This is a genomic window from Micromonospora sp. NPDC005305 (genome assembly GCF_040607315.1).
GTDB lineage: Bacteria > Actinomycetota > Actinomycetes > Mycobacteriales > Micromonosporaceae > Micromonospora.
Window position 1 is genome coordinate 165,617 of sequence record NZ_JBEXGL010000004.1, and the last position, 54,692, is coordinate 220,308.

57 protein-coding genes, 2 pseudogenes and 1 riboswitch (2 of these 60 running past the window's edge) are annotated in these 54,692 nt (G+C 73.6%); of the genes and pseudogenes, 25 read left to right on the plus strand and 34 right to left on the minus strand.

The features are described 5' to 3' along the window. From paaN to ABZS80_RS09030, 4 genes are all read right to left on the minus strand, one after another. A protein-coding gene (gene paaN / locus ABZS80_RS09015) for a phenylacetic acid degradation protein PaaN (RefSeq protein ID WP_355055207.1) crosses the window boundary here: on the minus strand, nt 1–237 show its 5' portion. 1,437 nt of this gene lie to the left of the window's left edge; the window shows 237 of its 1,674 coding nt (coding positions 1–237); the start codon lies at nt 235–237; its stop codon lies off the left edge, out of view. Nucleotides 238–289: 52 nt separating this feature from the next. Further along, complete coding sequence (locus tag ABZS80_RS09020) at nt 290–1,309, minus strand: GNAT family N-acetyltransferase (RefSeq protein ID WP_355055208.1); 1,020 nt, start codon at nt 1,307–1,309, stop codon at nt 290–292. 296 nt (nt 1,310–1,605) lie between these two features. Then, entirely contained in the window at nt 1,606–2,895 is a 1,290-nt protein-coding gene (gene thrC / locus ABZS80_RS09025) for a threonine synthase (protein ID WP_151465780.1), read from the minus strand. Nucleotides 2,896–2,907: 12 nt separating this feature from the next. Continuing rightward, nucleotides 2,908–3,040: riboswitch (SAM riboswitch) on the minus strand. A gap of 79 nt (nt 3,041–3,119) precedes the next feature. Next, the gene (locus ABZS80_RS09030; RefSeq protein ID WP_355055209.1) at nt 3,120–4,085 is read right to left on the minus strand and encodes a DMT family transporter; all 966 of its coding nucleotides are present in this window, start codon (nt 4,083–4,085) and stop codon (nt 3,120–3,122) included. 91 nt (nt 4,086–4,176) lie between these two features. Between ABZS80_RS09030 and ABZS80_RS09035 the strand changes: the two genes are divergently transcribed. Continuing rightward, complete coding sequence (locus tag ABZS80_RS09035) at nt 4,177–4,482, plus strand: metalloregulator ArsR/SmtB family transcription factor (RefSeq protein WP_355055210.1); 306 nt, start codon at nt 4,177–4,179, stop codon at nt 4,480–4,482. Nucleotides 4,483–4,518: 36 nt separating this feature from the next. Then, a complete protein-coding gene (locus ABZS80_RS09040) occupies nt 4,519–5,157 on the plus strand; it encodes a DUF4232 domain-containing protein (protein WP_355055211.1) in 639 nt (212 codons plus the stop codon). 78 nt (nt 5,158–5,235) lie between these two features. Here ABZS80_RS09040 and ABZS80_RS09045 read toward each other — a convergent pair whose 3' ends face one another. From ABZS80_RS09045 to ABZS80_RS09055, 3 genes are all read right to left on the minus strand, one after another. Then, the gene (locus ABZS80_RS09045; protein WP_355055212.1) at nt 5,236–5,679 is read right to left on the minus strand and encodes a DoxX family protein; all 444 of its coding nucleotides are present in this window, start codon (nt 5,677–5,679) and stop codon (nt 5,236–5,238) included. 117 nt (nt 5,680–5,796) lie between these two features. After that, the gene (locus ABZS80_RS09050) at nt 5,797–6,675 is read right to left on the minus strand and encodes an ABC transporter permease subunit (protein WP_355055213.1); all 879 of its coding nucleotides are present in this window, start codon (nt 6,673–6,675) and stop codon (nt 5,797–5,799) included. After that, nucleotides 6,675–9,545, minus strand: coding sequence for an alpha/beta fold hydrolase (locus tag ABZS80_RS09055; protein ID WP_355055214.1), 2,871 nt, complete (start codon nt 9,543–9,545; stop codon nt 6,675–6,677). Before ABZS80_RS09055 ends, ABZS80_RS09050 begins: the two co-directional genes overlap by 1 nt. Before the next feature lie 375 nt (nt 9,546–9,920). Between ABZS80_RS09055 and ABZS80_RS09060 the strand changes: the two genes are divergently transcribed. The 7 genes from ABZS80_RS09060 to ABZS80_RS09090 are packed head-to-tail and all read left to right on the plus strand — an operon-like array spanning nt 9,921 to nt 18,202. After that, nucleotides 9,921–11,096 carry a hypothetical protein gene (locus tag ABZS80_RS09060; RefSeq protein WP_355055215.1) on the plus strand — a complete coding sequence of 392 codons (1,176 nt, stop codon included), beginning with the start codon at nt 9,921–9,923 and terminating at the stop codon, nt 11,094–11,096. After that, nucleotides 11,083–13,782, plus strand: a complete 2,700-nt coding sequence (locus ABZS80_RS09065; RefSeq protein ID WP_355055216.1) for a nitrate- and nitrite sensing domain-containing protein — start codon at nt 11,083–11,085, stop codon at nt 13,780–13,782. The genes ABZS80_RS09060 and ABZS80_RS09065 overlap by 14 nt, the downstream gene beginning before the upstream one ends. Beyond that, a complete protein-coding gene (locus ABZS80_RS09070; RefSeq protein ID WP_151463027.1) occupies nt 13,779–14,243 on the plus strand; it encodes a roadblock/LC7 domain-containing protein in 465 nt (154 codons plus the stop codon). Before ABZS80_RS09065 ends, ABZS80_RS09070 begins: the two co-directional genes overlap by 4 nt. Then, a complete protein-coding gene (locus ABZS80_RS09075; RefSeq protein WP_355055217.1) occupies nt 14,240–14,689 on the plus strand; it encodes a DUF742 domain-containing protein in 450 nt (149 codons plus the stop codon). Before ABZS80_RS09070 ends, ABZS80_RS09075 begins: the two co-directional genes overlap by 4 nt. Further along, a complete protein-coding gene (locus ABZS80_RS09080; protein WP_355055218.1) occupies nt 14,667–15,419 on the plus strand; it encodes an ATP/GTP-binding protein in 753 nt (250 codons plus the stop codon). Before ABZS80_RS09075 ends, ABZS80_RS09080 begins: the two co-directional genes overlap by 23 nt. A 43-nt stretch (nt 15,420–15,462) precedes the next feature. Further along, nucleotides 15,463–15,936: a hypothetical protein gene (locus ABZS80_RS09085; RefSeq protein ID WP_355055219.1), complete on the plus strand. Its 474-nt coding sequence runs from the start codon at nt 15,463–15,465 to the stop codon at nt 15,934–15,936. Between the two features lie 43 nt (nt 15,937–15,979). After that, on the plus strand, nt 15,980–18,202 hold the full coding sequence (locus ABZS80_RS09090) for an AAA family ATPase (protein ID WP_355055220.1): 2,223 nt from the start codon (nt 15,980–15,982) through the stop codon (nt 18,200–18,202). A gap of 12 nt (nt 18,203–18,214) precedes the next feature. On the opposite strand, the gene ABZS80_RS09095 is transcribed toward ABZS80_RS09090, so the two are convergent. The 16 genes and pseudogenes from ABZS80_RS09095 to ABZS80_RS09170 form a co-directional block, all read right to left on the minus strand. Continuing rightward, nucleotides 18,215–18,568, minus strand: a complete 354-nt coding sequence (locus tag ABZS80_RS09095) for a gas vesicle protein K (RefSeq protein WP_355055221.1) — start codon at nt 18,566–18,568, stop codon at nt 18,215–18,217. After that, the gene (locus ABZS80_RS09100) at nt 18,565–18,786 is read right to left on the minus strand and encodes a gas vesicle protein (protein ID WP_355055222.1); all 222 of its coding nucleotides are present in this window, start codon (nt 18,784–18,786) and stop codon (nt 18,565–18,567) included. Before ABZS80_RS09100 ends, ABZS80_RS09095 begins: the two co-directional genes overlap by 4 nt. Next, nucleotides 18,777–19,577, minus strand: a complete 801-nt coding sequence (locus ABZS80_RS09105; protein ID WP_355055223.1) for a GvpL/GvpF family gas vesicle protein — start codon at nt 19,575–19,577, stop codon at nt 18,777–18,779. Before ABZS80_RS09105 ends, ABZS80_RS09100 begins: the two co-directional genes overlap by 10 nt. Next, nucleotides 19,561–19,938, minus strand: coding sequence for a gas vesicle protein (locus ABZS80_RS09110; RefSeq protein WP_151463032.1), 378 nt, complete (start codon nt 19,936–19,938; stop codon nt 19,561–19,563). The genes ABZS80_RS09105 and ABZS80_RS09110 overlap by 17 nt, the downstream gene beginning before the upstream one ends. Before the next feature lies 1 nt (nt 19,939). Then, on the minus strand, nt 19,940–20,287 hold the full coding sequence (locus tag ABZS80_RS09115; RefSeq protein WP_355055224.1) for a gas vesicle protein: 348 nt from the start codon (nt 20,285–20,287) through the stop codon (nt 19,940–19,942). Continuing rightward, nucleotides 20,284–20,628, minus strand: a complete 345-nt coding sequence (locus ABZS80_RS09120; RefSeq protein ID WP_151463034.1) for a gas vesicle protein GvpG — start codon at nt 20,626–20,628, stop codon at nt 20,284–20,286. Before ABZS80_RS09120 ends, ABZS80_RS09115 begins: the two co-directional genes overlap by 4 nt. 3 nt (nt 20,629–20,631) lie before the next feature. Continuing rightward, nucleotides 20,632–21,387 carry a GvpL/GvpF family gas vesicle protein gene (locus ABZS80_RS09125; protein WP_355055225.1) on the minus strand — a complete coding sequence of 252 codons (756 nt, stop codon included), beginning with the start codon at nt 21,385–21,387 and terminating at the stop codon, nt 20,632–20,634. 214 nt (nt 21,388–21,601) lie between these two features. Beyond that, nucleotides 21,602–21,823, minus strand: a pseudogene (gvpJ, locus tag ABZS80_RS09130) (gas vesicle protein GvpJ); the annotation flags it as partial. After that, nucleotides 21,820–23,076 carry an SRPBCC family protein gene (locus ABZS80_RS09135; RefSeq protein ID WP_355055226.1) on the minus strand — a complete coding sequence of 419 codons (1,257 nt, stop codon included), beginning with the start codon at nt 23,074–23,076 and terminating at the stop codon, nt 21,820–21,822. The pseudogene gvpJ and the gene ABZS80_RS09135, both read right to left, overlap by 4 nt. A gap of 2 nt (nt 23,077–23,078) precedes the next feature. Continuing rightward, entirely contained in the window at nt 23,079–23,531 is a 453-nt protein-coding gene (locus ABZS80_RS09140; RefSeq protein ID WP_355055227.1) for a hypothetical protein, read from the minus strand. Nucleotides 23,532–23,825: 294 nt separating this feature from the next. After that, a complete protein-coding gene (locus ABZS80_RS09145; protein WP_355055228.1) occupies nt 23,826–24,335 on the minus strand; it encodes a GNAT family N-acetyltransferase in 510 nt (169 codons plus the stop codon). Between the two features lie 151 nt (nt 24,336–24,486). Then, nucleotides 24,487–25,389, minus strand: coding sequence for a hypothetical protein (locus tag ABZS80_RS09150; RefSeq protein ID WP_355055229.1), 903 nt, complete (start codon nt 25,387–25,389; stop codon nt 24,487–24,489). A 110-nt stretch (nt 25,390–25,499) separates the two neighbouring features. After that, nucleotides 25,500–25,928, minus strand: coding sequence for a DUF3263 domain-containing protein (locus tag ABZS80_RS09155; RefSeq protein ID WP_355055230.1), 429 nt, complete (start codon nt 25,926–25,928; stop codon nt 25,500–25,502). Between the two features lie 106 nt (nt 25,929–26,034). Next, entirely contained in the window at nt 26,035–27,051 is a 1,017-nt protein-coding gene (locus ABZS80_RS09160; protein ID WP_355055231.1) for an ABC transporter permease subunit, read from the minus strand. Continuing rightward, nucleotides 27,048–28,055, minus strand: coding sequence for an ATP-binding cassette domain-containing protein (locus tag ABZS80_RS09165; RefSeq protein WP_355055232.1), 1,008 nt, complete (start codon nt 28,053–28,055; stop codon nt 27,048–27,050). Before ABZS80_RS09165 ends, ABZS80_RS09160 begins: the two co-directional genes overlap by 4 nt. A 121-nt stretch (nt 28,056–28,176) precedes the next feature. Beyond that, nucleotides 28,177–28,962: a DeoR/GlpR family DNA-binding transcription regulator gene (locus ABZS80_RS09170; RefSeq protein ID WP_355055233.1), complete on the minus strand. Its 786-nt coding sequence runs from the start codon at nt 28,960–28,962 to the stop codon at nt 28,177–28,179. A 197-nt stretch (nt 28,963–29,159) separates the two neighbouring features. On the opposite strand from ABZS80_RS09170, the gene ABZS80_RS09175 reads away from it, so the two are divergent. From ABZS80_RS09175 to nagA, 3 genes are read left to right on the plus strand one after another with little or no spacing between them, the layout of a single operon-like run. Next, on the plus strand, nt 29,160–30,089 hold the full coding sequence (locus ABZS80_RS09175; protein WP_355055234.1) for a sugar isomerase: 930 nt from the start codon (nt 29,160–29,162) through the stop codon (nt 30,087–30,089). 55 nt (nt 30,090–30,144) lie between these two features. After that, nucleotides 30,145–31,077, plus strand: coding sequence for an ROK family protein (locus ABZS80_RS09180; protein ID WP_355055235.1), 933 nt, complete (start codon nt 30,145–30,147; stop codon nt 31,075–31,077). Then, entirely contained in the window at nt 31,074–32,183 is a 1,110-nt protein-coding gene (gene nagA, locus ABZS80_RS09185) for an N-acetylglucosamine-6-phosphate deacetylase (protein ID WP_355055236.1), read from the plus strand. Before ABZS80_RS09180 ends, nagA begins: the two co-directional genes overlap by 4 nt. A gap of 13 nt (nt 32,184–32,196) precedes the next feature. On the opposite strand, the gene ABZS80_RS09190 is transcribed toward nagA, so the two are convergent. Beyond that, complete coding sequence (locus tag ABZS80_RS09190) at nt 32,197–33,408, minus strand: DUF4032 domain-containing protein (protein WP_355055237.1); 1,212 nt, start codon at nt 33,406–33,408, stop codon at nt 32,197–32,199. 102 nt (nt 33,409–33,510) lie between these two features. Between ABZS80_RS09190 and ABZS80_RS09195 the strand changes: the two genes are divergently transcribed. Together ABZS80_RS09195 and ABZS80_RS09200 are read left to right on the plus strand one after the other, a co-directional pair. Continuing rightward, nucleotides 33,511–34,278, plus strand: a complete 768-nt coding sequence (locus ABZS80_RS09195; protein ID WP_355055238.1) for a phosphatase PAP2 family protein — start codon at nt 33,511–33,513, stop codon at nt 34,276–34,278. 9 nt (nt 34,279–34,287) lie between these two features. Continuing rightward, entirely contained in the window at nt 34,288–35,529 is a 1,242-nt protein-coding gene (locus ABZS80_RS09200) for an APC family permease (protein ID WP_355055239.1), read from the plus strand. A 6-nt stretch (nt 35,530–35,535) separates the two neighbouring features. Here ABZS80_RS09200 and ABZS80_RS09205 read toward each other — a convergent pair whose 3' ends face one another. Further along, on the minus strand, nt 35,536–37,320 hold the full coding sequence (locus ABZS80_RS09205) for an NAD-binding protein (RefSeq protein WP_355055240.1): 1,785 nt from the start codon (nt 37,318–37,320) through the stop codon (nt 35,536–35,538). A gap of 87 nt (nt 37,321–37,407) precedes the next feature. On the opposite strand from ABZS80_RS09205, the gene ABZS80_RS09210 reads away from it, so the two are divergent. The 3 genes from ABZS80_RS09210 to ABZS80_RS09220 all read left to right on the plus strand — a co-directional run bounded on the left by ABZS80_RS09210 (nt 37,408) and on the right by ABZS80_RS09220 (nt 40,235). Continuing rightward, the gene (locus tag ABZS80_RS09210) at nt 37,408–37,899 is read left to right on the plus strand and encodes an MSMEG_6728 family protein (protein ID WP_355055241.1); all 492 of its coding nucleotides are present in this window, start codon (nt 37,408–37,410) and stop codon (nt 37,897–37,899) included. A gap of 39 nt (nt 37,900–37,938) precedes the next feature. After that, on the plus strand, nt 37,939–39,483 hold the full coding sequence (locus ABZS80_RS09215) for an FAD-dependent oxidoreductase (protein ID WP_355055242.1): 1,545 nt from the start codon (nt 37,939–37,941) through the stop codon (nt 39,481–39,483). A gap of 311 nt (nt 39,484–39,794) precedes the next feature. Further along, nucleotides 39,795–40,235 (plus strand): HNH endonuclease, encoded by a 441-nt coding sequence (locus ABZS80_RS09220; RefSeq protein WP_355055243.1) that lies wholly within the window; start codon nt 39,795–39,797, stop codon nt 40,233–40,235. A 70-nt stretch (nt 40,236–40,305) separates the two neighbouring features. Here ABZS80_RS09220 and ABZS80_RS09225 read toward each other — a convergent pair whose 3' ends face one another. Beyond that, nucleotides 40,306–41,073 (minus strand): enoyl-CoA hydratase/isomerase family protein, encoded by a 768-nt coding sequence (locus ABZS80_RS09225; RefSeq protein WP_355055244.1) that lies wholly within the window; start codon nt 41,071–41,073, stop codon nt 40,306–40,308. A 101-nt stretch (nt 41,074–41,174) separates the two neighbouring features. Then, a complete protein-coding gene (locus tag ABZS80_RS09230) occupies nt 41,175–43,577 on the minus strand; it encodes a M4 family metallopeptidase (protein WP_355055245.1) in 2,403 nt (800 codons plus the stop codon). Nucleotides 43,578–43,749: 172 nt separating this feature from the next. On the opposite strand from ABZS80_RS09230, the gene ABZS80_RS09235 reads away from it, so the two are divergent. Then, a complete protein-coding gene (locus ABZS80_RS09235; protein WP_355055246.1) occupies nt 43,750–44,202 on the plus strand; it encodes a protealysin inhibitor emfourin in 453 nt (150 codons plus the stop codon). A gap of 76 nt (nt 44,203–44,278) precedes the next feature. Here ABZS80_RS09235 and ABZS80_RS09240 read toward each other — a convergent pair whose 3' ends face one another. From ABZS80_RS09240 to ABZS80_RS09255, 4 genes are all read right to left on the minus strand, one after another. Beyond that, nucleotides 44,279–44,890, minus strand: a complete 612-nt coding sequence (locus tag ABZS80_RS09240) for a histidine phosphatase family protein (protein ID WP_355055247.1) — start codon at nt 44,888–44,890, stop codon at nt 44,279–44,281. 67 nt (nt 44,891–44,957) lie between these two features. Further along, nucleotides 44,958–45,377 (minus strand): VOC family protein, encoded by a 420-nt coding sequence (locus ABZS80_RS09245; RefSeq protein ID WP_355055248.1) that lies wholly within the window; start codon nt 45,375–45,377, stop codon nt 44,958–44,960. 35 nt (nt 45,378–45,412) lie between these two features. Continuing rightward, a complete protein-coding gene (locus ABZS80_RS09250; RefSeq protein ID WP_355055249.1) occupies nt 45,413–45,835 on the minus strand; it encodes an AraC family transcriptional regulator in 423 nt (140 codons plus the stop codon). Further along, nucleotides 45,832–46,683, minus strand: a complete 852-nt coding sequence (locus tag ABZS80_RS09255; protein ID WP_355055250.1) for a sigma-70 family RNA polymerase sigma factor — start codon at nt 46,681–46,683, stop codon at nt 45,832–45,834. Before ABZS80_RS09255 ends, ABZS80_RS09250 begins: the two co-directional genes overlap by 4 nt. Nucleotides 46,684–46,826: 143 nt before the next feature. Between ABZS80_RS09255 and ABZS80_RS09260 the strand changes: the two genes are divergently transcribed. After that, nucleotides 46,827–47,291 carry a carboxymuconolactone decarboxylase family protein gene (locus tag ABZS80_RS09260; RefSeq protein WP_151463883.1) on the plus strand — a complete coding sequence of 155 codons (465 nt, stop codon included), beginning with the start codon at nt 46,827–46,829 and terminating at the stop codon, nt 47,289–47,291. 64 nt (nt 47,292–47,355) lie between these two features. Here ABZS80_RS09260 and ABZS80_RS09265 read toward each other — a convergent pair whose 3' ends face one another. Both ABZS80_RS09265 and ABZS80_RS09270 read right to left on the minus strand, forming a co-directional pair. Further along, nucleotides 47,356–47,835 (minus strand): TMEM175 family protein, encoded by a 480-nt coding sequence (locus ABZS80_RS09265; RefSeq protein ID WP_355055251.1) that lies wholly within the window; start codon nt 47,833–47,835, stop codon nt 47,356–47,358. Between the two features lie 70 nt (nt 47,836–47,905). Next, nucleotides 47,906–48,583: an SDR family NAD(P)-dependent oxidoreductase gene (locus ABZS80_RS09270; protein ID WP_355055252.1), complete on the minus strand. Its 678-nt coding sequence runs from the start codon at nt 48,581–48,583 to the stop codon at nt 47,906–47,908. On the opposite strand from ABZS80_RS09270, the gene ABZS80_RS09275 reads away from it, so the two are divergent. The 4 genes from ABZS80_RS09275 (at nt 48,582) to ABZS80_RS09290 (ending at nt 51,499) form a co-directional block, all read left to right on the plus strand. After that, nucleotides 48,582–49,223, plus strand: a complete 642-nt coding sequence (locus tag ABZS80_RS09275; RefSeq protein WP_355055253.1) for a helix-turn-helix domain-containing protein — start codon at nt 48,582–48,584, stop codon at nt 49,221–49,223. The genes ABZS80_RS09270 and ABZS80_RS09275 overlap by 2 nt on opposite strands. Nucleotides 49,224–49,506: 283 nt before the next feature. Further along, on the plus strand, nt 49,507–50,001 hold the full coding sequence (locus ABZS80_RS09280) for an SMI1/KNR4 family protein (RefSeq protein WP_355055254.1): 495 nt from the start codon (nt 49,507–49,509) through the stop codon (nt 49,999–50,001). Nucleotides 50,002–50,184: 183 nt separating this feature from the next. Further along, nucleotides 50,185–50,397, plus strand: coding sequence for a hypothetical protein (locus ABZS80_RS09285; protein ID WP_355055255.1), 213 nt, complete (start codon nt 50,185–50,187; stop codon nt 50,395–50,397). A 346-nt stretch (nt 50,398–50,743) separates the two neighbouring features. After that, a complete protein-coding gene (locus ABZS80_RS09290; protein ID WP_355055256.1) occupies nt 50,744–51,499 on the plus strand; it encodes a phage Gp37/Gp68 family protein in 756 nt (251 codons plus the stop codon). Here ABZS80_RS09290 and tcmP read toward each other — a convergent pair. Continuing rightward, nucleotides 51,483–52,610: a three-Cys-motif partner protein TcmP gene (gene tcmP, locus ABZS80_RS09295; RefSeq protein WP_355055257.1), complete on the minus strand. Its 1,128-nt coding sequence runs from the start codon at nt 52,608–52,610 to the stop codon at nt 51,483–51,485. The genes ABZS80_RS09290 and tcmP overlap by 17 nt on opposite strands. A gap of 1,159 nt (nt 52,611–53,769) precedes the next feature. On the opposite strand from tcmP, the gene ABZS80_RS09300 reads away from it, so the two are divergent. Together ABZS80_RS09300 and ABZS80_RS09305 are read left to right on the plus strand one after the other, a co-directional pair. Beyond that, the gene (locus ABZS80_RS09300; RefSeq protein ID WP_355055258.1) at nt 53,770–54,255 is read left to right on the plus strand and encodes a hypothetical protein; all 486 of its coding nucleotides are present in this window, start codon (nt 53,770–53,772) and stop codon (nt 54,253–54,255) included. 296 nt (nt 54,256–54,551) lie between these two features. Further along, nucleotides 54,552–54,692, plus strand: a pseudogene (locus tag ABZS80_RS09305) (IS701 family transposase); its annotated part runs 486 nt beyond the window's last position; the annotation flags it as partial.

A 54,692-nucleotide genomic window follows, 5' to 3' on the forward strand; every position in this document is an offset into this window, starting at 1 on the left:
GAACGGGCTGACCTCGGTGGCGACGGTGCCGCCGTCGCCGGGCTGGTCGAGCGGGAAGTCGCCGCCCAGGTACGCCTCGAAGGCGGCCTTGCCGTCGGCGGCGGCGGTCTCGCCGTACACCCGCGGGCTGGGCGACTCGGGATAGGCGGACCAGTACCCGCGCTCCGTGATCGCGGTCAGCGCCCGGTCGAGGGTCTCGGCGTGCCTGTCGTACAGGGGGTGCGGGGTCTCCGTCATGCCCGCCATCATGCAACAGCTTGCCACCAGATCAGTAGTGGCGTGTCACAAGTCAGATCGTCAGCTGCCAGTCGGTCGAGCCGGCCGCCGGCCGGTAGCCGAGTTGCTCGTTGATCGCGATCATGTGCGTGTTCGCCGCCGCGTTGTACGTGTCGATCACGCGCAGCTCCGGCTCGTGCGCCAGGGCGTGGCCGAGATTCTCGATCTTGGTGAGCAGGCCGAGCCGGTGGCCGCGGTGGTCCGGGTCGACGATGGTGATCTGCTGCCAGGCGTGCCACGTGGTGTTGGCGGCCAGGCTGACCATGCTCCAGGCGACCAGCCGGCCGGACGCCTCGTGCACCACCCCGACGCTGTACCGGCGGACCCCGCGCGCGTCGAGCGCCCGCTCGGTGCCCCGGATCCGCTCGGCGTCGACCTGCTCCGGCTCCCATTCGAGGTCGCCGAGCGGCGCGTCGACCAGCAACCGGCCCTCCAGGTAGGCGACGTCGGCGACGTACTCCTCCGGGGCGTGGTTCACCCAGCGGACGCCGCGGTAGCCCGCGGACGCCTCCCGGGCCTCGGCCAGCAGGGCGGCCAGCCGGGGTCGATCGAGCGCCGTGACGTCCAGCCGGCGGCGGACGTCGGTGAGCGCCGGCTTCGCGCCGACGGCCGCGGCGAAGGCCGCCCCGGGCAGCTCCCGGCCCTCCTCGCCGGGCAGGGCCGTGACGGTCGAGCCGACCAGCCGCCTGCCACCGTGCTCGCGCACCAGCCGGAGGCCGTGCTCGTGCAGGGCGCGCCCCACCCCGCGCCGCCGGTACGCCGGATCCACCACCAGCTCGACGCTGGCGTTCTCGGTGTTGTCGAGCGTGTGCAGGTACAGGCGGAGCCACCCGGCGGGCACCCCGTCGACGCGGGCCACCCACCAGCGGGTGTCGACGCCGGGCATCGGGTGCCGCAGCGGTGCCTCGAACCGTCGCCGGCACAGCGGCGGGAGGTCCGGCTCGTCGACGGCCTGGGCCGCGACCGCCGTCCGGTGGACCGCGTCGAGGGTCGTCGGGTCGGCGGGATCGAGGGGGGAGACGGAGATGCCCATGCCCGTGAGCGTGGCCCCCGCACAGCGAAGGGGCCAGCGGTTTTCCGCTGGCCCCTTCGGACGTTGGTCGGGAGGGACGTCCGCACAACGCCTCCGGCGTTGGGTCGCAAGAACTTGAAAAGTCTCCGGCGGATGCCCTCCCGCACGGAGCATCTTGCGCCGTCCAATTCCTGCCGTCAAGTCCTTGTCGGCGCGTTTTCCACACTCACAGCGAAAAGCCAGTTACCCAACGGATCACCCCAATCCCCCGCTCGGGCGATCCGCCCATCCCCCACCCGGATGAGTCCGGGGCGAGGTCAGGACAGGAGTCCGGCGTCCCGGGCGGCGCGGAGGCTGGGCCGGATGCGGTGGGTGGGCCCGACCTCGGCGGCGACCGCGTCGATGGTCTTGAGGCCCTCGCCGGTGTTGAAGACGACGGTCTCCTTCGTCGGGTCGAGCCGGCCGGACTCGACCAGCTTGCGCAGCACTGCCACGGTGACGCCCCCGGCCGTCTCGGCGAAGACGCCGGTGGTGCGGGCGAGCAGGCGGATGGCGGCGCGGATCTCGTCGTCGTCGGCGTACTCCATCCAGCCGCCGGTGCGGCGCACCGCCTCCAGGGCGTAGAGGCCGGCGGCCGGGTCGCCGATGTTCAACGACTTGGCGATGCCGGTCGGCTTGACTGGGACGATGGTGTCGCTGTCGGCGTGCAGCGCCGTGGCGATGGGGTTGCAGCCGGCCGACTGCGCGCCGAACACCGCCCAGCCGCCGGCCGGCGCCTCGACCAGCCCGATTTCGACCAGCTCCTGGAACGCCTTGTCGATCTTCGTGAGCAGCTCGCCGCTGGCCATCGGGATCACCACCTGGGCCGGGATCCGCCAGCCGAGCTGCTCGGCCACCTCGTAGCCGAGGGTCTTCGAGCCCTCCGCGTAGTAGGGCCGCACGTTCACGTTGACGAACGCGGTGTCCTCGAACTCGTCGGTCTCCACCAGCTCGCCGCAGAGCCGGTTCACGTCGTCGTACGAGCCGTCGATGGCGACCAGGTCGCCGCCGTAGACGGCGGTGGTCACCACCTTGCCCTGCTCCAGGTCGCTGGGGATGAAGACCACCGAGGGCACCCCGGCCCGGGCCGCGTGGGCGGCCACCGAGTTGGCCAGGTTGCCGGTCGAGGCGCAGGCGTAGCGGGTGAAGCCGAGCGCCCGGGCCGCGGTCAGCGCCACCGAGACGACCCGGTCCTTGAACGAGTGGGTCGGGTTGCCGCTGTCGTCCTTGACCCAGAGCGGTGCGGTCACGCCCAGCTCGGCGGCGAGGTGCGGGGCGGCGACCAGCGGGGTCAGCCCCGGGTCGAGGGTGACCCGGGAGGCCGGGTCCTGGCCGGCGGGGAGCAGGGCGGCGTACCGCCAGAGGTTCTTCGGGCCGGCCTCGATCTGCGCGCGGGTCACGGCGGCCAGGGCGGTCGCGTCGTAGTCGACCTCCAGCGGGCCGAAGCACTCGTAACAGGCGTGCTGGGCGGCCAGCGGGTAGCGCGCGGAACAGGCGCGGCAGACCAGGGCGCGGGCCGGGCTGAGGCTGGTGTCGATGCCGGAGGCGGCGGGGATCGTCGACGTCATGTCGAGGGTTTCCTCTCATCTTTCCCCGCATCGCCGGGTGCGGCGGGGACGGAATTGGCACCTGCCCGCGGTCGCTCGTCGTCGAGCGCGCGGGTGGTTGCCGGGGCGTCATCGGGCCGTATCCCTCAGCCCCTCTGGATGAGGTATGCAGTTGTGCCGCCGAGTCTATGCGTGCGCCGGGGCGCTGCCGAGCCGGGTTCCCACGGTGTGAGCCGCGGCCCGGGTCAGCGCGCGACGACCGCGACCGGCTCGATCACCGCGGCGTGGTCGGTCACGGCGACCGCCGCCGGGGTGGCGGGCGCCTTCCGGGTACGGGTGGCCAGGTTCGCGGCCACCAGGGCGCCGATGGTCAGCGCGGCGCCGACCAGCTCCACGGCTCCCGGCCGGTAGCCGCGCAGGATCTGCACCGCGAACGTGGTCACCGGGACCAGGTTCATGAACAGCGCCGCGTCGGCCACGCCGAGCCGGCGTACCCCGGTGTTCCAGGCGAGCACCGCGAGGACGGCGGCGACCACCACGGCGTACGCCAGTTGCGGGGCGACCGCGACGAGGTCGGCGGCGGCCGGCACGTGCTGGAGGCCGGTGAGGTCGGCGACGGCGCTGACGGCGAGCATGGCGAGCAGGCCGGCCACGGAGGTCAGCGTGGTGTAGCGCAGCGGCGACCACCCGGTGAACCGGCTCGCGCCGTGCGTGTAGAAGGCCCAGCCGAGCACCGCGCCGATCATGAGCAGCCCGCCCACGCCGAACTGGTGCAGCCCGTCGAGCCGGCCCCGCGTGATCACCAGGCCGACACCGAGCAGGGCGACCAGGGAGAGGCCGAGCAACGCCGGCCGGGGGCGTACGCCGTCGCGCGCCCAGCGGACGAGCTGGGTGACGAGCGGGGTGGCGGAGGCGAAGAGGGCGATCTGCTGCGGGGTGGCGTGGCCGAGGGCCAGGTTGGTCAGCACGTTGAAGCCGGCGAACCCGAGCACCCCGAGCAGCACCACCTCCGTGGCCCGCCGCTGGGTCCGCAGGGCGGCCCACCCCTCGCGGGTCAACAGCAGGGCGAGCAGCACGGCGGTGGCGAGCAGGTACCGGGCGGTGGTCAGGTTGAGCGCGTCCACCCGGGTGAGCGCGCTGGCCAGCACGGGGAACATGACGCCCCAGCTCACCACGGCGAAGAGCGGGAAGGCGGCGGAACGGGAACGCATCGCGGCTCCAATGTTCGAGTATCGTCGAACCAACGAAGCCGACTCTAGGAGGTTAGTTCGACGGATGTCGAACATGGGTTACGCTGGTCACATGGAGCTGCACGAACCCGAGCTGCGCGAGGTGCCGGTCACCAACGTGCTGGCCGCCCTGGCCGACGACGTCCGGCTGCAGATCGTGCGCGCGCTGGCCGAGGGCGGCGAGTACGCGTGCGGCACCTTCGAGTTCGGCGTCTCCAAGGCGACCCGCAGCCACCACCTGAAGGTGCTGCGCGAGGCCGGGCTCACCCGGACCCGGGTCGCCGGCACCAGCCGCTACGTGCGGCTCCGCCGCGAGGAGCTGGAGCGCCTCTACCCGGGTCTGCTCGACGCGGTCCTCGCCGCACCCGCCCGCGCCTGACCCCTCCACAGCTTCCGCGCCTGACATGATCGTCGGGTGAAGACGGCGGCGGCACGAATCGGAGCCCTCGCGGGGGTGGCGCTGCTCACCGCCTGCGCTCCGGCGGCAGCGCCGCAGCGGGTGCCCGCAGCCGCCCCACCCACCGCGGCCGCCAGCACGTCACCGCGCCCGCCGGCCTGCTCGCCCGAGGGAATCCGCATCACCGAACTCGGGGTGAGCGCCGCCATGGGCCTGCGGGCCATGGGCCTGGAGCTGGTCAACTGCGGCAACCGCCCGTACGTGCTGCACGGCTATCCCGCGCCGAGCCTCCGGGACGCCGACCGGGACCCGCTGGCGGTGCAGGTCATCCCCGGCGCACGCCCGATCACGTCCGGCTTCGATCAGCCGCCCACCCGGATCGTCCTGCGCCCCGGCGAGCGGGCCGCCGCCGCGCTGCTCTGGCGCAACCTGGTCACCGACGCCACGGTGGTCGCGAGCAACGGCGCCTACCTCGACGTCGCCCCGCTGCCGGGCCGGCCCGCGTACCCGGTCGAGCTGGACGGGCCGGTCGACCTCGGCAACACCGGCCGGCTCGGCGTGAGCGCCTGGAAGCGCTACAACGGCGCCACCTCAACGCAACCCCCCGCCCCGAGCGGCCCGCCCTCGACCGCACCCACCCCCGACAGCCGCCTCTGAGGGTCGTCCGCCATCAGATCTTGGTAGGAAACGGCCCCGGGGAGGGCCACTTCCTACCAAAATCTCGGACGGATCCGGTCAGGCGGGGACCGAGGGGCGCGTCGTCGGGGTGGTGACCGCTGCGCGGCGGCGGGAGAGTAGGGCGTCCAGGGCCCAGGTGCCCGGGCCGAGCACGGCCACGAGCAGGAACGACCAGCAGAAGAGCGCCGCCAGCTCGCCGCCGTTGTGCAGCGGCAGCGGGTGGTCCGGCTGGTGCACCACGAAGTACGCGTACGCCATCGAGCCGGAGGCGAGCAGCGCGGCGGGCCGGGTGAGCAGGCCGACGAGCACCAGCGCGCCGCAGACGAGCTGGATCAGCGCCGCCCACCAGCCTGGCCACTCGGCGAAGGGGATCGCCTGCCGGGTCATCGGGTTGCCGCCGAGGATGCCGAAGAGCGAGGCCGCGCCGTGGCAGAGGAAGAGCACGCCGGTGACCATGCGGAAGAGGGACAGGACGGGGCCGTTCAGCCGTGCAGGAACCATCGTGACCTCCTGAAACGTGACGGACGTAGTCCCAGGATGGCCGACGACTTTATCGAACTTGATAAATTCTTTGTTAACGGGACGGCCGCATGGGAACGCTCCCAAGATGTGAGCCGCTCAGCTTGTTACGTCCTTCCGGGTGAACCGCCAGAAGGCCAGACCCCAGAACAGGGTGGCGTAGGCGATCGCCGAGATGGCGCCGCGCACCACGTCGTCGGTCTGCACGGGAGTGGACAGCAGCCCGAGCCAGGCACTGCTGTAGTGGGTGGGCAGGAACGCCCGCAGCCCACCCAGCGCGGTGATCTGGTCCAGGATGCTGGACAGGATCCAGAGCAGCACCGCACCGCCGACCGCCCCGAGCGCGGCGTCCGTGGTCACCGAGAGCAGGAACGCCAGGCCGGCCACCACCAGCAGGATCACGGCCAGGTAGCCGAGCACGGCGAGGAGGCGGACCAGGCCCTCGCCCGGGGCCAGCTCGGCGGCGACCTGGCTGCGCAGCGGGGACCAGCCGTAGCGGAGGGTGCCGGCCAGCAGGGCGGTGCCGGCGAGCAGCACCAGCGCCAGCGCCGAGTACACGAGCGCGACCACCAGCTTCACCGTGAGCAGCCGGGCCCGGGGCACCGGGACGGCCAGCAGGTAGCGCAGGCTGCCCCAGCTCGCCTCGCTGGCCACCGTGTCACCGCAGAACAGCGCCACCACCACGACCAGCAGGAAGGACGACGACACGAAGATCGAGAAGAGGGTGAAGTTCAACCCGCCGGAGGTGGCCAGGTCGACCAGGCTGGCGAACTCGCCCCGGCCGTTGTCGTCGTCACCGCCCGAGTCGAACTGGAACGCGATCAGGATGATCAGCGGCAGCAGCACCATGAACCCCAGCGCCAGCTGGGTGCGCCGCCGCGACGCCTGCCGGCGGAACTCCGCCCGGAAGGGCAGGGTGGCCGACGGCCGGTAACCGACGGCTGCCCCCACCGGCCCCACAGAGGACGAATGCGCCATCACCGGTCCCCGCTTCCCCGAGAGTTCTCGCCGACCAGGGCGAGGAACGCGTCCTCCAGGCGCCGCCGGGGCACCACCCGGTCCACCCCGATGCCGGCGCGGACCAGCTCGGCCACCACCTCGCTGCGGGCGGTGCCGTTGGTGTCCACCACCAGCCCGCCGTCGCCGTCGGGCAGCACCCGTACGCCGGCCAGCCGGTCGAGCACACCACGCGCCGCGTCCGGGTCGCTCACGTCGAACAGCACGCTGGGCGACTCGCCGACGATCTCCTCGACCGGGCCGGACGCCACGATCCGTCCCTTGTTCACCACCACCGCGTGGGTGCAGGTCTGCTCCACCTCGGCGAGCAGGTGGCTGGAGACCAGCACCGCCCGGCCGTCGGTGGCGTAGCGCTGGAGCACCCGGCGCATCTCGGCGATCTGCGGCGGGTCGAGCCCGTCCGTCGGCTCGTCGAGCACCAGCAGTTCGGGCAGGCCCAGCATGGCCTGCGCGATGGCCAGCCGCTGGCGCATGCCGTGGCTGTAGTTCTTCGTCCGCCGGTGCACCGAGTCGCCCAGCCCGGCGATCTCCAGCGCCTCGTCGAAGTGCGCGTCCGCCCACGGCCGGCCGGTCGCCCGCCAGTACGCCCGCAGGTTCTCCAGCCCGGACAGGTGCGGCAGGAAGCCGGGCCCCTCGACCAGCGCGCCGATCCGGGAGAGCACCGGCGAGCCGGGCACCAGCCGGTGCCCGAAGACGTAGATCTCGCCGGCGGTGGGCTGGGTCAGCCCCATGAGCACCCGCAGCGTGGTGGTCTTGCCGGCGCCGTTCGGCCCGAGCAGGCCGACCACCTGGCCGGGGCGCACCTCGAAGTCCACGTCGGAGACGGCGACGAAGCCGTCCGCGTACTCCTTGCGCAGGTTGCGGACGGCGAGCGGGACGCCCGCGTACGCCGGGTGGATCGAGCTGTCCTGCCGGCGGTGCCGGCGGCGGGCGACCAGGACGACCACGACGAGCCCCACCGCGATGGCGGCGAGCAGGCCGGCCAGCACCCAGCGCCAGACCGTGGCGGTGGTGGGGATGGGCGTGGCGTCGACCGTGGGCAGCACCAGCGGGCCGTCACCGAGCGCCACGGTGTGCACGGCCGGCTCGGCCGGGGTGGCGTACGCCTGGTCGGAGGTGGCCACCACGACCCGCAGCCGGTGGCCGGCCTCGATCCGGCGGACGATCGCCGGCAGGGTGACCGGGACCGGCCGGGCCTCCTCGACGGTCCGGGGCAGGCCGGTCAGCCGGACCGGCGCGACCAGGCCGTCCGGCAGGGTGGCGCCGCCCTGCGGGTCGACGTCGTAGAGCTTGACGAAGAGCACCGCCTCGCCGGTCGCGGAGGCGGCCCGGATCCGCACGGTGGGCGCGCCGACCACGTCGACCGGGTCGGCGAGCGGCTCCGACTCGAACCGGGCGTGTTGGCCGGGGATGTCGCCGGCCACCCCGTCGAGCAGCGAGCCGAGCGCCCCGGCGAACGGCACCGACGAGATCGCCGCCGGGTTGCCGTTGGGCGGGTTGGCGACGGCCTGGGCGGGCCCGGCCAGCGTCACCTCGCGGCGGCCCTGCCCGGTCACGCCCGGATAGTCGGCGGTGCGGAAGCCGGTGGCCACCAGGCCCCGGTCGAGCGCGTCGAACCCCGCGATCCGGGAGAAGGTGAAGCTGTCGCCGGGCGCCGCGCCGTCGCCCTTGACGTAGTGGTCGAGCCACTGCGCGGTCAGGAACTTCACCCGGTCCGAGTCGGACGTGGGGCCGGCGCCGCCGTCGTGGCCGCCGGTGAACCAGGCGACCCGCACCGGGGTGCCGGCGGCGGCGATGCCCCGGGCGTTGGCGTCGGCCTCGGTGAGCGGGAAGAGGGTGTCGGCCTCGCCCTGCACCAGCAGGGTGGGCGCCGTGATCCGGTCGAGCACCCCGGCCGGGGAGGAGCGGCGCAGCAGGTCGACCGCCGGCCCGTCGGCCCGCCCCGTGGTGGCGATCCGCAGGTACGCGGCGCAGACGTCGGCGGCGAACCGGCCGCAGGACGGGTCGGCGGCGCCGGCCGGGGCGCGACCGGGGCCGGTGCCCGGACCGGCGCCGGGCTGCGGGCTGGGCGCGCCGGCCGATGCCGGGGCGCCCTCCGGCTGGGCCGCCGCGGTGCCGGAGAGCCCGGCCGGGCCGGAGTCGGCGTTGCCGCCGCCGCCGAAGAAGATGCCGGCCCAGCCCTTCTTGAACACGCCCTCGGTGGGCCCCTTGCCGGTGCTCTCCGGCAGGAAGGCGCGAGACAGGTCGTTCCAGGTGATCATCGGGACGATCGCGTCGACCCGGCGGTCCTGCGCGGCCAGCAGCAGGGCCAGGCCGCCGCCGTACGAGCCGCCGACCACGCCGACCCGCGGGTCGCCGGCCGCGTCGAGGCGGATGTCCGGGCGGGCGGCGAGCCGGTCCAGCAGGCGCTCGGCGTCCCGCACCTCGTAATCGGGGCTGTCCAGGTGGATCTCGCCGCCGCTGCGGCCGAAGCCGCGGGCGGTCCAGGTGAGCACCGCGTACCCCCGGGCGGCCAGGTCCTCCGCGTCGGAGCGGACCGACTCCTTGGTGCCGCCGAAGCCGTGCGCCAGCAGCACGGCCGGGACGCGGTGCCGGGCCGAGGCGTCGTCGGGCAGGTAGAGCGTGGTGTCGAGGTCGACCGGCTGGTCGCCGGCCGGTCCGGAACGGACGGTCACCAGGGCCGACTCGGTGCGGAAGCCGGTGCGGTCCGGGCGGGCCGCCCAGACCAGGGCGGCGGCGACCAGGACGACCACCACCACCGCGGCGACGAGCCGGCGGGGGCGGCCGGCCAGGGCGCGCCGGATCCGCGCGACGGGCAGCGGTGATCTCATGCGGCACACGGTACGGGCCGCTGGCTGAGCATTCCCTGAGATCCGCCGTACGTCCGTCCGGTTGCACCGTTCGTTGTCCGGGTTCCGTCGACCGCGGAAGGTCCAGAGCGTCCCAGCGGGATGAATTCTGATTCCGTGAATTCACATCTACGCTCGCAAATGCCGCCGATGCCGCCTTCCTCCCGCCCATATCGGACGCTCCGTAGGTGCAAGGTCAACCGGACGTGACGCGACCCGAAGTGACGTGAAGCCGACTCGCGGACTCCGCTGCCACCTGCGCCCGGTTCGATTACTTTTCCGGTCCGGTGCATGGGACTGCGTATGGCGACCTCCCGGCTCCGGACCGTCCCCCGCCGTCGCCGGAGGAGACAGACCATGACCGTCCCCGCGCCGCGGGTCCGCCGGCGGCCCTCCGTACCGGGCCGCACCCTGCCCCTGCTGCTCGTGCTGGCGCTGCTCGCCCCGCTGGGGCTGCTCTTCGCCCAGACCGACGGGCACACCGGCGACGACCACGACCTGGCCGCCCGGGAGCGGCTCGGCGTGCGCTACCTGCGCGCGCTCGGGCCGGTCACCGACGCGCTGACCGACGCGCAGACCAACGCGGTCGCCGGGCGACCGGTCTCCCGGGCGGCGCTCACCGCCGCCATCGAGCGGGCCGCGCAGGTGGACGGCGCGATCGGCGACCAGCTCCGCACCCGGGAACGCTGGGCCGGGGTACGGGCCAAGCTGGAGGCGCTGCCGGAGCGCGGGCTCGCCGACCCGGAGGCGGCCTTCCAGGCGTACGGCGAGGTCGCCGACCTGCTGCTGGCCCTGCACCGGAAGGTCCGCGAGGCCTCCGGCCTGGTCCGCGACCCGCGCTCCGACTCGTTCTTCGTGCAGGACGCCATCGGCGCGGACCTGCCCGCCGCCATGGTGGCCGCCGGCCGCCTCGCCGACGTGGCCACCCTCGCCCCGAACCGGCCCGCGGCGCAGCGCCCGAGGACCGTCGCCGAGCTGGCCGAACTCCGGGTCGCCGCGCTCGGGCCCGCCACCGACCTGGTGGACGACCTGCGGGCGGCCGTGGACAGCTCGGAGAGCACCGACCTCGGCCCGACCGTGCTCACCCCGCTGGACACCTACCAGCGTTCGGTGGAGGCGCTGGCCGCGTTCTCGGCGCCGGCCGGCGCGGCCGGGCCCGACCCGGTCCAGCTCGGCGCCGCGCGGCGCGGCGCGCAGTCGGCCGCCGCGCAGCTCCGGCAGGTCATCCTCGACCAGCTCGACGCGCTGCTGGCGGATCGGCTCGACCGGCTCGACCGGGACCGCTGGCTGGCCCGGGGCGCCGTCGCGGCGGCCGGGGTGCTGCTCGCCGTGCTGGCCGGGGTGCTGCTCTCCACGCTGCGACGCGCCCGCCTCCGGGCCGCCGAGGCGGACCGCGAGCCCGCCGAGGCCGGCCCCCCGCCGGCCACGCTCCGCCCGGACCAGCCGGCGTACGCCGGTGACGGCGAACTCCTGCCGGTCGGCGGCGGGCGCGGCGAGTCCGAGCGATGGAGGCCGTTCGATGCTGCTCGGTAGGCTCCGGATCCGGGGCAGGCTCGCCCTGCTGGTGATCATCCCGCTGCTCAGCATGGTCGGGTTGGCCGTGCCGGTGGTCCTCGACCGGGTCGCCGCCGCCCAGCGGGCCGCCGACACCGCCGACACCGTCCGGGTGGCCAGCCGCATCGGCAGTCTCGTGCAGGACCTCCAGCAGGAACGGCTGCTCTCGGTGGGGTCGCTGCTCGGCCGGGTGACCCGCACCGAGCTCATCCAGAAGTCCGCCACGGTGGACGACCGGGTCGCCGACCTGCGGGCCGAGCGGCTGCCGGCGCCCGTCCGGACGGCCCTCGACGGGGTACGCACGCTGGCCGACCTGCGCACCGCGGTGCTCGCCGGCAGGGCCACGCCGGACGAGATCATGAACGCGTTCCGCACGGTCGACATGGCGCTGATCGAGGCGCTGCGGCTGCCGTTCCAGGTGGACACCGGCACGTCGGCCGGGCGGCAGGTGCTGGCGCTGGACGCGCTGCTCCGCGCCGACGAGGGGCTGGGCGCCTGCGCCACGCTGATCGTGCTGGTCAAGACGACGGGCGACCCGAAGGTGGCCGGCTCGTACATCGCCTGCATGTCCGCGCTCCTGGTCGACAACCGGCGGTTCCGCAGCCTGATCACGCCGGAGCAGTACCGGCTGGCCATGCTGGACGACGCGGCCGTCGCCGCCCGGACCAGCCCCACCTTCCTGGTCGACAGCGTCAAGGACCCGGTGACGGCCATCGCGGCGGTGCCGATCGACGCGCTGTTCCCCTCGGTCCGCTCGATGATCACCCTCGGCCAGTTCGTGGAGAAGAAGATCGTCGCGGACGTCATCGCCGAGACCCGGAACGAGCAGCGGGACGCGCTCGCCGCCGCCTGGCTGGTCAGCGCGGCGGCCGTCCTGATCCTGCTGAGCGTCGTCCTGCTCGGCATGGCGGTGGCCCGGACGGTGGCCCGGCCGCTGACCCGGCTCACCCGGTCCGCGGACCGGGTCGCCCGGGTCGCCGAGGCGGAGCTGACCCGGGTGGTCGACGACGAGTCCGAGACCGTGGCACCGGTCCGCCTCGACCCCATCGACGTCGGAGGCCGGGACGAGATCGGCGACCTGGCCCGCGCGTTCGAGCGGGTGCAGCGCACCGCCGCCCGGCTGGTCGAGCGGCAGGTGGCCGGCCGGCGCAACGTGGCGCAGATGTTCGGCCACGTCGGCCGGCGTACGCAGAACCTGGTGGGCCGGCAGATCGCCCTGATCGACCGGCTGGAGCGGCAGGAGACCGACCCCGGGCGGCTGGAGCACCTGTACCGCCTCGACCACATCTCCAGCCGGCTGCGCCGCAACGCCGGCAGCCTCGTGGTGCTCTCCGGCGCGACCGGGTCGGACGGGCACGTCGCACCGGTCCCGCTGGCCGACCTGGTCCGGCTCGCGCTCGGTGAGATCGAGGACTACACCCGGGTGGACGTGCAGGTCCGGTCCGGGGTGTCGGCGGGGCCCGCGACCGCCGGCGACCTGGTTCTCGCGCTGGCCGAGCTGATGGAGAACGCCACCGCCTTCTCCCCGCCGCACACCCGGGTGCTGGTGGCCGGCGAGCAGACCGACGGCGGCACCCGGCTCACCGTGGTGGACCGGGGCATCGGCATGACCGAGGAGCGCCTCGCCGCGGAGAACGCCCGGCTCACCCGCCGGGAGCGGCTCGACCTGGCGCCCACCGAGGTGCTCGGGCTCTTCGTGGTGGGCCGGCTGGCCCGCCGGCACGGCTGGAACGTCCGGCTCGCCGCGACCGCCGGTGGCGGGGTGACCGCCCACCTGGACATCCCGGCCGCCCTGCTGGTGGTCCGCCGTCCCGAGCGGGCCGGCGTGGCCGTGGCGCGGGCCGCCGTGCCGTCCCGGGAGCGGCGGGCGCTGCCCGAGCCGGCCCGGACCCCGGCCGCCGACGAGCCGACCGGCTTCGACGCGGCGCTGCTGAGCCGGGCCACCCGCAGCCTCGAGGCCGGGCAGTCCTGGAACGCCTTCGGCAACCCGGCCTTCGCCCCGGGCCCCGACGCCGGCCCGGGCACCGCCGCCGACCCCGGCCCGTTCACCGACCCCGGCCCGTTCGCCGGCGGGCCGCCGACCGCCTGGCCGCCCCTCGTGGCGCCCGCCACCCCGGCGCCGGCCACCCCCGGTTCCGGCACCCCCGACACGCCGACCCCGGTCGTCGGCCCGGCCCCGGCCGCTCCCCCGGCCGCCGGGCCGGCGACCGGCCCCCCGCCCGCCGGACCGGCCCTTCCGCCACCGCCCGCCGGACCGGCCCTCGCGCCGGCGCCCGCCGAGCCGGCCTGGCCACAGCCGCTGATCCGGCAGCGGGTGCCCGGGGCGAGCCTGCTGCCCGCCGGGCCGGCGGCCGGGCCGGTGACCGCCGGGCCCGCCGACGCGGCCACGGTCCGGGCCCTGGTCGAGGCGTTCCAGGACGGCGTACGCCGCGCCGAGGACGACGCCGCCCCGGTCGTGCCCACCCCCGACCGGCCCCGGCTCAGCCGGCGGGTGCCCGGCGCGAACCTGGCCGTGTCCCCGGGGCAGGCCACCCCGCCGGCGAGCCCGCCGCCGGGGGACCCCGCCGAGGTCCGCGACCTCATCACCGATTTCGAGGCGGGCGTCGCCCGTGCTCTGCGCGAAGTCAGTCCTGACCGACGCTACGAAGAGGACGCATCACGGTGACCAGCCCGTTCCTGCACGACAACGCCGACCAGACCACCACCGGCGGCCTCAGCCCCGAGGCGCGCACCTTCAACTGGCTGCTCGACTCGTTCACCTCCAGCACGGCCGGGGTGATGGAGGCGATCGCGGTCTCCTCGGACGGACTGCTGATGGCCATGTCCGCCATCAAGGACCGGTCCAACGCGGAGCGGCTGGCCGCCGTCGTCTCCGGCATGACCAGCCTCGCCGGGGGCGCGGCCAGCTGGTACGCGCTCGGCGGTTTGAACCGGGTGATCGTGGACATGGCCGAGGGCTACCTGCTGATCAGCGCGATCAGCAGCGGCTCGGTGCTCGGCGTGGTCGCCGACCGCTCGGCCAACCTGGGCACCGTGGCGTACGAGATGACGCTCTTCGCCGGCCGGGCCGGCGGCGCCCTGACCCCCCGGTTGATCGCCGAACTGAAGAACGCCGTCCAGCAATGACACCGGACGCGGCCGGCGAGGACCCGGAGCCGGAGCCCGGCACCCGGGTCCGCCCCTTCCTGCACGCGCCCTCCCCCGGCCCCAGGCCGGACGCGGGCGACGGGGAGCCCACCGGTCCGCGGCCGTTCGTGCTGACCGCCGGCCGGGTGGACGGCGATGCGGCGATCGGCCTGGAGACCCAGGTGACCACCCGGCCGGAGAGCGGCTCGTGGGCGGTGATCGCCCAGCTGGACCCGGAACTGGCGACGATCGTGGCGCTCTGCGCCGAGCCGATCTCGGTGGCCGAGATCTCCGCCCGGACGCGGATGCACTTCGGCGTGACCCGGGTGCTCGTCGGCGACCTCCGCGCCGCCGGGCACCTCGACGTGCACCTCGGGGACGCCGACGACACCCTCGACCCCGACCTCATCCTGCGAGTGATTGATGGACTCCGTGCGATCTCCTGAATGGCCGGCGGCCGCCGCAGGCGGTCCCGCCGCGAACAACGCCGCCACCCGGTACGCCGCTCCGCCCACCACCGTCCCGCCGGCCGGTCGGGCGGCCACGCCGGCTCCGCCGCCGCCGTACCGGCCGCCCGAGGTGGCCGCCCCGACGGTCAGCCGGGTGCCCGCGCCGCGCCCACCGATCCCGGTGAAGATCCTCATCGCGGGTGGCTTCGGGGTCGGCAAGACCACCACGGTGGGCGCGATCTCCGAGATCGCCCCGCTGACCACCGAGGCGGAGATGACCACCGCCGGAATCGGCGTCGACGACCCGGGCGCGGCCTCGGACAAGACCACCACCACGGTGGCCATGGACTTCGGCTGCGTCACCATCGACCGCAGCCTCAAGCTCTACCTCTTCGGCACGCCCGGCCAGGCCCGCTTCGGCTTCATGTGGGACGACCTGGCCCGGGGCGCGCTCGGGGCGCTCGTGGTGGTGGACAGCGCCCGGCTCGACGACTGCTATCCGGCCATCGACTTCTTGGAGCGGGCCGGGCTGCCGTTCGCCGTGGGGGTGAACGCCTTCGACGGCCGGCTGGCGCTGGACCTGCCCTCGATCCGCTGGGCGCTGGCGATCGGCGAACACGTGCCGCTGGTGCAGTTCGACGCCCGGGAACGGCTCTCCGTACGGGACGCGCTGCTCGTCGTCCTGGACCGGGCGCTGGACCGGGCGACACGGGAGAAGGGGGCCTGAACCGGCAGCCGGTTCGACCCGTATCACGGAAGGGGTGGACGTGATGAGAGGTGATCTGGACGAGACCCTGGCCCGGCTGGCCCGGCGCGAGGAGGCGCAGCGCCGCCGGGGGCCGCTGCCCGGCGAGCCGGACGAGGACGCCGGGCGCGACCGGCCGGCGGACGCGCGGGCGGGGCACGGCGCGTACCGGTTGCGTGGGGGCGACCGGCCGGAGCGGCGGGACCCGGTCGAGGAGGTGGCCGAGGCGGTCCGCCGGGTGGTCGCCGAGCACCCCGGGCTCGCCGTCGTCGTGCGGGTGGAACTGGGCGGGCAGGCGTACCCGTTGCGGGTCGCCTGGTCCGGCCCGGAGGTGACGGTCGGCGCGGCGCCCGCGCCGGCGCCCCCGCCGGCCTGGCCGATGTCGGTGAAGACGGTGCCGGCCCCCGGGCAGGACGGGCTGGCCACCGACCCGGCGGCCCGGCTGGCCGAGATGATCCGGCGCGACCCGTCGCTGCTGGACGACACCGGCCCGCTCTGAGGCCCGCCGGCACGACGGGGTGCCGGCGGCTACTGTCGGGCGGGTGGCGGAACCCGACCTGACCCTGACCGCGGCCCTGCGGCCGGCGGCGCTGGACGCCCGGCGCGGCGTCGTCCGCCTGCACCCCGAGGTGCTGACGGCGCTGGCGCTGCGTCCCGGCGACCCGGTGCGGCTGGCCGGCCGCCGGGTGACCGCCGGCATCGCCGCCCCGGCCGAGCCGACCGCGAGCAGCGCCCTGCTCTACGCCGACGACCTGCTGCTGGGCAACCTGGGCCTGCGCGACGGCGGGCAGGTCACGGTGAGCCCCCTCCCGGCGGTCCCGGCGCGCCGGCTCACCCTGGCCGGGCCGGTCGGCGTCGTGGCCGCGGTCTCCCCGGAGATGCTCCGGCTCGCCCTGCTCGGCAAGGTGGTCACCGCCGGCGACGACGTCTCGCTGCTGCCCCAGGACGTGCTCCCCGACGCCGCGCTCCGCGGCCTGGTCGAGGCCGCCCGCCGCAGCCTGGCCACCACCGTCGGGTACGCCTGGACCAGCACCCTGCTCACCGTCGTGGCGGCCGAGCCGGCGACCGGCGCGCTGGTCACCATGGACACCGTGGTCGGCTGGGAGCACGGCCCGGCCACCCGCGGCTCCGGCCCGGCCGGCGAGGAAGGCCCGGCGGCCCCGACCGCTCCCGCGCCGGCCGACGGCCTGCTCGGCCCCGAGGACGCTCCCGACGTGGACGAGCTGCCCGGGTTGCGGGCCCAGGCCGAGGAGCTGACCGAACTGCTCGACCTGGGCTTCCACCACCGGGAGGTGCTGGGACGGCTCGGCACCACCGTCTCGCTCGGCGTGCTCGTCAGCGGCCCCGCCGGCTCGGGCAAGTCGGCCCTGGTCCGCGCGGTCGCCGCCCGGGTCCGCGCCCGGGTGCGCCCGCTGTGGGGCCCGGAACTGGCTGCGCTGGGCAACGACGCGGCCGCCCGCCGGCTGCGCGAGGCCGCCGCTGCGGTCCGGGCCGGCGGCCCGGCCGTGCTGCTGGTCACCGACGTGGAGGCGGTCGCCCCGGCCGACGAGCCCGGTCCGCTGGCCACGGTGTTCCGGCAGGTGGTCGCCGAGACGGTCCGGTCGGGGGCGGCGGTCGTCTGCACGACCGGGCGCCCCGAGGCGGTGGATCCGGCGCTACGCGCCCCGGACCTGCTCTCGCTGCGGATCACCGTGCCGCTGCCCGACGCGGCGCTGCGCCGGGAGCAGCTGACCGTGCTCACCCGGCAGGTGCCGCTGGCCGAAGACGTCCGGCTGGACGAGGTGGCCGGGCGTACGCCGGGGTTCGTCGCCGCCGACCTGGCCGCGCTGGTCCGGGAGGCCGGGGTGCGGGCCGCGCTGCGGCAGAAGGCGGCGGAGACCCCGACCGTGGCGATGGCCGACTTCGCCGCCGCCCTGGAGGTGGTCCGGCCGACCACGATGGCCGCGTCCACCCTGGAACTGGCCTCGGTGACCCTGGACGACGTCGGGGGCCTGCACGAGGTCAAGCAGAGGTTGACCGAGTCGGTGCTGTGGCCGCTGACCTACCCGGACACCTTCGCCCGGCTGGGCGTGACGCCGCCGCGCGGGGTGCTGCTCTACGGCCCGCCCGGCTGCGGCAAGACCTACCTCGTCACCGCGCTGGCCGGCTCGGGCCGGGCCAACGTGCTGTCGGTGAAGGGCGCGGAGCTGCTCTCCAAGTGGGTGGGTGAGAGCGAGCGAGCGGTGCGGGAGCTGTTCCGTCGGGCCCGCGAGGCGGCCCCCACGCTGGTCTTCCTCGACGAGGTGGACGCCCTCGCCCCGGTCCGGGGCCAGGCCAACGACGGCGGCACCACCGACCGGGTGGTCGCCGCCCTGCTCACCGAGCTGGACGGGGTGGAGGCGCTGCGCAACGTGGTGGTGGTCGGCGCGACGAACCGCCCCGAGCTGGTCGACCCCGCGCTGCTCCGCCCCGGCCGGCTGGAACGCCTGGTGTACGTGCCGCCGCCGGACGGCCCGGCCCGCGCCGAGATCCTCCGGGCTGCCGCCCGGCACGTCCCGCTCGCGCCCGACGTGGACCTCACCGCGCTCGGCGCGGAACTGGACGGCTTCTCGGCGGCCGACTGCGCCGCGCTGATCCGGGAGGCGGCCCTCGCCGCGATGCGCGAGTCGCTGGCGGCCAGCACGGTCACCGCCGCGCACGTCGAGGCGGCCCGCACCCGCGTCCGCCCCTCGCTGGACCCGGTCCAGCTCGCCCACCTGGAGGCCTACGCCGCCACCCGGAGCTGAGCCGGGACGGGTTCAGTCGGTGGGCAGCAGCGGGCCGAGCGGGCCGAGGTCGAGGTTGAGGTCCTCGGGGGCCAGGCCGAAGTACTCGCGGAGCTGGGTCATCTGCTCCTCCAGTGCCATGAGCGTGGCGCCGACCCGCTCGATCTGCTCCTCGGTGAGGTCGCCCAGGTCGACCCGGCGCAGCGCCTGCCGTTCCATGAGCTGCCGGAGCAGCTCGATCACGGTGAGCACCAGGCTGGCCAGCCCCCGCTCGACCGAGTCCTTGTCGACGGCGAGCCGGCGGTCCAGCGGTCGGACCCGGGGCGCCGTCCACCGCGGCTCGCCCAGCGCCGCCGCCAGGTCGGCCGCCTCGTCCCGCCCGGTCACGGCGCGGCCTCCGGCTCGGGCGGGGCGAGCGCGCCGACCGAGGCGATGAGCGCGCGCAGCGAGACGCGGACCAGGTCGATGTCCGCGATGGCCAGGGTGATGTCCCCGGTGATCACCACGCCGGTGGCGAGCACCCGGTCGAGCAGGTCGACCAGGGCCACCGACCGGTAGGCCAGCGGGTCGTCGGCGCTGCTCGGCGCCAGCGCGGTCACGCCCATGCCGGCTCCCCCTCCGGTTCCGCCACGAACGAGTACGGCGGCCACGGGCCGGTCAGTTCCAGCCGCAGCTCCGGGTGCCGTTCCGCCAGCTCCCGGGCCAGCCCCGCGAAGCCGTCCCAGCGGTCCCGGTCGATCAGGTACGCCCCGTTGAGCACCATGGCGGTGGGCGCGCCGGAGAGCCGCCGGTCCTGCGGGGCGTGCCGGCGGGCGGCGACCGCGTACCCGGCCAGGGCGGCGTGCACGGCGGCGGCCCCGTCGGCGGCCACCCGCTGCCCCTCCTCCCTCGCGGTGAGCTGGGCCCGGCGCCGCCGCAGGTACGCGGCACCGGCCCCGCCCCCGCCGTCGGGTTCCTCGACCCGCGGGGTGGCGCCGGGCACCACGTACCCCTTGACGCCCCACTCCGCGCGGCCGTCGAGCCGGGCCAGCGTGCCGGCCAGCTCGTCGTGCAGCTCGACCAGCACCCGGGCCACCCGGTCGTCGTCGCGGTGGACGGTGGCGAGTCGGGCGGGCACCACGGCGCCGGACCGGGACAGCGCGTCCACCACGGCGTGGTGCGCCCGGGCGGCGCGCTCCAGCCAGGCCAGGTCCTCCAGGTTGCGGCGCAGGGCGGCCTCGCCGTACTCGCTGAGCGGGGCATCGCTGACCACGGCGACCAGGCCGGCGGCGGCCACCGCCCGCACCGGGGTGCCGGCGATGCCCGGGAGCCCGGCGGGCGTGGCCGTCCCGGCGACCACCCCGTGCAGCCAGACCGCGGTGCCGGTGTCCCGGACAGGGTCAGAGGTCGTGGTCATGCCAGTCCTCCGTCTGCTCCCGCTCGGCCCGGGCCGCCACCCGCGGCCGGCGGGACGCCTCGACCTCCTCCGGGTCGCGCGGGCCCGGCTCGACCGGCGGCCGGGCCCGGGAGCTGAGCCACGGGTCGTGCTCCCACCAGTCGATGCCGATCTGCCGCGCCGTGTCCACCGAGGCGATGACCAGCCGCAGCTTCAGCGTCAGCAGCTCGATGTCGAGCAGGCTGACCCGGATGTCACCGGCGATCACGATGCCCCGGTCGAGCACCCGTTCCAGGATGTCGCCGAGGTTCGCCGGCTCGTGGCCGGCCGGCAGCACCTGACCGGAGTTCTGCACGACCGACGGAGCCCGCCCAATGGTCATCTCAGTCCCCCTTGCCGCGCTGGTAGCGGCGCGTCCGCCGGTAGCCGAGCAGGCTGCCGGTCATGTCCAGCTCGACCTCGTAGAGGCCGAGCAGGTCGGTCGACGCCGGGATGCGGTGGTCCTCGACCACCTCCACCCCGATCCGCCAGCCGTCGTCGGTGGGCTGGATCGAGGTGACCCCGAGCGGGTCCTTACCGGTCAGATCGACGATCTGGCGCAACCCCTCCCGGGCCGCCTCGCCCGCGCTGACCGCCTCCTCGTCGCCCTCGTCGACATACCGGTCCTCGGCCCGACCGCCCCGGTCCCGCCACCGCTCGCGGTCGCCGTCACCCCGGATCCGTGCTGTCATCGCCCTCCCCCTCGTCCGCCACGCGGCTCGCCGCGGCGGCCGCCGGTCCCCCGCCGGGCGGGCGCCGGCCGCCGGGGGGCACCGTTACGCCCCGGCGGGACACGGCTGCCGCCGGCGGCCGGCCTGGTCAACCGGTCCAGCACCTGCTGCTGCCCCCGGTCCCGCTCCTCCGGCGTGATGTCCCCGGCCGCCGCCGCCCGGTCCAGCTCCTCCAGCTCGCGCCGGATGTTGACCGGGTTGTACTGCCGTGACTCCGCCTCCCGCGCCACCACCTTGACCAGCGCGGTCAGCCCGCGCACCGGCGCGTACGGCAGGGTCAGCAGCGTCCACAGGATGTCCACGGGTCACTCCACCAGCTGGTGCGCGCTGACGAAGTCGTACGGGGCGAGCGGGCCGATGAGCCGCATCCGGATCAGGTCCCGCCGCCGCTCGGCGAACTCCTCCACGGCCTGGATGAACTCGTCCTCGGCGTCGCCCTCCACGAGGAAGGAGACGCGCACCGCGTCCAGCTCGTTGCTGGGCGGGAGGGGCGCGTCGGCCACCACGAGGCGGCCCACCGCGTCGATCAGGTCGCGGTTCTCCGCCTCCCGGCGCAGCTCCACCGCCTGACTGATCATCTCGCCGAGCCGGATCCGCTGCTCCCGGCTCTCGACCTCCGGCCGGCCGCGGACCTCGTCGGCGAGGGCCCCGGCGGCGGCGTTCTCCGCCAGGAACCCGGCGATGAACTCCTGCTCGTCGAAGCGCCCGTGCACGGTGTACTGGAGCCGGTCCTCGACCTCGTCGAGGGCGGCGGCGAACCGGTCGTGGTGCGCGGCGAGCAGGTCCTCGACCGCGTCCTCGCCGGTCACCACCGTGCCGAAGCGGACCGGCAGCACCGGCGCCACCACCGCCGTCCCGTCCAGCAGCCGCTCGTACGCGGTCAGGTCCGCCGGCCGGCCCAGCGGCTCCTCCAGCCCGACCTCGCTGACCAACGCCGCCAGCTCTCCGTGCCGGATCGCGGTCACCTCGCCGGGCGGGGAGCCGACCCCCTCGGCCTCGGGGGTCGGCTCCACGTCGGACGGCACGATGCCGTAGATGAACAGCCCGTTCTCCTGAGCCATCTCAGCGCTCCTCGTCCCGCCGCCGGCGCGGCCGCTCCCGCTCCCGCTCCCGGTCGTCGCCCCGGTCGCGGAGCGAATCGGCCACCGCGCCGCTGATCTCCTGGGCCGCCTTGCCGAGCCCGGAGACCGCCTTGCCCTTGGTGGCGGCGCCGGCCGCGTCACCGACCAGGTCCGGCAGGCCCTTCTGGCCCTTCGGCACGATGCTCAGCCGGTCGACCGCCTCGGCGAACCGCAGGTACGTCTCGACGCTGGCGATCACGATCCGCGCGTTGATCTCCAGGAGCTGGATGCCGACCACGGCGACCGACACCTGGGCGTCGATCACCACGCCCTTGTCGAGCACGGTCTCCACGACGTCGGCGAGGGTGCCCCCGCCGCCGCCGCTGGTGCGCTCCAGGGCGCTGCCCGACTGTCCCGTCGTGGTGGACACGGTCATTCCTCACGCTCCTCTCGCCGGCGGCGCACCACCGGCCGTCGTGGTGTCTCGGGTGCCCGCCGGACGGGGCGCGGCCGCTCGGGGCGCGCCTCCCGCTCCTCGCGCGGCTGGGCGCGGCGCGCCCGCTCGGGGGCGCGGCGGCGCGGCGGCTCCTCCTCCTCGGGCTCCTCGTCGTACTCGTCGTCGTCGAAGTCGTCGCCCTCGTCGTAGTCCGCGTACTCCTCCTCCGCCGGGGTGGGACGGCGGCGCGGCGGCGGCCGGCGGCGGCCGCGGCCGGCGGGCCGGCGCTCCTCCTCCGGCTCCTCCTCCGGCTCCTCCTCCGGCTCCTCCTCGGGTTCCTCGGCCCGGCCCCGCTGTTCGCCGCGACCCCGCTGCTCCTCGCGGCCCTCCTGCTCCTCGCGGCTCTCCTGCTCCTCGCGGGCCTCCTGCTCCTCGCGCAGCGCGGTCTCGTGGTCCTTGACCACCTGGGAGTCCTCGATCTCACCGCGCCAGCCCTCGACCGAGTCGGGGTCGAGCACGGTCTGGGTCATCACGTGCCGGACGAAGTGCTTCAGCTCCAGCCGGACCCGGCGGCCCTGGGCGCGCCACAGGTTGCCGGTGTGCTCGAAGAGGCCCTGCGGGTGGTACTCCAGCACCACGAGGATCCGGGTCAGTTCGGGGCCGACCTCGTGGAAGCTGACCGTGCCGTCGACGGAGCCCTTCTCGCCCTTGGACCGCCAGTGGATGAGCCGGTCCGGGATCTGCCGGACAATTGTCGACTCCCAGGTCCGGTGCGACCAGAAGACCTGCGCCTTCCAGGTCATCTTCCCGTCCTCGTCCCAGTCGGCCTGCTCGACCTTCTTCATGAAGCTCGGGAAGTCGCCGAACTGCGTCCACTGGTTGTACGCGACCCGGACCGGCACGCCGACCTCGATGGTCTCGACGATGTTGGTGACCTTGAGCTTCTTGCCACCGCCCTTGCCGCCCTTGCCACCGCCGAACGCCGACATCAACTTCTCCTTACCGCCGGCCAGGCCGGCCTGGAACATGGCCTTGACCGGGGAGTTGCCCTCGGCGAGCTTCTGTGCGCCGGTGGCGGCGGCGACCAGGCCGGGGCCACCGCCCTGCTTGGCGTACTCGCTGAGCCGCCCGCTGGCGCCGGTGATCCGCTCGGTGACCACGTGCATGGCACGCTCGCCGATGGCGGAGGCGAGGTTGCGCAGCTCGCCACCGATCTGGTCGCGGGCCCGCTCCGTGAGGTTGCTGGTCGCCATGGTCACCGCCCCCGCTGCCGTCGCGCGACCGGGCGACCGCCCCGGTCCGTCTCGTCCCCCGCGGCGGGCTGCTCGTCGAGCTCCTCCTCGTCGTCGGCGGCGGACCGCTCGCCGTCCGCCGGCTCCTCGTCCGGACGGCCGCCGGCCGTCTTCCGGCGCAGCGCGTCGGCGCCGCCGCGCAGCTTGCCACTGATCGCGTCGATGCCACTGCCCGCGGCCGCGGTCGCCGCGGCCCTGCCGGCGGTCGCCAGCGGGGCACCCAGCTTGCCGAGGCCGCCGAGCTGGGGACTCGCGTTCATCAGGTCCGCGCCGAGCTGCTTCAGCCCGCCCGGCCGCTGGCTGGCCCGCCCGGCCGCCACGGCGGCGGCCAGGGTGAGGGCCGTGCGCAATTTCTTCCGGCGCCCGAGGATGTAGCCGAAGCCCACCGCCAGCGCCACCCGTGCTCCGCTCTTCATCAGTTCTCCTTCGCTCCCCGGCGGAAGCGGACACCCTCATGCCTGGAGCAGGCCCGGGAAAGCAGCTACCGGGGATCAGCGGGTAACGGGCCTGCGACCGGCGTCCCGTATCAGCGGACCCGGCGGGCAGTACCCGTCCCGCCATGCGCAAAACATTTCAGCGGAATTGCCGAGGCGCATGTCACCGCACATTTGGATAGGCGGTTCAGGAGAGGCAGAGACGGCGCAAAACGGTCAGAGAAGCCCAGGAGAGCAGGGAAAAGTCAAATCTCGCAAGAAAGGTCGGCGAGAAAACTAATGGGTTGGCAGGGCGGAATCGAGGCACATTTCCGCGCGGAGCTTCCCATCCTTCTCGCGCAATTCCGCGCCGCATTTCCGAAGGACCGAGACAGCGCCTTGGTTGTCCGGTGTCGTCTCGGCCACGACGGTGCGCATGCCGGCCGCCGCGGCGGCGTGGAGCAGCTCCCGCAGGGCCGCCGCACCGAGCCCCTGACCGCGCGCCGAGCGGCCCAGCCACATTCCGGTCTCCACCGTCCCCGGCTCGCCGCACCGGGTCATCCGCACCATGCCGACCACCTCGCCGCCGGCCACGATCGCGTACATCAGGGTGCGGGTCGGGCCGTCCAGCCCACCGAAGCTCGCCCGGTGGAACTCGCGGAAGGCCTCCCGACGGGCCAGCGACCACCCGGCCGGGGCCTCGACCGGGGGCATGACATCCTCCGGCTCCGCCTCGGCAGCCGCTACGGAGAGCAACGGCTCCAGGTTTCGCTCGTCCACCGGCTCCAGTCGTACCGCACCCGTCACGAGCCGCAGTCTGCCGGTCGTACCGGCCCAAGTCCACCCCTTTGGGCGCGGACTGCCGGTCCGGCGGAGGGGGTCGGCCGGTCGTACCCCCGGGGTGTTCCGCCTCACGCTCCGTTGTCAGCCAACCGGTCCGTTTCGACCGTGAGGGTGCTCACCCCGCCGGGACGAACTCGCAGAGCACCGCCGAGGCGTCGTCCGTGCGCTTGTGCCGGCGCAACCGGTCCGGGTGGTCCCGCTCGGCCGCCCGGACCCGGTCGATCAGCCCCTCCGGGCCCTCGGCCGCCGTCACGTCGAGCAGGCCGGCCCAGTCGAAGAGGCCGAACTGCTCGACCGCACAGGAGGCGCCGTCGCTCAGCAGCGCGGCCCGTCGCAGCGCCCCCGGCCCGCGCAGCGGCAGCGTGCCGGTCACCGCGTGGTAGGCGGCGTCCGGGTCGCTGGCGGCTGCCCAGTAGCCGTGCGTCCGGTTCATCCGGCTCCGCTGCACGGTCACCGCCCGGTGGAACCGGGTCGCCGCGTCGACGGCCCCGTCCGGCAGCGCGGCGGCCGTCCGGCGCAGGTCCGCCAGCGCCGTGTCCAGCCGGTCGTCGGAGACCACGTCGATCCGGTCCCCGGTGTCGAGCACGAGCGGGCTGTCGCAGAGCACCAGGTAGTCCACCTGGTCACCGCCCTCCCGGAGGAGGCAGACCGTGGAGGACGGGGTGCCCGGATGGTCCAGGTCGCAGTCGCCGCCGTGGTCGGCCCGCACGGCCAGGATCGCCGCCGCCAGGCTGCTCATCAGCGTGGCCGCCGGGCGGGCCGCGACGGCCAGGCCGATCCGGGCGGCCAGGTGCCGGACGTACCACGCCGGGCCGTGCACGCAGCCGGTGTCGAATCCCTCCGGCACGGTCGCCCCGTCGAGGACGCCGACCAGCGGGCCGATCCGGAAGACCAGGTCCTCGTTCTCCAGCCGGCCGGGGGCCGGATCGGAGGCGGAGCGTACCCGCATCATCGGCGCCGTCCCGACCGGCCGGGCCGGCCGGCTGCCGATCGCGTACCGGCGGTCTGGTGCCCCCATCCGTCTGCTCCCTCCGTTGCCGTTCGCCGCCTACCCGGAGCGCCGGAGCCCATGCCGGTGCGGCCGGACCGGAGGGCGGGTGCGGGCGGATCCGAGGATGGTTCGGGCGGTCAGCGCCGCCGGTTCCGGGCCCGGGACGAGCGCAGCCGGCGCAGCCGGCCGACCAGCACCGGCTCGGCGGCGAGCGCGGCCGGCTGGTCCAGCAGCGCGTTGAGCAGCTGGTAGTAGCGGGTCGCGGAGAGCCCGAAGGTGTCCCGGATGGCCTGTTCCTTGGCGCCCGCGTGCTTCCACCACTGCTGCTCGAAGGCGAGGATCTGCCGGTCCCGCTCGGTCAGCGCGCCGGCCTCGCCGGGGGCCTCCGCGGCGAGGGCCGAATCCGCCGGCCCGTCGTCCGGCGGCCCGTCGTCCGGGTCGGCCTCGACCGCGGGGGCGGAGCGGGGTGGCGGGACGGTGCGGCCGGCCTCGCGGCGCGCGACGTCGGCGTTCCCCGACGGCTCGGGCCGGTCGGTGGCGGCCCGCTCCGTGGCGTCGGCGGGCAATGGCGCTCCTCAGCGGGACGGGGCGACCGGCACGACGACGCCGGCCGGGGGACCCCAGCCTAACCAGGGTCCGCCCGGCCCGCATCGGACGCGGGGTCCGCGCCGGTCAGGCGATGTCCCGCCGGCGCATCGACCAGAACGCGCCGATCAGCGCGGCGGCGGCGCCCACCCCGAGCACCAGCGCGGACTGCTGCCAGGTGACCACCAGCTTGGCCGGTTCACAGGCGCCCTTGGCGAACTGGCAGGTGTCGTAGTCGAAGAGTTCGACCTTCTTCATGAACCACGACTGGGCGTACGTGGACAGGACGTAGCGGTCGCCGAACGGCACGGAGAGCACGGCCACGGCGATCCGGATGCCGATCTCGCTGATCGCGAAGACCGCCACGGCCGCGCCGAGCGCCATCGCGGTGTGCCGCCCCAGCGAGGCGAGCGCGAAGGCCACCGCGCCGACGAGCAGGATGAGCCCGACCGCCCGCAGGCCGTCGAGGCCGATGGACTGCCACACCCCGGCGGTCACCTTGGCGGTGGTCCCCCGGTAGCGGCCGATGAGCCAGAAGGCGAGCGTCCAGAAGGCGCCGAGCACCAGGCTCACCCCGAGCACGGTGCTGAGCAGCGCGGCCAGCTTGGTGCCCAGCACGGCGAGCCGTTTCGGCCGCCAGAGCAGCAGGTTCATCATCCCGCCGGTGCTCCACTCGGCACCCACGTACGAGGCGCCGACGATGAACGCGAAGAGCGCCACCGCCCCGGCGAAGACCGCGATGAACATGGGGAACTCGGCCCGGAAGTCGAACTGGTAGGGCAGGTTCCACTTCGGGTCAAACATCTCGGGCTGCGGCTGCCAGTCCCGGCCGCAGTTCGGGCCGTACCGTTCCTCGGTGTCCTGGTCCCCGCGGGCCTTGGCCGCGTCGCAGTCGGCGACCGTCTTCTTCCAGTCCTCCATCGCCCGCTGGTACTGGGCCTCGGACTCGACCTGGGCGGCCGCCACCGTCTCCTTCGAGAGCTGGTGGCTGGAGAAGCTGAAGGCGGTGGCCACCGTGGCCAGCCCGAGCAGCAGCAGGACCAGCAGCAGCCGGGTGAGCCGGCGCTTGCTGAGCCGGCGCAGTTCGGTGAAGTACAAGCTCATGCGCCCCAACCTCCCGTGGTGGCGCCGCTGCCCGGCTCACCGACCTTCGTGGACTGGTCGACCTGCCGGTGCTGGCCGGGAACCGGCGCGGTGGCGGTCAGTTCGAGGAAGACGCTCTCCAGGTCGACCGCGACGGGAGTCAGCTCGCTGACGTAGAGGCCCTGCTCGGCCAGGACGCGGCTGACCGTGGCCGGCTTGTCGACGCCGGAGAGCATCAGGTGGTCGGGCTCGGCGGCGACGCGGATCCCGGCCCGGGTCAGCGTCTCGGTCGCCTGCGGCAGGTCGGTGACCGCCTCCAGGCGGACCCGCACGGCGCCCTGCGAGTGGGCGGCGAGCACCTCGTCGACCGGCCCGAACGCGACCCGCCGGCCCAGCGAGATGATGGTGACCGAGTCGCAGATGAGCTGGATCTCGCCGAGGATGTGGCTGGAGAGCACGACGGTCATCCCGGCGGCGGACAGGTCGCGCATGAGCCCGCGCATCTCCCGGATGCCGCCCGGGTCGAGGCCGTTGGCCGGCTCGTCCAGGATCAGCAGCTTCGGGTTCTTCAGCAGGGCGGAGGCGACCGCCAGCCGCTGCTTCATGCCGAGCGAGTAGGTCTTCACCCGCTCGCCGGCCCGGTCGCGCAGCCCGACCAGCTCCAGCACCTCGTCGACCCGCGGCTTGGGCAGCTCACCGGCCTGGGCGAGCAGCCCGAGGGTGTCCCGGGCGGAGAAGTGCGGGAAGAACTGCGGGCTCTCCACGATGGCGCCGACCTGGCCGGCGACCGCGGGCAGGGCCTGCGGCAGCTCCTGGCCGAGGATGGCCATCCGGCCGCCGTTGGGCCGGATCAGGCCGAGTAGCGTCCGCAGCGTGGTGGTCTTGCCCGAGCCGTTGGGGCCGAGGAAGCCGTGCACCTGGCCGGCCTCGACCCGCATGTCGAAGCCGTCGAGCGCGTGGCGGACCCCGCGTTTCCGGCTCCGGTACGTCTTGCGGAGACCTTCGATCTCCAGGACAGCCGACAAGCTGACCTCCCCCGATAAGTAGGTGTCAGCTCGACACCATACGCGGTATGCAGGCGGAGACAATACCCGGTATGCATCGGGGTTTTCCCGGATTCGGGATCAGGCGCGCCGGCGGGGCCGGTCAGGCGCAGACGACGTGCACGCCCGCGTCGCGGAACGCCTGCACCACAGTGGGCGACGCCCCGGAGTCGGTCACCAGCGTCTCCACCCGGTCCACCGGGCAGATCCGGGCGAACGCGTGCCCGCCCAGCTTCGACGAGTCGGCGATGACCACGACCCGCTTGGCCCGGGCCACCATGAGGCTGTTCATGGCCGCCTCGCCCTCGTGGTGGGCGGCCGCGCCGAGCTGCGGGTCGATGGCGTCCACGCCGAGCAGCGCCACGTCCAGGGTGACCTCGCGCAGCAGCGCCCCGCCCAGCGGGCCGACCAGCTCGAACGACTTGGGCCGGACCACGCCGCCGGCCACCACCACCTTCATCCGCGAGCGCACCAGCAGCTCGTTGGCGATGTTCAAGGCGTTGGTGACCACGGTGAGCTGGGCGCCCTCGGCGCTGGTGTTCAGGTCGGGGCGGACGGCCAGGGCCCGGGCCACCTCGGTGCTGGTGGTGCCGCCGTTGAGGCCGACCACGGTGCCCGGGGAGACCAGCGCGGCGGCGGCCGCGCCGATCCGCTGCTTCTCGGCCGAGTGCTTGGCCGTCTTGTAGCGCAGCGGCAGGTCGTAGGAGACGCCGTTGGCGACCGCGCCGCCCCGGGTCCGCGTGATCATCTGCTGCTGGGCGAGCTGGTCGAAGTCACGCCGGATGGTGGCCTGGGAGACCTCCAGGCGCTCGGCCGCCTCCTCGACGCTGACCCGGCCGCTGTCGGTCAGCATCTCGAGCAGCGCGTTCCATCGGGCGTAGCGGTCCACGGGGGGCCTCCACTGACTCTGCACGAACGGTGATTGATTGCGTGCACAGTAGTGCGCGAAACTGGCCAGGCGCAAAACCCTGTCCTGCGCGATGTGGGAGCCGGTTGCCACGGCCACCCCGAATCGCGCAGAATGACGCGCGAAAGGCGGCCATATCGCGCCGTATTGCGCAAGGTCTCCCCTGGCGAGGAGTTGTCATGGCGTACGTGCACGCGGAGATCGCGAGCCAGCCCGACTGCTGGCGGGAGGCGGCGCGGCTCGCCCCGGCCGTCGCCGACCGCCTGCCGCGCCCCGGCGAGCGCGTCGCCGTGGTCGGGTGCGGCACGTCGTGGTTCATGGCGGCCGCGTACGCCGGGCTGCGCGAGGGCGCCGGCCAGGGCGAGACCGACGCCTTCCAGGCCAGCGAGTTCCCCACCGGCCGCCGCTACGACCGGGTCATCGCGATCACCCGCTCCGGCACCACCACCGAGGTGCTCGACCTGCTCGCCGCGCTGCGCGGGCAGCTGCCCACCACGGTCCTGGTCGGCGACCCGGCCGCACCGGCCGTCGAGCTGGCCGACGCGGCGGTGCCCCTGCCCTTCGCCGACGAGCGCTCGGTGGTGCAGACCCGGTTCGCCACCACCGCGCTGGCGCTGCTCCGCGCTCACCTCGGCGACGACCTGGGCCGGCTCGCCGCCGACGCCGAGGTGGCCGTCCGGGCCCCGCTGCCGATCGACCCGGCCACCATCGAGCAGGTCACCTTCCTCGGCCGCGGCTGGACGGTCGGGCTGGCCCAGGAGGCCGCGCTGAAGTGCCGCGAGGCCGCCACCTTCTGGGCCGAGGCGTACCCGGCCATGGACTACCGGCACGGCCCCATCTCGATCGCCGCCCCCGGGCGGCTGGTCTGGGCGTTCGGCGGCATCCCGGAGGGCCTGCCCGAGGACGTGGCCGCCACCGGCGCCGCCTTCGTGCACAGCCGCACACACGGCTGCCACACCGTCCTGACGAGCTGGGCGGCCGGGCGCAACCCGGTCGACCCGATGGCCGACCTCATCCTCGCCCAGCGCTTCGCCGTCGCGCTCGCGACCAGCCGCGGCCTCGACCCCGACGCGCCCCGGCACCTGACCCGCTCCGTGGTGCTGGCGTGAGCGCGAGGAGTGAGCCGGGGTTGCGAGCCCCGCAGTCGCGAACACAGGAGGCACTGTGACCCCAGGCGGCGAGGTCGTCGTCGCGCTGGACGTGGGTGGCACCGGAATGAAGTGCGCCCTGGTCCGGCCGGACGGCGCGACCGTGCACGCCGAGCGGCATGCCACCGACGCGGCGCGCGGCCCGGAGGCGGTGGTCGGCACGATCCTCGACGTGGCCGAAGGGCTGGCCGGCAAGGCCCGCGCCGACGGCCTCACCCCGGTGGCGTGCGGCATCGCCGTGCCCGGGGTGGTCGACGAGGCCCACGGAGTGGCGGTCTGGTCGGCGAACGTGGGCTTCCGGAACGTACCCCTGCGGGAGCTGGCGCGGACGCGGCTCGGCCTGCCCACGGCGCTCGGCCACGACGTGCGGGTGGGCGGCCTGGCCGAGGCGCGGCTCGGTGCCGGGCGGGACGCCGGCCACGTGCTCTTCGTCGCGATCGGCACCGGCATCGCCGCCGCCCACGTGGTCGACGGGTCGGCCGCCGCCGGCGCGCACGGCGCCGCCGGGGAGATCGGCCACATCCTGGTACGCCCCGACGGCCCGCGCTGCGGCTGCGGGCGCCCCGGCTGCCTGGAGGCGATGGCGTCGGCCTCGGCGATCGGCCGCCGGTACGCCAAGCTGTCCGGCGGCGCGGCCACCGCCGCCGAGGTGGCCGATCGGGCGGCGGCCGGTGAGCCGCTGGCCGGCCGGGTCTGGCGGGAGGCCGTCGAGGCGCTCGCCGACGGCCTGGCCACCGGTCAGGCGCTCTTCGACGTGGCGACCATCGTGATCGGCGGCGGGCTGGCCCAGGCCGGCCCCCGGCTGTTCGATCCGCTGCGTGCGGCCCTGCGCGAGCGCCTGACGTTCCACCGCGAGCCGCGCCTGGTCGCGGCGGCCCTCGGCGACGAGGCCGGCTGCCTCGGCGCCGCCCTGCTGGCCCTGGACACCCTGGCGAAGGAGAGCCGATGACCCTGCGCGTGACCGGCAAGGTGGTGACCCCGAACGGCGTGCTCCGGCAGGGTTGCGTGGAGATCGCCGGCGACCGGATCCGGGCGGTCGCCGAGTACCCGACGGTGCGCGACGGGCACTGGATCGTGCCGGGCTTCGTGGACATGCACACCCACGGCGGAGGCGGGCACACCTTCACCACCGGGGACGCGGAGTCGGCCCGGCAGGCCGCCGACTTCCACCTCGGGCACGGCACCACCACCCTGCTGGCCAGCCTGGTCAGCTCCCCGTTCCCGCTGATGCGCGAGGCCACCGCCGCCTACCGGCCGCTCGTCGAGTCCGGGGTGCTGGCGGGCGTCCACTTCGAGGGGCCCTACCTGTCCGCGGCCCGGTGCGGGGCGCAGAACCCGGAGTTCCTCCGCGACCCGTCCACCGAGGAGCTGGCGGAGCTGATCGAGCTGGGTGGCGGCGCGGTCCGGATGGTCACCCTGGCCCCGGAGCGCGACGGCGCGCTGGAGGCGATCAAGCTGCTGGTCGGGCAGGGCGTGGTGGCGGCCGTCGGGCACACCGACGCCACCTGGGAGCAGACCCGGGCGGCCGTGGCGGCCGGCGCGAGCGTCGGCACCCACCTGTTCAACGGGATGCGACCGCTGCACCACCGCGAGCCGGGACCGGTGGTGGCCCTGCTGGAGGCCCCGAACGTGGTCTGCGAGCTGGTCGCGGACGGCGTGCACCTGCACGACGGGATGCTCGGCTTCGCCACCTCGGTGGCCGGCCCGGAGCGGGCCGCCCTGATCACCGACGCGATGGCCGCCGCCGGCATGCCCGACGGCGAGTACGAGCTGGGCGGCCAGGCCGTCACCGTGGCCGACGGGGTGGCCCGGCTCAGCCGGGACGGCGCGATCGCCGGCAGCACGCTGACCATGGACGCCGCGCTGCGGCACGCGGTCGGCGCGGGGATCGCCCTGCCGGACGCCTGCCGGATGGTCGCCACCACCCCGGCCCGGGCCATCGGGCTGGGCGACCGGGTGGGCGCCCTCCAGACCGGCCTCCGGGCCGACCTGGTCGTCCTCGACGACGACCTCAACGTGCTGCGGGTGATGCGCGCCGGCGCCTGGGTGGACTGACGCCGCGGGCTGATCAACCCCCGGTGGGCACCTCGACGCCGAGCACCGCCTGCTCGTCGGGGCGGTGCACCAGCACGTCGGCCAGGTAGGACTGCACCGCCTGGCGCATCCCGACGTCCCGGCCCGCCCGCTCGGAGAGCAGCCACTTGTGCTCGATGATCTGGGCGAACAGTTCCTGCGGCTCCAGCTTGTGACGCAGGTGCGCGGGCACCGCCCGGACCACCGGCTCGAACACCTCGGTCAGCCAGCGGTGGGCGGCCTGCTGCTCGTCGGTCAGGTCGCTCTCCACCCGGTACGCGTCCAGGTCGTTGAGGAGCTTGCGGGCCTGGTTCTCCTCGGCGTCCAGGCCGGTGAGCCGGAGCAGCCGCCGCGTGTGGTAGCCGGCGTCGACGACCTTGGGCCGGACCAGGTAGCGCCCGTTGTCGACGGTCGACATGGCCACCTCGGCGACGTCGAAGCCCAGCTCGTTGAGGCGGCGGATCCGGCCCTCGATGTCGTGCCGGGCCTCCCGCTCGATCTGCTGCTCGTAGGTGATCTCGTGCCAGAGCCGCTCGTAGCGCTGCACGACCTGCTCGCAGACCTCCTCCGGGTCGATCGACTCGTGCAGCAGGCCGGCGGCCTGAAGGTCCAGCGCCTCGCCGAAGATGTTGACCCGGGCGATCTCCAGGTCCTCGCCGCGCTGCCCGTTCGAGAGCGACGGGTGCAGCGCGCCGGTCTCCGCGTCGACCAGGTAGGCGGCGAAGGCGCCCGCGTCCCGCCGGAACAGCGTGTTGGACAGCGAGCAGTCGCCCCAGAAGAAGCCGGTCAGGTGCATCCGGACCAGCAGCACCGCCAGCGCGTCGAGCAGCCGGTTCATGGTCTCCGGCCGCAGCGTGCGGGAGAACAGCGCCCGGTAGGGCAGTGAGAACTGGAGGTGCCGGGTGATCAGCACGGGGTCGAGCGGCTCCCCGTCGTCGGTCTGCCGGTCGGCCACGATCGCGATCGCCTCCACCGAGGGGAAGTCGATCCGCTCCAGCGCCCGGAGCAGGTCGTACTCCCGTTCGGCGACCCGCTCGCCGGTCTCCTTCACCGCGTAGACGTAGTCGCCGAGCCGGACGAAACGCACGATGTGCCGCGAAATACCCTGGGGCAGCGCCACCAGGTGTTCGGCAGGCCACTCCTCCAGCGGGGTCGACCAGGGAAGGTCGAGCAGCGCCGGGTCGACGAGGGCCGAGGTGATCCGCACGGGGACCAGTGTGACCGCTGACCCGCCGGGAGCGCTTCCCTTCGTGGTTGGGCCCACAGCCGCCGGCGCCGGCCCGCCGCGGGCGGCCGGTAGCGTGGTCGCGTGCGGGAGACCACGCAGGTACGCCGGAAGCCGCGGCTCCGGCCCGTCCGGCCGGCCGGCTGGTGGTGGGACGGGCTGCTGCTGGCTGCCCTGGTGGCGCTCACCGTGGCGCTGGCCGAGGGGCACCTCTTCGGGCTCGACCGGGCCGTCGCCGACTGGTCCGAGACGCACCGGCCGACCGCCGCCCGGTGGGCGGCCATGGCGCTCAACCTGCTCGGCCAGGGCACCCCGCTCACCCTGCTCGCGGCCGGGCTCGGCGTGCTCCTGGCGGTGCGGCTCCGCTCGGTCCGCCCGGTGCTGCCGCCGGTGACCGCGTTCGTGCTCACCTACCTGACCATCGGGCCACTGAAGGTGTGGACGGCGCGGCCCGCGCCGAGCGCCAGCGTGAAGGAGCCGTTCCTGGCGCCCGACCAGACCCTGCCGTTGTTCCAGCAGGATCTGCCGGTGCGCTTCGCCCAGTCCTACCCGTCCGGGCACGTGGCCAACGCCATCGTCTGGTACGGCGTGCTCGCCCTGCTCCTGGCCCCACTGCTGCGCACCTTCGGCCGGACCATTCCGCCCCGGCTGGTCACCGTGATCCGGGTGGTGCCACCGCTCGTGGTCTTCTGCACCACCATCTACCTGGGCTGGCACTGGCTCACCGACTCGTTCGCCGGGCTGATGCTCGGCCTGCTCCTGGACCGGCTGCTGCACCGGGTGCCCTGGGACGACCTGCCGTTGCCCGCCCCGCTGCGAAACCGGGACCGGCCGTTCACCTCCACCCCCTAGCCTGCGCTCGTGGCTGAACTGGCACGCCGGCTGGGCGTACGCGACGCGGTCGTCATCGGGCTGGGGTCGATGCTCGGCGCGGGCGTCTTCGTGGTTTTCGCCCCCGCCGCGGCGGCGGCCGGCGGCGCCGGCCTGCTCGTCGCGCTGGCCCTCGCCGGCCTCGTCGCCTTCTGCAACGCGACCAGCTCGGCCCGGCTGGCCGCCCGCTACCCGGAGTCCGGCGGCACCTACGTCTACGGCCGGGAGCGGCTGCACCCGTTCGCCGGGTTCCTCGCCGGCTGGGGGTTCGTGATCGGCAAGACGGCGAGCTGCGCGGCGATGGCGCTGACCATCGGGGCGTACCTGTGGCCGGGGCGGGCGCGGCTCGTGGCGGTCCTCGCGGTGGTGGCCGTGACCGCCGTGAACCTGCGCGGGATCGGGAAGACCGCGACCGCGACCCGGGTGCTGGTCGGCGTGGTCCTCACCGTCCTCGGCGTGGTGGCGGCGACCGGCGCGCCGCACGTGGAGCCGGCCCGGCTGGCCGGTTTCGCCGACACCGGCGTCCGGGGCGTGCTCACCGCCGCCGGCCTGCTCTTCTTCGCCTTCGCCGGGTACGCCCGGATCGCCACCCTCGGCGAGGAGGTCCGCGACCCGGAACGCACGATCCCGCGCGCCGTGCCGCTGGCGCTCGGCGTGGTGCTGGCCAGCTACCTGGCGCTGGCCGTGGTGGCTCTCGGCGTGCTGGGTGAGCAACGACTGGCCGCCTCCACGGCGCCCCTGGCCGAGGTGGTGACCGCCGCCGGGCTGCCCGGCCTGGCCTGGCTGGTCCGGGCCGGGGCGACCGTGGCGGTGACCGGGGTGCTGCTCTCCCTGCTCGCCGGCGTCGGCCGGACCACGCTCGCGATGGCCCGCCGCCGGGACCTGCCGGGCGCGCTGGCCGCCGTGCACCCGCGCCACCGGGTGCCGCACCGCGCCGAGCTGGCGGTGGCCGCCGTGGTGATCGTCGTGGTGTCCCTGGCCGACGTGCGGGGCGCCATCGGCTTCTCCAGCTGCACCGTGCTGGTCTACTACGCGATCGCCAACGCCTCGGCGCTCACCCTGGGCCGGGATCCAGCCCGGAAACTGCCGGGGCAGCTTCTCGCCGTGCTGGGGCTGGTCGGGTGCCTGCTGCTCGCGGTCAACCTGCCGGTCACCAGCACCCTCGCCGGCTTCGGCGTGCTCACCCTCGGCGCCGCCTGGTACGCCCTCCGCCACACCACCCGGCCGGCCTGACCCCGGTCACTCGTCCGGTTGGCGGGCGGCCGGCGCGGCCGCCGGGGCGGGTGGCGGCACCGGGGTGGTCTCCCGGAGCAGGGCGGTCAGCCCGGCCCGCCGGGCCACCACGGTCAGCCGGTCGCCCGCATGGATCACCATGCGCGGGTCGGTGGACCACTCCGTCTTCTGCCCGGCCGGGGTGTAGGCCAGCAGGCGCACCTCGCCGGGGCGGGCCACCGCGGCGAGCGGCCGCCCGTCGAGCGGGGAGCCGGCCACCACCGGCACCTCGGTGACCAGCAGCGCGTGCCGGTCGACCGGAATGGTGGCGATCACGGCGCGGTCCAGCATGGCCGCCGCGAACGCCGGAGCGGCCAGGTAGGACACGCTGCGGGAGATGCCGATCCCGAACGCCTGCTGGATCCGTTCGGCGAAGTCGCCGTCGAAGAGGCGCAGCACCACCCGCAGGTCGGGGTCGAGGGAGCGGGCGTTGAGCGCGGCGCGGAGGTTGATGCCGTCGTCGGTGGAGACCACCACGAGCGCCTGGCTCGTGTCGACGGAGGCGGCGCGCAGGGTCTCCTCCTGGCCCGCGTCGCCGACGATCAGCGGCACGCCGAGCCGGTGCGCCAGCGGGGCGCCCCGCGCGTCCGGGTTCTTGTCGATGGCCACCACCTCGACCCCGAAGTCGTGCAGTTGGGCCATCACCCGGGTGCCGATGTTGCCCAGCCCGACCACCACCACGTGCCCGGAGCGGTCGGGCTGGACCCGGCCGGCGTGCAGGGCGAGCCGGGCGTTGACGATGCCGTCGACCACGGCGGCCGTGATCAGCGGGATCAGCGCCAGCCCGGCCAGGTTGAGCACCACCTGCATGATCTGGGCGGCGAGGGCCTTGTTGACGTCCGGGTCCTGCCCGCTGAGGGTGGTGACCAGCGTCAGGTAGAGCGCCTCGGACCAGGTCACGTCGGCCGCCCGGGCGTTGAGCCAGCCGAGCACGGCGATCACCGCCAGCAGCACCAGCACGGCCAGGCCGATCTTGCGGGTGGCGAAGCTGCGGAGCGCGCGGAGCAGCACCGCGACCGGCTGCCGCCGGCGGCGGGCCCGGACCAGCCGGCGGGCGGCCAGCTCGGTGCCGGGCGGCCGGCCGGTCGCCTCGGCCAGCACCACGTCGGCGGAGGCCTCGTCGGCGGGCAGCACCCGGACCAGTTCCGGGTCGGTGGTGACGGCCAGCCCGCTGACCACGTCCTGCGGGCGTACGTCGGCGCGGCGGGCCACGTAGAGGGTGCGGCCGGCGTGCCGGAAGTGGGTGGGGGCCAGCTCGCCGAGGGCGGCAGCCACGAAGGCCGGCGCGGAGATCGACGCGTCGGAGAGCACCGCCGAGTCGGGGAAGAGCTGCCGCACGCCGTTGGCCAGGCTGGTGTTGAACATCCGGACCACCAGGCGCAGCCGGGGCTCGACCTCCTGGGCGCAGAGCGCGGCGTGCATGTTGCCCACGTCGTCCTGGTGCAGCAGGGCCAGCCCGTCCGCCCCGGCCAGGCCGGCCCGGCGGAAGGCGGCCTCGTCGAGCCGGTCGGCGCGGACGACCTGGACGCCCGGGATGTCCCGTCCGTCCGGCCCCTCGGTGCGGCGGCGCTCGGGCACGACCAGCGTCACCCGGACCCGGCCGGCGGGCGGGTCGGTGGCGAGCAGGGACCGGACCACCCAGTAGGCCAACGGGTCCGAGCCGCAGACCACGTAGTGCGGACGGGCGTCGCCGTTCATCTTGAGCCGCCATCCGGTCGCCCGGCGCGCGCGGTCGCGGAGGGGCTCGGCCATGCCCGGATCGTAGTCAGTCGCTCGCAGCGCGCGCAGCCCCCTCGATCATGAACGCATGGGGCCCGCCAGTACGGGTAGAGCAGCGGCATGCAGACGTTCCTGCCGTATCCGGACTTCCTGGCCAGCGCCCGGACGCTGGACCAGAAGCGGCTGGGCAAGCAGCGGGTGGAGACCATCCAGGTGCTGCGCGGGCTGACCCGGCCGGACTACGGCTGGCGCAACCACCCGGCGGTGAAGATGTGGGCCGGGTACGAGGAGGCGCTGACCCGGTACGGCCTGGACATGTGCGCCGTGTGGTCCGAGCCGGGACGGGCGGACACCTGCGCCGCCACCATGGCCACCGACCTGGCCTCCGCCTGCGGCATCGCGCTCATCCGCACCCAGGCGGAGCTGGCCGACGCCGGCGAGCTGCCGCCCTGGCTGGGCCGGGACGACCTGCACCTCAGCCACCGGTCGTCGCTGCTGCGCAAGGACCCGGCGCACTACGGCCCGCAGTTCGGCGACGTCCCGCCCGACCTGGAGTACGTCTGGCCGACGTCGGACCGGCCGCGCCGCTGTCTGCTGCCCCCGGCGGCGTGAGCCGGCAGACTGGGGGCTCCCCTCGGGTCGGAGGTGCGCGTGGCACTGTCGCGAGTGGTCGGCCGGCTCATCGGCGTACGCCGGCACCTGGTGGACCCCGGCGGCGGTGGCGCCCCGCGCGTGTCGCGACCGGTGCGGGCCGTGGTGGTGGGCGGGGGCATCGCCGGCATGTCGGCGGTCGTGGTGCTGGCCGAACGCGGTGTCGAGGTGACCGTGCTGGAGGCCGCGCCGCACCTGGGCGGCCGGCTGGGCGCCTGGCCGGAGGAGTTGCCGGACGGCGTCCAGCGCAACGAGCACGGCTTCCACGCCTTCTTCCGGCAGTACTGGAACTGGCGGAACATCCTGCGCCGCGCGGATCCCACGCTGGGCTTCCTCAAGCCGGTGCCCGGCTACCCGATCCTCTCCGCGCGGTGGCCGGACGAGGAGTTCGGGCGGCTGCCGTCCGCGCCGCCGGCCAACCTGCTCGCCCTGCTGCTGCGCAGCCCGAGCCTGCGCCTGGCCGACCTGCGGACCATGGACCGGGACGCGGCGCTGCCGCTGCTGGCCTACGACCCGGAGCGCACCTACGCCGAGTTCGACACCCGGACCGCCGACGACCTGCTCACCTCGCTGCGGCTGCCGGACCGGGCCCGGGCCATGCTCTTCGAGGTCTTCTCGCACTCGTTCTTCAACCACGAGGCGGAGATGTCGGCCGCCGAGATGATCGCCCAGTTCCACTTCTACCTGCTCGGTAACCCGGAGGGGCTGGCCTTCGACTGCCCGGACCGGGACTACGCGACCGCGATCTGGGAACCGCTCACCCGGCACGTCCAGCGGCACGGCGGCCGGGTGTGCACCGGCACGGCCGCCGCCCGGCTGGACCGGACGCCGGACGGCTGGCGGGTGACCACGGCCGGCGGCGATACCCACGAGGCTGGGCACGTGGTGCTGGCCGTCGACCCGCCCGCGCTCGCCGCGCTGGTCGCCGCCTCACCCGGGCTGCTCGCGGCGGCGCCCGGACTGGTGGCGCGGATGCCCGCGTTCGGCCGGCCCGGTCCCCCGTACGCGGTGGCGCGCTACTGGCTGGACGGCGACGTGCGCCCGGACCGGGCGGTGTTCAGCGGGGTGTCCCGGCAGCCCACCCTGGACTCGGTGACCCTCTACCACCGGCTGGAGGACGAGCCCCGGCGCTGGGCGCGGCGGACCGGCGGATCGGTGGTCGAGCTGCACGCGTACGCCTGCGAGCCGGACGTGCCGGCCGGGGAGCTGGCCGAGCGGATGCGGGCGGAGTTGGCCGCGCTCTGGCCGGAGGCCGCCGGCCTGCGGGTGCGCGAGCTGCGTGCCCGGGTCGAGGCGCAGGCCCCGGCGTTCACCCCGGGCAGCCACGCGGAGCGGCCGGGGGTACGCACCGACGCGGCCGGCCTCTACCTGGCTGGCGACGGGATCCGGACCGACTTCCCGAGCGCGCTGATGGAACGCTCTGCGGCCACCGGGATCGTGGCCGCCAACCACATTCTGCGGGCCGAGGGGGCGGCGGCCGAGCCGGTCCACTCGGTCCGCCCGCGCGGCCTGCTGGCCGGGAGACAAGGAAGGGCCCCCTCTTAACGCCTGGTGTCGAGAAGGGTCCCCTTCTCACATCTTCTGGCAGCGCAGGAGGGATCGAAATGCGTTGCCCGACTTTCCGGCGTCGATCTACCGTGAGCGCGCAAGGTCAACCACCGCTCCGGGAGCCGTCGATGTCGCTGCGACACGTCACCACGATGCCGTCGTGGCTGCTCGGCGACGGCTGCCGGGCCGAAGGTCCCCCGGCCGGACGGCCCGACTGACGCGCCCGCGCGTCCCCGTCGTCGCCGCCCGTCCGCCAGGGACCGGGCGGCTTTTTGCTGCCGTACCACCGATCGTGAAGGGAGAGCCCGGTGGACGCCGTCCTCGTCATCAACGCCGACCTCGGCCCGCTGCACCGGGTCACCGTCCAGCACGCGATCCGGATGCTCTGCCGGCGGGTCGCCGAGATCCACGAGGCCGAGCCGGACCAGGTGATCGGCGTCTTCCCGATGCCGCGGGTGGTCCGCCTCGTCCGGTACGTGGTGACCCGCTGGCGGTTCAGCGCCGGCCCGGCCTGGTCCCGCAGCGGGGTGCTGCGCCGCGATGGCGGGCGGTGCGCCTACTGCGACGGTCCGGCCAGCACGATCGACCACATCCTGCCCCGCTCGCGCGGTGGCCGGAACACCTGGGGGAACACCACCGCCGCCTGCTACGGGTGCAACCAGCGCAAGGGCGACCGGACCCCGGCCGAGGCGGGCATGCCGCTGCGGCGGGAGCCGGTGACGCCGAGCTGGGCCTCGCTGGCGCGGTGACGGACGGCCGGCGGGCACAGGGGGTCGCGTCGGAGGCACGCCTCCGGCGCGGCGCCCGCCGGTCCCCCCGTCAGCCGGCGGCCGGTGGGGTCCAGCCGAAGCGCGGCGGGCGGCGCCCGGTGACCGCGGCGATCCCCTCGCGGGCCTCGCCGCTCTCCCGCACCTGCCCGTGCCACCAGGCGATGCGATCGTCGTCGGCGCGCCCGTCGACGATCTCCTTGGCCGCCGCCACGGTGAGCCGGGAACGCTCGGCGATGGTGGCGGTCAGCGCCGCCACCCGCGCCGCGAGCCCGTCCGCCGGCAGCACCTCGTCGACCAGCCCGATCCGCAGTGCCCGCTCGGCGTCGACCAGCTGGCTCGTGAATAGCAGGTGCTTGGCCGCGGACGGCCCGACCAGGCCGGCCAGCCGCCGGGTGGTCGGCGCGGGATAGACCAGACCCAACCGCGCCGGGGGTACGCCGAACCGGGCGTCCGCCGCGGCGAGGCGCAGGTCGCAGGCGACGGCGAGCTGGCAGCCGCCGCCGACGCAGGCGCCCTCGATCGCGGCCACGGTGGGCCGGCCGAACGCGGCCAGCCGCTCCTCGGCGGCCACCGCGATGCTGCCGTCCCCCGCCTCCAGCAGCTCGTCCAGGTCGCCCAGGTCGGCGCCGGCGCAGAAGGTGCCGCCCGCCCCGGTGAGCACCAGCACGCGCACCGCCGGATCGGCCTCCAGGCCGTCGAGCAGCACCGGCAGCTGCCGCCACATGGCCGGCGTCAGGGCGTTGCGGCGCGCCGGGTTTCGGATCACCACGGTGGCCACCGGTCCGCTCACCGTGACGGTCAGCTCCGCGTCCGACATCTCTCCCCCTCGCGCCGCCGGTTCTCCGGCGACCGTAACGGTCGGGGCCCGGTGACCACCCGCGTGGGGTGGCCGCCGGGCCCCGGGGTCGGGCGGTCAGGTCAGGAGACGTTGACCGCGGTGTCGTCCACGACGAAGGAGGTCTGCAGCGAGGAGTCCTCGGTGCCGGTGAACTTCAGGGTGACGGTCTGGCCGGCGTACGAGGCCAGGGAGAAGGACTTCTGGCTGTAGCCGCTCGCCTTGTTCAGGTTCGAGTAGGTGGCCAGGGTCGCCAGCACGCCGCCGGACGAGTTGAGCACCTGCACGGTCAGCTTGTCGTACTGGACGCTGCTCGTGCTCTCGGAGGAGTCGATGTGCAGCCAGAAGGTGAAGTTGTAGGAGGTGCAGCCGCTGGGCAGGCTCACCGACTGGGCCAGCGTGTCGGTGTGGGTGCTGCCGTAGCCGTCCAGCCAGGCGTTCCAGGTGCCGGTACGCGGCGGCTGGCCGCTGGAGCCGTACTGGCCGATGACGCCCGAGGTGGTCGACCAGCCGGTGTTGCCGGACTCGAAGCCCGGGTTGGCGAGCTTCTGGCCGGCGCCGGTGCAGCCACCGCCGGTGCCGTTCACGGTCAGCGTGTAGGTGGCCGTCTTCGTGCCCGACGTCGCGCTGCCGCTGATCGATACCGAGTAGGTGCCGGCCGGCGTGCTCGCCGAGGTGGCGATGGTGAGCGTGGACGAGCCGCCCGAGGTCACCGAGGACGGGCTGAACGACGCGGTGGCGCCGGTCGGCAGGCCCGAGGCGGAGAACGTCACGGTCTGCGCGGTCCCGCTCGTGGTGGCGGTGGCGACGGTGGTGGAGACCGATCCGCCCGCGGTCACCGAGCCGGAGGTCGGGGAGAGCGAGACGGAGAAGTCGTTGCCGGTGGAGCTGCAGGGCGCGTCGTTGCCGGCCACGTTCACCGCGGTCCACGCCGCCTGGACGGTCTTGTACTCGGTGGAGCAGTTGCCGTACAGGTCGGTCGCCGCCTTGAGGGTGTAGGCCCGGGCGGTGTTCGACGGGGTGGTGTTGTTGACGTACGAGGTGTTCGAGGTGAAGTACACGTCGAGCGCCCGGTACCAGATCTTCTCGGCCTTGGCGCGACCGATGCCGGTCACGGCCGGCGCCGAGCCGCAGACCGGCGACGTGCCGTACGCGGTGGAGCCGGTGCCCTCGGCGAGGTTGAAGTAGAAGTGGTTGGCCACGCCGGAGGAGTAGTGCACGTCCTTGTTCTTCGTGCTGGTGCTCCAGCAGGAGTCGGACGAGCCGTCCAGCGACGGGTTGTACATGTAGCGCAGCGGCGTGCCGTTGCCGTTGATGTTGATCTTCTCGCCGACCTGGTAGTCACCCGGGTCGCTCGGCGCGGCGGCGTAGAACTCCACCATGTTGCCGAAGATGTCGCTGGTGGCCTCGTTGAGGCCGCCGGGCTCACCGGAGTAGACGAGGCCGGAGAGGGCCTCGGTGACGCCGTGGCTCATCTCGTGCCCGGCGACGTCGAGCGAGACCAGCGGGCGGGAGTTGCCCGAGCCGTCGCCGTAGGTCATCTGGGAGCCGTCCCAGAAGGCGTTGACGTAGTTGTTGCCGTAGTGCACCCGGCTCGGCACGCCCGCGCCGTTGCCGAAGATGCCGTTGCGGCCGTGCGTGTTCTTGAAGTAGTCGAAGGTCTTCGCGGCGCCGAAGTGGGCGTCGACGCCGGCGGACTGCCGGTTCGAGTTGGTGCCGTTGCCCCAGTTGTTGTCGGGGTCGGTGAAGGTGGTGCAGGTGCCGCCGGTGCTGTTGTTCATGTCGCAGGTGCGGCCGTTGCCGTGCGACGGGTCCACCATCTGGTAGGTGCTGCCGGAGAGCGTCGTGTCGATGCTGACCGTGCCGGTGTAGATGCCCTGGCCGCTGCCGACCACCATCTCGATCTCGTCGTAGGAGCCGATCACCTTGCCGGTGGTCGCGTCCGTGAGGACGTGCAGCTTGGACGGCGTCTGCTTGTCCGCCTGCCAGCCGGTGGCGACGGTCTCCCAGGCCAGCCGGCCCCGGCCGGAGCTGGCGTCGACGAAGAGCTCCGGGGTGCCCACCGAGGTGAGCGAGCCGGAGAACGCCTTGCGCGCGCTGGCCTTGGCCGCCGCCGAGCCCACCTTGGCGGTGGTGCCCAGCGTGAGCGGCGCGGCCAGGCCGACCGACGTCCCGGCCAGCGTCCCGTTCTGGGCGGTGTGGATGACGAAGTCCCCGCCGTAGACGCGCAGGCCGTGGTAGGTCCGGGCGTAGCGGGTGTGGGTGGCCCCGGAGGCGTCCACCTTCGTGCGGACGGCCTGGTACGCCTCCCCGGCGGCGCCCTGGACGGCACCGGGGTTGGCGCGGAGCAGGCTCGCCGCCCGGGCTGCGGCGGCGGACTCGGGGGACGGGGCGCTCGGGGTTGCCGCGTGCGCCGTGGTGGTGACGCAGGTCAGCACGCCGCTGGTGAGCAGCGCTGCGCTGACGGCGGCGAGAGATCTTTTCACGGGGCCCTCCTGAAGGGGGGAAGTTGTGACGGGGGTAGTCACTGATGTAGATATAGCGATACATCGAAGAACGTGAAAGGGTGCGAGCGCTTTCCTGCCGGAGACACTGACCGTTCGGACGATGCGACGGAACGTGTCGGAACCGGGTGGCCCCGCCGTGCGTCCGATCGGCATGAGAGCGACCCCCGTCGCGGCGACCCTCCTCGCCGCGCTCCTCACCCCGCTCGCCGGCTGCGCCCAGAACGCCGCCACCCCCGCGTCCGGCGGCGCGGCGCCGGCCACCGCCGTGCCGGTGGTGCTCACGAAGTCCGGCGGCATCGTCGGGCTCAAGGACACCGTCACGGTGCAGCCCGACGGCCGGTGGACCCGGGTCGACCGGGCCGGCACCTCCCACACCGGCCGGCTCAGCGACGCCGACCTCGACCGCCTGCGTCAGCTCGCCACCGACTCACGGCTGGCCGCCGAGGCCGCCGCCACGGTCCCGGCCACCATGTGCGCGGACGCGTTCAGCTACCGGCTCACCGTCGGCCCGACCACCACCGGGTACGTGGACTGCCCGCCCCAGGCCACCCCGCCGCCCGCCACCGCGGCGGTGGTCGACCTGCTCACCCGCGCCACCGGCTGACCCCGCCCGCCTGGGCGACCGTGCGGTTGCCGGCGGGGAATGCCTCGACGCCGTCAACCTCCTGGTCGGCGGCGGTTCAGAGGCGGTAGGCCGCGGGCAGGCCGGTCGCGCGCAGGTCCGGGGGAAGGTGGGCGACGTCGTTGAGGGCGATCAGGGTGGGCGGGCCGGCGGGCGTGTAGCGGATGACGGTCAGGCCGGCGTTCTGGTGGTTCAGGCCGATCCATCGACGCTCCGGGGCCTCCAGGGCGTGCCGGACCAGCCAGGCGACCAGGAAGTTGTGGGTGACGATCAACTCACGGACGTCGCCCTCGGCGGGCGCGGTCGCGAAGCGGGAAACGGCCTCCGCCGTCACGCGCGGTCCGTCGAGCCGTTCCCGCTCGGTGAACTCCGCCAGGAAAGCCGCGTACCGCTCGGGCAGGCCGGCCGGATCGGTGTCGTGCGGCATGTGGTCCCCGGCGCGGTCGTCCTCGTACACCGGGACACCCGGCAGTGCGGCGGCGACCAGCGCGGCGGTCTCCGCGGCGCGGCGGGAGGGACCGTGGTGGACGGCGGCGAAGTCGGTGCCGCGCAGACGCTCGCCCAGCAGCGTGGCCTGCCGTCGCCCACGCGCCGACAGGCCGGTGTCCGCCTCCTCCTCCGCCCGGTCCTGCTCGGCGTGCCGCACCAGGTAGAGCAGTCGGCTGGACACTCGGGTCACCTCCGGGGTCGGGAGAGGCGAGACTAGCCGGCAACTCCCGACCCCGGGGCCCCGCCGGTCAGGCGCGGGGGTGCATCTGGCCGATGCGGATCCGGTTGCCGAACGGGTCGCGGATCCCGAAGTCGATCCCGTACGGCCGCTCGGTCGGCTCGTCGGTGATGGCCACGCCCTTGGCCACCAGGTCCTCGTGCGCCTTGCGCGCGTCGTCGGTGGTCAGGCAGAGCCAGCCGCTCATCGCGCCCTTGGTCAGCAGCTCCCGGACCCGTTCGGCGGTGGCCGGGTCGAGGGCCGGCGGACCGGGCTTCTCCAGCAGGATCTCGTGCTCCGGGTCGCCCGGCACGTTGACCGTGAGCCACCGCATGAAGCCGAGGTCCTGATCGGTGTTCACCTCGAGGCCGAGCTTGCCGACGTAGAAGTCGAGTGCCTCGTCCTGGTCTAGGACGTAGATCTGGGAGCGGGAAATCGAGGTCATCGTCATGCCCGAAACGCTAGAGCAGCCCGCTGACCTGCTGCTTATCCAAAAGTGACGGATTGCCGGGCCGCCGCGCTCGGCCGCATCCACGCCTTGGTGAAGCAACTCGGCACGGCCACCGCCGCCGCCCGGCGTCGCCGGTAGGCCGACGGTGACTCACCGACAATGCCGTGGAAGGTCCGGCTGAATGTGCCGAGGCTGCCGAAGCCGACCAGGTGGCAGACCCCGGTGACCGGGTGGTCGGTCTGCACCAGCAGGTACATGGCCCGCTCGACGCGCCGCCGCTGCAGGTAGCGGTGCGGGGTCTCGCCGAACGTGGCCCGGAAGGTGCGGATGAAGTGCGCCGCCGAGACGTGCGCGATCCGGGCCAGCGCCGGCACGTCGAGGGGCTCCGCGTACGCCCGGTCCATGGCGTCCCGGGCGCGCAGCATCGCCCGGTTCGACTCCTCGACGGCCCGGCTCATCCGACCACCAGGTCGAGCGCCCGGAGCTGGCCGGGGTCGGCCACCGACTCGATGCCGATGATCCGGTCGGTGACCGTGAAGGTGACCGCGAGGCGGACCCGGCCGTCCACGACGATCACGGCGCCGGGCAGCCCGTCCACGAACGCCGGGACGGCGGCCTGGGCCCGGCCGTTGAAGAAGGCGGCCACCGCCGAGGAGCCACGCGACTCCGCGGGACCCCCCATCCGCACCGCGGTGGCGTCGCCGCGCATCACCACGTACGGGTCGAGGAGGGTGACCAGGTCGTCGAAGCGACCTTCCCGGGACGCGGTCAGGAACGCCTCGACCACCCGGCGCTGGCGGGCGGGGTCGACGACCGGGTCGGCCGAGCGGGCCTGCACCCGGCGGCGGGCCCGGCTGGCGATCTGCCGCACGGCAGGGATGCTGCGGTCCACCACCGGCGCGATCTCCTCGAAGGAGACGGCGAACATGTCGTGCAGCACGAACACGAGCCGCTCGGTGGGGCCGAGGGTGGTCAGCACGACCTCCAGCGCCCGGCCGACCGACTCGGCGAGCAGCGCCTCCTGCTCCGGGTCCCGCCCGCCGGCCGCCTCCGCCGCCTCGTCGGCGGCCTCCTCGTGCCGGGCGCTGGCCGAGCGCAGCCGGTCCAGGCAGACCCGGCCGACCGTGGTGGTCAGCCAACCGGGCAGGTTGTCGATGGCGTCGGCGTCGGCGCGGCTCAGCCGGAGCCAGGTGTCCTGCACGGCGTCGTCGGCCTCGGCGGCCGAACCGAGCATGCGGTGGGCCACCGCGCGCAGGCGCGGGCGCTGCTCCTCGAAGCTGCGGACCAACAGGTCGGTGTCGCTCACGGCCTCGCCATCCCCCACGGCCGCGGGTGACCGCGGTCACATCTGTCACGCCGCGGGTCCGGACCTCGACAACCGGATGACGGACGACGACAGCGGCCGCGCGGCGAACGCCGGCCAGCCTAACAGGACAGGACGGATGAAAAATGTCTCTCGAGGCTCGCATCCAGAACCCGGCGGCTCTCCTCCCCGACACCGTGAAGGCGGTCAACCTGCTCTACAAGGCCGCGCACTCGGCCGGCGTGCCGGCCACCACGCTGGAGCTGGTCCACCTGCGGGCCAGCCAGATCAACGGGTGCAGCGCCTGCGTGGACTCCGGGGCACGCAACGCCCGGAAGAACGGCGAAACCGAGGAGCGGCTCTTCGCGGTGGCCGTCTGGCGGGAGACGCCGTACTTCACCGACGCCGAGCGGGCCGCGCTCGCCCTGGCCGAGCACGCCACCCGGCTCGCCGACCGGGCCGACGCGGTGCCGGACCCGGTGTGGGACGAGGCGGCCCGGCACTTCGGGGAGGCGGAACTGGCGGCGCTGGTGCTCTGGATCGCCACCACCAACTTCTTCAACCGGATCAACGCCGCCACCCGGCAGCCGGCCCCGCAGAACTGGGGCTGACCGGCGACCGGCCGGGGCGGGGGTGCGCGCACCTCCGCCCCGCCCCGGTTGGCCTGGGGGCGCCTCAGCCTCGCCGGCCGGTCCGGAACCGCTGGAACGGCCCGCTGCGGAGACCTTCGCTGGTGAGGCCGTGATAGATGATCATCACAATGATGCCGAGCAGTCCGAGCAGCGGGTTCACGATCCAGCCGAGCAGGCCGGCCAGTCCGTAGAGGAGGAGGCCGGTGATCGGGCGGGCCTCCTGCGCGTGGACGTGGTCCTGGTCGATGTGGCCGGCGCGCAGCGTCGGATGGCGGCGCAGGTAGGCGAAGAACACCAACCAGGGCGCCGACATCAGCGCCGCCGCGAGCGCGTACATGACGACAGCCACCTCCCTGAGCAGCGCCGCGAGCAGCTCGCCCTGGTGGTATTCGGGCACCCGCAGGTCCAGCACCAGCAGGGTGATGACGATGGCGAAGACACCGTCGCTGAACGCCGCCAGCCGGCCGATGTCGGCCAGGCGAGCGGGGCCTCGTGGCTGAGCCTCCTCGGGACCTGCGGACACTGCCGCACGCTAACAGCGACGGGACCGTGGGCGGGAACGATCACCGAAACGTCCCCGCCCCGGGGCCGGCTCAGCGGGTCTGGTCGGTCGGCCGGATCAGGATCTCGTTGACGGCGACGTGTTCCGGCTGGGTGAGCGCGTACCGGACCGCGCCGGCGACGTCCTCGGCCCGCAGTGTCCGCATGGAATCCGCCAGGTCCCTCGCCGCGGCCCGCATGGCCGGATCGGTGAGGTGACTGGTCAGCTCGGTCGCGACGAATCCGGGCTCGATGACGACGACGCGCACCCCCTGCGCGGTGACCTCCTGCCGCAGCGCCTCCGCGAAGGCGTTGACGCCGAACTTGGTGGCCGCGTAGACGCCGCTCGCGGCCGATGCCGTGCGGCCCGAGGTCGAGGAGATCTGCACCACCGCGCCCTTGGACGCGAGCAGGTGAGGCAGGGCGGCGTGGACCGCGTACATCGATCCCAGCAGGTTGGTCTCGACCATGCGCGTCCACTCCGCGGTGTCCGCCCCGAGGATCGGGCCGCTGAGCATGACGCCCGCGTTGTTGACCAGCACGTCGAGCCTGCCGAAGCGCGCCAGGGTCACGGCGACCGCGTCCTCCACCGACCGGCGGTCGGTGACGTCCAGGTCGAGGGCCAGCATTTCGCCCGGAGCATCCTCCGTGAGGGACCGCAGCCGGTCGACCCGCCGAGCGGCGACGGCAACCCGGGCGCCCGCCTTCGACAGCCGGAGGGAGGGACGCATGAGCGGAACGGCAGCCAGCGCCGGCCAGCGAGCGGACCTGGTGCGCAACCGGCGTCTCCTGCTCGGGGCCGCGACCGCGGCGTTCGCCGAGCGCGGGGTGGAGGTGTCGATGGGCGAGATCGCCCAGCGCGCCGGCCTCGCCAAGGGGACGGTGTTCCGGCACTTCGCCACCAAGGAGGACCTGCTCGCGGCGATCATGCTCCGACTGCTCGACCGGCTCACCAGCACGGCCGAGCGGCTCCTCCAGGCCGGCGACGCCGGGGCGGCGCTCCGCGAGTTCATGACCAGCGGCGTCGAGGCCCTCGCCGCCGACCGCGCGTTCTGCGAGGTGGTCGGCCGCCCATCACTGCAGAATCCCGACGTACGCGAGGCGATCAACCACCTCTGCGAGGTCGCCGAGGCACTCACGGCCCGGGCGCGGGAGCACGGCGCAGTCCGCGACGACGTCACGGGGACGGACATCGTGCTGCTGCTCGGCGGAATCCACCAGACGGCGGCTCCCCTGCTGGCCGCGCAGCCGCAGGCGTGGCGCCGCTACCTCGAACTGGCCCTCGACGGGCTGCACGTGCCGAACGCCGGCGCGCTGCCCGAGGAGGCGCCCCGCCGCCTGTCGCTCGACGGCTCCCCGGAGGCGACCTGACCGGTGGCGCCACGGTCGGCGGTCGCGGCGGTCACCGTCGCGAAATGCCCGATGAAAGTGGAGCCCCCGGCCGGGATCGAACCGGCGACATCTCGCTTACAAGCTCTGTGCGTCGCGTCCGGACGTGTCCGGCAACGGCTGCACGCTCGGAGCCTCGTCCATGCCAGCGCTCGTCAGTGTGCCGCCGTGCGGTGGCGTTGCTGTCAGCGTTGCTGTCGACAGCCCTTCCGCCCGCGGCCCAGGTCGCTCCGCTGAAAGTGAGGTAGGCGACTACGGTCAACCCGTGCTCGATCCCGCAACTGTCTTCGACGATTCCGGTCCGCTGGAGGACCCGCTCACCGACGAGGTTCTGTGGGCGGTGGAGGCACAGCTGGGGCACCAGTTGCCCGCCGCGTACGTCGACCTATGCCGTCAACACAACGGCGGCTCACTCGCCCGAGACGCCCACGCCGCACCAAGCCAAACCTCGTGGGCCAAGGACCATGTCGGCGTTCACACGCTGGCGGCGATCGGTCGAACTTCTCCGTTCAGCCTCTGCGGCGAGCTCGGCAGTGCGTTCTGGGTAGCAGAATGGGGCTATCCCGACATCGGTGTCTACATCGCCGACTGCCCGTCGGCGGGTCACGACATGATCGCCCTCGACTACCGCTCGCCCGGCAAGCCGGCCGTCGTGCACGTCGACCAGGAGTGGAACTACCGGTTCACCGTCCTCGCCCCCGACTTCGAGACCTTCATAGCAGGCCTCATCGACGAATCCGAGTACGACGTCGATGACTAACTCACGCATTACGAGTCAGTGCCCGGGCGCTGGTCCGCCGCCTGGCCCTCCTACCGGGCAGGGCCTTTCCGTCCGCGATCGTCCGCTCATGCTCACTGGTTTGGCTGCTCGCTTGGCTGCTCTCCGGTCTACGACGAACGCGCCCCGCGTTGCCGGAGCTAGGATCGATGGAGGAGGTGCCTCATGCCCTTTTTCGCCGGTGCCGCGCTCCTACTCGCCGGGGTGGCCATCCTGCTGCTGCCCGGCCGGTTCGTCCGAGCCGAACAGGAGCAGTACGCCCCCATCGTCGGGGTGGTCGCCGGCCGCATCCTGACCCGCTTGGTTCTGGCACTGGTCGCGGCCACCCTCGTCGTCTCCGGCGCGGCGTTGATCGCACAGGCCGTCAAATCCGCCTGAGTCTGCGCTAGCGGGACCTGTGCCCCACACTGCCAGGAGCGGGCACGGCGTGGTCATGGTGTTCCCGGGCCGGTGGAGCGGTCCGCTGGGGTCCGCAACCGTCCGGTGGAAGCCACTGCCACCTGGCTAAATGCTGTCACCAGTGGTCGTCGCCGATCGTCAATGATCGGCCTACGACGGCCTGGTGACGGCCTGGCCGAGTCACACCGCGCCCTCCGTCCGTTGGTTCACCGGGGCATGGGCAGCTGCCGCATGCGTCGGCTGCGCGACAAGAAAGATCGTCTGTGCGTCTTTCAATCCGTACGCATGTTCGACAGTATTGACGTAACCAACCCAGGGAGTGGTCATGGCAGATAAGAGCGCCATCGAGTGGACCGAAGCGACCTGGAATCCCACGACAGGTTGCGATCGGATCTCCGCGGGCTGCGACAACTGCTACGCCCTCAGCCTGGCGAAGCGCCTGAAGGCAATGGGGTCTGCGAAGTATCAGAACGACGGCGACCCACGGACCTCTGGACCTGGCTTCGGCGTGACGCTCCACCAGGACGCGCTGACCATCCCCCTACGCTGGCGGGAACCGCGAACAGTGTTCGTCAACTCCATGAGCGACCTGTTCCACGCTCGCGTACCGATCGACTACGTGCGTCAGGTATTTCAGGTCATGGCTGACACCCCACGTCACACGTACCAGGTACTCACGAAGCGGGCATCTCGGTTGGCGCGAATCGCGGACCAGCTCGACTGGCCACCCAACGTGTGGATGGGCGTCAGTGTGGAGACGGAGCAGGAACTGCCGAGGGTTGATCACCTCCGCACGGTCCCAGCAGCGGTTCGATTCATCTCCGCAGAACCACTGCTCGGCCCACTCGACGGTGTAGACCTCACCGACATCCACTGGCTGATTGCAGGCGGCGAGTCCGGTCAGGGCGCCCGCCCCGTAGACCCCGCCTGGATCCGGGGCCTACGGGACGAGTGCGTCAAGGCTGGAACGGCCTTCTTCTTCAAGCAGTGGGGCGGGAGGACGCCGAAGGCAGGTGGCCGACTGCTGGATGGCCAGACGTGGGGTGAGATGCCGTCGAGGGCACTTACGCCGGCTCTATGAGTGCCTGGAACAGCTTGCTCTTGCCCTTGGGACTGGTCTTGGTGACATCCGGGTAGAGCCGACTCCACGCTCTGCGTAGGTGGGTCTGGCGGGCCTGTCCGGCGGCTTCTCCATAGACCTCGCTGTACCGCTTGCTGATTACGAAGGGTTTACCCTCGGCCAGCAGTCGACGTAGGTTTGCCTCGATCTCGTTGGCCCAGCCGTCCTCTAGCGCCTGCTCACTCGCCTTGAACGCCGCCTCGTCTGCGAAGAGGGTGCCGGCGTTCTCGATGTCGTACACAGCCTTACGCCACTGTCCGAGACCGAGGGACAGAGCTTCGGCGAATTCGCTGAATCCGTCACGGTGGCGAGTGAGAAAAACCAGGTAGTAGACGGGCATATGGCGAGCACGGTTACGGACCGGGGTCACCCACCAACTGCAGCGTTGATTGGCAGCTAGCCGGCGTGTGTACTCGACGACCACGGCCATCTCGGCGCGCTCCTTATCGTCCCCGTGATCGAGCCAGACCTTCTGCCACCAGTCCCCACCGCATGCGGCATCCATCCGGGCGAGGGTCGCCGGTTTTCCGGCGTTCTCCTTGGTGCTTGTGAGAAGCCCAGCTACCCGCCGCACACCAACGGCGCTGAAGTTGATGAGCAACTCGGTAGCCGGTGGGTGGTCCGGCCGCTGGGCGAAGACTTGCGCCGTCTTCGCGAACGGAATCATGACTCCGAACGGGTCGAGGTAGACGAGCGCAGGAATGCCCTTTACCAGGGTCAACAGCTCGTCTAGGTGATCTTCAATGCTGCCGGCGAAGACGCGCATCGGCAAACCTTCGCCCTCTGCTGCTACAACCTGCCGAAGCTTGGCCAGTGACTCCGGGTCGCTCTCGACGAAGTAGCCCTCCAGCTTCCGGTTGATCGGCTGGAGCTCGCGCGCCTTCCGCAGCAGCAGGGCAGGAGAGGCTTCCTCGCCGTTGTCATACCGTCCCTCCCCCGCATACCCGTCGATGACGGCCACTCGGTGGTCAGGGGAGTACAGGCCGGTCTTCCCCACGAAGGGACTGACGTACTTGTCGATGATGGAGTGCTTCAGGATTGCCGCTGGCTTCTTGCCGTCAAAGAACCCCACGTGTCCCCCACCTGACTTCCTTCGCTGGCGATCTGACCTATAGTGAGCAATCGATGCCGTTCCGTCATTATGATCTATCCGTCAGATCCGAGACACCCTCCAGCTGCGAGATATGTGTCAGGTGGACGACAGCCGCGCTCCGAAGCAATCTCGTCTGCATGTCAATCTGGCCTTGACGCGAGACGGGCAGCAACGCGCCCCCGCGTGAGCAACGAGGCCGAGGCGGGGATGCGGCGCGAGCATCACGGGCAGGCCCCCGCCTGCCGGCAACGCCGGCCCGAGGGGTCGCAGAGGCTCCGGGGTCAAGGGCGGCCCGTTGGGCCGTCGCGCAGCGACGCGAAGCGCCCTTGAGGCCGGAGGGGCGGCCCCGCATCCTTCGCGCCGCATCCCCACCACGGCCGGCGGTGACCCGCCCTTCGGCGCGGCGGTGCGACGGCCGCCGCGCCCGGCCGGCTGCCGGCCCCGACCCTCAACCACTTTCGGCGCTCCCGCCTGCGGCGGCCCTCCGGGCTTCCCGCTTTCCGCGCCAGCCGCCGGGCATCAGGCGTGACGGCCGCAGAGCGACAGCGGCAGCGGTCGGCGCGCGCCCAGGCGGCGGCGCGTGCGGCCCGTTCAGGGCCGCCTTGAAGACGTACAGAAACTTTGAACAACTCGCGGGCGGCCGGCCGGTCGTACACGTGTTCGATTAGGCTGCTGCGGGTGGAAGTACGCGGTCGGTGGTGGAACGGCGCTGGGGGTCGCATGGCCAGGCGCGACATCTGGCTGTTCACCGACGGCCGGCACTGGCGAGTCCGTGGCCGCCTCGGTGGCGACGAAGGACGAGAGGTCACCCACTACTTCCCGGATGAATGACCGCTTCATCGACTTCTACCGCGACACCCTCGCCGAGCACCTCCGTGCCATCGGCTGAGCGTCGCTGCAAACCTCCTCGTGCAGTTGCGCGGGCAGCAGCAACGGGTCAATTGGACCAATCGGTCCCAGCTCGATCGACGTCGGCCTTGCCCGGTGTGGCGTGAAATCGCCTTCATTGCGCCGACCTGGCCAGCCCGAACGCCCGTGTCTCCGGTCCAGAGCCACAGGGCGCTTGCGACTGCCGGACGGTAGGACGGGTATGCGTTGGCACTGACAAGAGGGCGGACCGCCGACGAAGGGAGTAGCGGTGATCGGCACCGTGCAAATACTTGCCATCGGCTACAAGCAGTCAAGACTTCCCAAAGCGATCGAGCAGCAAGTCAGCCTCCTTAAATCAAGTCCTGCGGTTCGGCTGATCGACGTCTACGCCATCGCCAAGGGAAAGAACCGGGTCCTTACAGAGCATGGAATCGAAGCGTTCGGCAAGTTCGACGGCGAAGCCATCAGGCAATTGCTGAGATCGTCGGGAGCCGCGCGGGTCATCAGTTCATACACGGTGGACTCCTCCGGGTTCCTAGTTCAGGGAACCCCAATTCCCGACCTCAAGGAAAGCATCCCTCCCGGCACCAACGCAGTCATCCTTCTCATCGAGCACCTATGGGCGCGTCCGCTTGAGGACGCGATGCGCAATGGTGACGCCTTTCCGCTGGCGGGAGGTTGGGCCGGCCGTGATGCGCTGAGCGACGCTGGCCTCGGGATCAACGAACCCGATGTTTTCACGCCTGAAAGCTGATGCCGGTCATCCAGCTGCCGGTGCTGCTGGCCGCGACCTGACCGCACGAAATAGACAAATGGTACGCCTCTGCTGGGTTCCCATGCGTCGAAGGTCGGCGTCGACTCACCCCGGTCCGCCTCCGCTTGCTTCCTAATACTCCAACGTCACTTGGCTTCGGCGTTGGGCGGTGGCGCGGGCATGAAGACGGCCACCGCGTTGATCATCGATGGTTTGTGAGGACAACCGAAGATCGTGCGGTGGCCGCGTGCCACAGCGTAGACCTTGACCGGTGGCGGGTCATCCTGGACGAGGCGGTGACGCGTGTCGCTGACCGGTTCGTGCGGGCAGAGCCACGCCGGAGCGCCGGGCAGTTCGTGGAGGGGCTGCTATCGGGTCTGGAACGTAAGACCTGCTGGTCCCTTGCGGAGCGGGCGGGTCACGGTGATCCGCAGGCG

What these genes read in the sequence shown, in the direction of transcription:
- ABZS80_RS09020 (WP_355055208.1), bottom strand. Translation starts at nt 1,309, where the DNA reads ATGGGCATCTCCGTCTCCCCCCTCGATCCCGCCGACCCGACGACCCTC.
- thrC (WP_151465780.1), bottom strand. Translation starts at nt 2,895, where the DNA reads ATGACGTCGACGATCCCCGCCGCCTCCGGCATCGACACCAGCCTCAGC.
- ABZS80_RS09030 (WP_355055209.1), bottom strand. Translation starts at nt 4,085, where the DNA reads ATGCGTTCCCGTTCCGCCGCCTTCCCGCTCTTCGCCGTGGTGAGCTGG.
- ABZS80_RS09035 (WP_355055210.1), top strand. Translation starts at nt 4,177, where the DNA reads ATGGAGCTGCACGAACCCGAGCTGCGCGAGGTGCCGGTCACCAACGTG.
- ABZS80_RS09045 (WP_355055212.1), bottom strand. Translation starts at nt 5,679, where the DNA reads ATGGTTCCTGCACGGCTGAACGGCCCCGTCCTGTCCCTCTTCCGCATG.
- ABZS80_RS09050 (WP_355055213.1), bottom strand. Translation starts at nt 6,675, where the DNA reads ATGGCGCATTCGTCCTCTGTGGGGCCGGTGGGGGCAGCCGTCGGTTAC.
- ABZS80_RS09055 (WP_355055214.1), bottom strand. Translation starts at nt 9,545, where the DNA reads ATGAGATCACCGCTGCCCGTCGCGCGGATCCGGCGCGCCCTGGCCGGC.
- ABZS80_RS09060 (WP_355055215.1), top strand. Translation starts at nt 9,921, where the DNA reads ATGACCGTCCCCGCGCCGCGGGTCCGCCGGCGGCCCTCCGTACCGGGC.
- ABZS80_RS09065 (WP_355055216.1), top strand. Translation starts at nt 11,083, where the DNA reads ATGCTGCTCGGTAGGCTCCGGATCCGGGGCAGGCTCGCCCTGCTGGTG.
- ABZS80_RS09075 (WP_355055217.1), top strand. Translation starts at nt 14,240, where the DNA reads ATGACACCGGACGCGGCCGGCGAGGACCCGGAGCCGGAGCCCGGCACC.
- ABZS80_RS09080 (WP_355055218.1), top strand. Translation starts at nt 14,667, where the DNA reads ATGGACTCCGTGCGATCTCCTGAATGGCCGGCGGCCGCCGCAGGCGGT.
- ABZS80_RS09085 (WP_355055219.1), top strand. Translation starts at nt 15,463, where the DNA reads ATGAGAGGTGATCTGGACGAGACCCTGGCCCGGCTGGCCCGGCGCGAG.
- ABZS80_RS09100 (WP_355055222.1), bottom strand. Translation starts at nt 18,786, where the DNA reads ATGGGCGTGACCGCGCTGGCGCCGAGCAGCGCCGACGACCCGCTGGCC.
- ABZS80_RS09105 (WP_355055223.1), bottom strand. Translation starts at nt 19,577, where the DNA reads ATGACCACGACCTCTGACCCTGTCCGGGACACCGGCACCGCGGTCTGG.
- ABZS80_RS09110 (WP_151463032.1), bottom strand. Translation starts at nt 19,938, where the DNA reads ATGACCATTGGGCGGGCTCCGTCGGTCGTGCAGAACTCCGGTCAGGTG.
- ABZS80_RS09115 (WP_355055224.1), bottom strand. Translation starts at nt 20,287, where the DNA reads ATGACAGCACGGATCCGGGGTGACGGCGACCGCGAGCGGTGGCGGGAC.
- ABZS80_RS09125 (WP_355055225.1), bottom strand. Translation starts at nt 21,387, where the DNA reads ATGGCTCAGGAGAACGGGCTGTTCATCTACGGCATCGTGCCGTCCGAC.
- ABZS80_RS09135 (WP_355055226.1), bottom strand. Translation starts at nt 23,076, where the DNA reads ATGGCGACCAGCAACCTCACGGAGCGGGCCCGCGACCAGATCGGTGGC.
- ABZS80_RS09140 (WP_355055227.1), bottom strand. Translation starts at nt 23,531, where the DNA reads ATGAAGAGCGGAGCACGGGTGGCGCTGGCGGTGGGCTTCGGCTACATC.
- ABZS80_RS09150 (WP_355055229.1), bottom strand. Translation starts at nt 25,389, where the DNA reads ATGGGGGCACCAGACCGCCGGTACGCGATCGGCAGCCGGCCGGCCCGG.
- ABZS80_RS09160 (WP_355055231.1), bottom strand. Translation starts at nt 27,051, where the DNA reads ATGAGCTTGTACTTCACCGAACTGCGCCGGCTCAGCAAGCGCCGGCTC.
- ABZS80_RS09175 (WP_355055234.1), top strand. Translation starts at nt 29,160, where the DNA reads ATGGCGTACGTGCACGCGGAGATCGCGAGCCAGCCCGACTGCTGGCGG.
- nagA (WP_355055236.1), top strand. Translation starts at nt 31,074, where the DNA reads ATGACCCTGCGCGTGACCGGCAAGGTGGTGACCCCGAACGGCGTGCTC.
- ABZS80_RS09205 (WP_355055240.1), bottom strand. Translation starts at nt 37,320, where the DNA reads ATGGCCGAGCCCCTCCGCGACCGCGCGCGCCGGGCGACCGGATGGCGG.
- ABZS80_RS09210 (WP_355055241.1), top strand. Translation starts at nt 37,408, where the DNA reads ATGCAGACGTTCCTGCCGTATCCGGACTTCCTGGCCAGCGCCCGGACG.
- ABZS80_RS09225 (WP_355055244.1), bottom strand. Translation starts at nt 41,073, where the DNA reads ATGTCGGACGCGGAGCTGACCGTCACGGTGAGCGGACCGGTGGCCACC.
- ABZS80_RS09235 (WP_355055246.1), top strand. Translation starts at nt 43,750, where the DNA reads ATGAGAGCGACCCCCGTCGCGGCGACCCTCCTCGCCGCGCTCCTCACC.
- ABZS80_RS09245 (WP_355055248.1), bottom strand. Translation starts at nt 45,377, where the DNA reads ATGACGATGACCTCGATTTCCCGCTCCCAGATCTACGTCCTAGACCAG.
- ABZS80_RS09250 (WP_355055249.1), bottom strand. Translation starts at nt 45,835, where the DNA reads ATGAGCCGGGCCGTCGAGGAGTCGAACCGGGCGATGCTGCGCGCCCGG.
- ABZS80_RS09260 (WP_151463883.1), top strand. Translation starts at nt 46,827, where the DNA reads ATGTCTCTCGAGGCTCGCATCCAGAACCCGGCGGCTCTCCTCCCCGAC.
- ABZS80_RS09275 (WP_355055253.1), top strand. Translation starts at nt 48,582, where the DNA reads ATGAGCGGAACGGCAGCCAGCGCCGGCCAGCGAGCGGACCTGGTGCGC.
- ABZS80_RS09270 (WP_355055252.1), bottom strand. Translation starts at nt 48,583, where the DNA reads ATGCGTCCCTCCCTCCGGCTGTCGAAGGCGGGCGCCCGGGTTGCCGTC.
- ABZS80_RS09285 (WP_355055255.1), top strand. Translation starts at nt 50,185, where the DNA reads ATGCCCTTTTTCGCCGGTGCCGCGCTCCTACTCGCCGGGGTGGCCATC.
- ABZS80_RS09290 (WP_355055256.1), top strand. Translation starts at nt 50,744, where the DNA reads ATGGCAGATAAGAGCGCCATCGAGTGGACCGAAGCGACCTGGAATCCC.